This is a genomic window from Pseudomonas sp. CP-1, assembly GCF_021213715.1.
Classification (GTDB): Bacteria; Pseudomonadota; Gammaproteobacteria; order Pseudomonadales; family Pseudomonadaceae; genus Pseudomonas; species Pseudomonas aeruginosa.
The window spans coordinates 54,975-111,651 of sequence record NZ_JAJQKY010000009.1; the positions used below are offsets into that span (position 1 = coordinate 54,975).

The window sequence follows — 56,677 nt, forward strand, 5'->3', positions numbered from 1 at the left end:
ATTGCCCTGGCGGTGGTTTACCTGGTCCCCGGACCGGACATGCTCCTGCTGTTCCAGACCGGCGCCCGCCAGGGCCGTCGCGCGGCGCTGGTCACCGCCCTCGGCCTGGCCCTGGCTCGGGCCTGCCATGTGCTGATGGCCGCGACCGGGCTGGCGCTGCTGTTCCGTACCGCTCCCTGGACCTTCGACCTGGTGCGTCTGCTCGGCGCCGTCTACCTCGCCTGGCTTGGCCTGCAGATGCTGCGCGGTGGCGGACTGGCCTTGCCGACCAGCGACGCGGGCTCCGCGCCGGTGGTCCCTCACGCCGACCGCCGGGCCTTGCTGCGCGGACTCCTGACCAACCTGCTGAACCCCAAGGCCCTGCTGTTCTGTTCGGTGCTGCTGCCGCAGTTCGTCAGTCCCGAGGCCGGTTCGCTGGCCGTCCAGTTCGCCGCGCTCGGTGCGGTCCTGGTCCTGGTTGGTCTGGCCTTCGACTGCGCCTATGCGCTGGCCGGTGGCCGCCTGGGCCGCTGGCTGGCGTCCCGGCCGCGGGCACAGCGCCTTCAGCAGTGGGGCTTCGGTGGGTTGTTGATAGGGTTCGGGGTAAGGCTGGCGCTGCTGCGCCAGCTCTGAAGGGCTGCGGGGCGGCGAGCGCCCCGTAGCGCTCAGCCGAGGAACTGCTCGGCGTGGTGGCAGGCCACCTGGCGCTGGTCGAGCAGGCGCAGCTCGGGCACCTCGCTGCGGCAGCGCTCGGTGGCGTAGGGACAGCGCTTGTGGAAGGCGCAGCCCTCCGGCGGGTTCAGCGGGTTCGGCAGTTCGCCCTGGATGCGGATCTTCGGCTTCGTCGGGTCCGGATGGATCGCCGGGGTCGCCGAGAGCAGCGCGCGGGTGTAGGGATGCAGCGGGTTCTCGTAGAGCTTGTCCGCCGGCCCCATCTCCGCCGGTCGGCCGAGGTACATCACCAGGACGTCGTCGGCGACATGGCGGACCACCGCCAGGTTGTGCGAGATGAACACGTAGGCGGTGCGGAACTGCTGCTGCAGGTCCATGAACAGGTTCAGTACCTGGGCCTGGATCGACACGTCGAGGGCCGAGGTCGGCTCGTCCGCCACCAGCACCTTGGGTTGCAGCATCATCGCCCGGGCCAGGGCGATGCGCTGGCGCTGGCCGCCGGAGAACATGTGCGGGTAGCGCTGGTAATGCTCCGGCCGCAGGCCGACCTGGCGCATCATCTGCTGGACCTTTTCGCGGCGTTCCTCGCGCGACAGCGCGGTGTTGATCAGCAGCGGCTCGGCCAACTGGTCGCCGATCTTCTGTCGCGGATTGAGCGAGGCGTAGGGGTTCTGGAAGACCATCTGCACGTCGCGGCGCAACTGCCGGCGCTGGTCCTTGCTGGCGCCCTTGACCTCCTGCCCGGCGATTTTCAGCGAGCCGGAGGTGGGTTCCTCGATCAGGGTCAGGGCGCGCGCCAGGGTCGACTTGCCGCAGCCGGACTCGCCGACCACGGCGAGGGTCTTGCCGGCTTCCAGTTCGAACGATACGCCGTTCAGCGCGCGCACCTGGGCGTGGCCCTTGAACAGGCCGCGGGAGACTTCGTAGTGACGGGTCAGATCACGGGCGGTCAGAACGGTTTCCATCAGGCCACCTCGTTCAGCAGGTTCAACGGATAGAAGCAGCGCACCGCGCCGCGCTCGTGTGCCTCCAGGGCCGGCCGCTCCTGGCGGCAATGCTCCTGGGCATAGGGGCAGCGTGGCGACAGCAGGCAACCGCGCGGGCGGTCGTAGCGCCCCGGAACGATGCCGGGCAGGGTGGCCAGGCGGGCTTCGCCGGCACAGTGCTCGGGGATCGCCTTGATCAGCGCCTCGGTGTAGGGATGGGTCGGGCGGTCGAACAGCGCCGGCACGCCGCCGATCTCCACCGCTTCGCCGGCGTACATCACGCAGACGCGCTGGGCGGTCTCGGCGACCACGGCGAGATCGTGGGTGATCAGGATCAGCGCCATGTCCTGGTCGCGCTGCAGGTTCAGCAGCAGCTCCATGATCTGCGCCTGGATGGTCACGTCGAGGGCGGTGGTCGGCTCGTCGGCGATCAGCAGCTTGGGCTCGGCGGCGATAGCCATGGCGATCGCCACGCGCTGGCTCATGCCGCCGGAGAGCTGGTGCGGGTAGGCGTCGAGACGGCTGGCGGCGGCCGGGATCTCGACCCGTTCGAGCAGTTCCAGGGCGCGCTGGCGCAGGGCCTTGCCGCGCAGGCCGAGATGCAGGCGGAGGACTTCCTCGATCTGGTAGCCGACGGTGTAGCTGGGGTTGAGGGCGGTCATCGGGTCCTGGAAGACCATCGCCATGTCCTTGCCGACGATGCGCCGGCGCTGGCGGCCCTTGAGGGTGAGCATGTCGTGGCCGTCGAAGCGCAGGTGATCGGCGGATACCCAGCCGGGGGCGTCGATCAGGCCCATCAGGGCCATCATGGTCACCGACTTGCCGGAGCCGGACTCGCCGACGATGGCCAGCACCTCGCCCTTGTCGACGCTCAGGTCGAGGCCGTCGACCACGGGCACTGCGGTGGTGTCGCCGAAGCGCACGCTGAGGTTCTTGATATCGAGGAGGCTCATGCGGCGGTCTCCTGTGGCGCGGATACGGATGCGCTGTTCATGGTTGTGCTCCTCATGCCGCGTTCTTCAGTTTCGGATCGAGGGCGTCGCGCAGGCCGTCGCCCATCAGGTTGATCGCCAGTACGCTGAGCAGGATGGTCAGGCCGGGCAGGCTGACCACCCACCAGGCGCGCTCGATGTAGTCGCGGGCGGAGGCGAGCATGGTGCCCCACTCGGGGGTCGGCGGTTGCACGCCGAGGCCGAGGAAGCCGAGGGCGGCGGCGTCGAGGATCGCCGAAGAGAAGCTCAGGGTGGCCTGGACGATCAGCGGCGCCATGCAGTTCGGCAGCACGCAGACGAACATCAGTCGCAGGGTGCCGGCGCCGGCCAGGCGCGAGGCGGTGACGTAGTCGCGGTTTAGCTCGGTCATCACCGCGGCGCGGGTCAGGCGTACGTAGGCCGGCAGCGAGACGATGGCGATGGCGATCACGGTGTTGATCAGGCCCGGGCCGAGGATCGCCACGATGGCCACCGCCAGCAGCAGCGACGGCAGCGCCAGCATGATGTCCATCAGGCGCATGATCAGCGGCCCGGCACGGTTCGGCGAGAAGCCGGCGAGCAGGCCGAGGAGGATGCCGGGGATCAGCGAGATCACCACCGAGGACAGGCCGATCAGCAGCGACAGGCGGGCGCCGTGGATCAGCCGCGAGAGCAGGTCGCGGCCCAGCTCGTCGGTGCCGAGCAGGAAGCGCGCCTGGCCGCCTTCCAGCCAGGATGGCGGGGTCAGCAGGAAGTCCCGGAACTGCTCGCTCGGATCGTAGGGGGCGACCCAGGGGGCGAACAGCGCGCAGAACACGATCAGCAGCATGAACAGCAGGCCGCCGAGGGCGCCCTTGTTGTGCGCGAAGGCCTGCCAGAATTCCTTCAGCGGGGACGGGTAGACCAGGCTCGGGTCGCTGGCGGGAGCGTTGTGCATGGCGTTCATCGGCTGGCTCCTCAGCGTTGGTGGCGAATGCGCGGGTTGGCCAGGCCGTAGAGGATGTCCACGACGAAATTGACCAGGATGACCAGGGTGGCGACCAGCAGGATGCCGTTCTGCACCACCGGGTAGTCGCGACGGCTGATGGCGTCGATCAGCCACTTGCCGATGCCCGGCCAGGAGAAGATGGTTTCGGTCAGCACCGCGCCGGCGAGCAGCGTGCCGACCTGCAGGCCGAATACCGTCAGCACCGGAATCAGCGCGTTGCGCAGGGCGTGCACGAAGACCACCCGGGCCGGCGACAGGCCCTTGGCGCGGGCGGTGCGCACATAGTCTTCGCGCAGCACCTCGAGCATCGCCGAGCGGGTCATGCGGGCAATCACCGCCAGCGGGATGGTGCCCAGCACGATGGCCGGCAGGATCAGGTGGCGCACGGCATCGAGGAACGAGCCCTGTTCGTCGGAAAGCAGGGTGTCGATCAGCATGAAGCCGGTCTTCGGCTCGATGTCGTAGAGCAGGTCGAGACGGCCGGACACCGGCGTCCAGCCCAGCGACACGGAGAACAGCATGATCAGGATCAGGCCCCACCAGAAGATCGGCATCGAATAGCCGGCGAGGGACACCGTCATCACCCCGTGGTCGAACAGCGAACCGCGTTTCAGGGCGGCGATCACCCCGGCCAGCAGGCCGAAGGTGCCGGCGAAGAGCATGGCGGCCAGGGACAGTTCCAGGGTCGCCGGGAACAGGGTGAGGAATTCGTGCCAGACGCCTTCGCGGGTGGTCAGCGATTCGCCGAGATTGCCCTGTGCCAGGTTGCCCACGTAGTCCAGGTACTGCTGGTACAACGGCTTGTCCAGGCCCAGGCGGTGCAGGGCCTCGGCATGCATCTGCGGATCGACGCGACGTTCGCCCATCATCACTTCCACCGGGTCGCCGGGAATCAGGCGGATCAGCGCGAAGGTGAGCAGCGTCACGCCGAAGAAGGTGGGGATCAGCAACCCCAATCGTCGTGCAATGAAACTAAGCATGTTGGCGGGTAACTCCTCATCGCGGACCGTGCGCCCCGCTGGCGGCGGGGCTGTGGTCCTTGTTCTTCTACGGCTTCACCGAGGTGGTGGCGAAGTTGTTGTTGCTCAACGGATTGATCACGTAGCCCTGCACCGTGTTCCGCCGGACGTTGAACAGCTTCGGGTAGGCCAGCGGTATCCATGGGGCCTGTTCGTGGAATACCACCTGGGCCTGCTCGTACAGTTTCGCCCGCTCGGCCGGATCGCTCACCTCGCGGGCCTTGCGCATCAGCGCCTCGAAGTCCTTGTCGCACCAGCGCGCCTGGTTTTCACCCGACTCGGCGGCGGCGCAGCTCAGGTTCGGGCTGAGGAAGTTGTCCGGGTCGCCGTTGTCGCCGGCCCAGCCAAGCAGCGACAGGTCGTGCTCGCCGGCCTTCGAACGCTTGAGCAGCTCGCCCCATTCCAGGGAACGGATGGTCAGCTGGATGCCGGCCTTGGCCAGGTCTGCCTGCAGCATCTGTGCCGCCAGGGCGGGGTTGGGGATGGTAGGCGAGGTGCCGTTGCGAATGAACAGGGTGATCCTGAGATTTTCCGCGCCGGCTTCCTTGAGCAGCGCCCTGGCGCGTTCGGGATCGTGCGGCCAGTCCTGGATCGAATGGTTGTAGCCGAGCAGGGTCGGGGGATAGGGACCGACCGCCGGACTGGCCGCGCCGGGGCCGAACACCGCGTCGAGCATGGCCTTCTTGTCCAGCGCGAGGTTGATCGCCTGGCGCACGCGCGGGTCGTCGAGCGGCTTGTGCTGGGTGTTGATGGCAATGTAGGTGGTCAGCAGGGCATCGATCTCGTCCACCGCCAGGTTCGGGTCCTGCTTCAGGCGCGGCACGTCCTCCGGTTTCGGGTACAGCGAGACCTGGCACTCGCCGGCACGGACCTTCTGCATGCGCACGTTGGGATCGAGGGTAATGGCGAACACCAGGTTGTCGATCGGCGGCTTGCCGGCATAGTAGTCCGGGTTCGCCGTATAGCGGACCTGGGCGTCCTTGGCGTAGCGCTTGAAGACGAACGGCCCGGTGCCGATCGGCTGGTTGTTCAGCTGGCCCTGCTTGCCGGCGGCGAGCAACTGGTCGCCGTACTCGGCGGAATAGATGGACGCGAAGGGCATCGCCATATCGCGCAGGAACGGCGCTTCGGGACGGTTGAGGACGAAGCGCACGGTGAGCTCGTCGACCTTTTCCACCGACTTGATCAGCTCGCCCATGCCCATCGCGTCGAAGTAGGCGTAGCCGCGCAGCGCCGAGGCATGCCAGGGATGCTTCGGATCGAGGGCGCGCTGGAAGGTCCACAGCACATCATCGGCATTCAGGCTCCGGGTCGGCTTGAAGTAGTCGGTGGTATGGAATTTCACGCCGGGGCGCAGGTGGAAGGTATAGCTCAGTCCGTCGGCGCTGACGTCCCAGCGCTCGGCCAGCCCCGGGATCACCTCGGTGGTGCCGGGGCGGAAGGCGAGCAGGCGGTTGAACACGGTTTCCGCGGAGGCGTCGGCGGTCACCGCGCCGGTGTACTGGACGATGTCGAAGCCTTCCGGGCTGGCCTCGGTGCAGACCACCAGGTTCTTCGCCTGGGCCGCGCCGGCGGCGCATAGCGCCAGGGCCAGGGGCAGGTGTCGGAGCAACGGATGGAGCATGGGGTCCTCCTCGTGGGCCCCGTCGCCGGGGCCGCCGGTTGTCGCAGGTTTACAGCAGGTTGAAGGGGAAGGTGCTGACCAGGCGCAGTTCGTTGACGCTGCCGTCGACCTGGTTCTGGCTGGCCTTGTGCATCATGTAGGTGAGCTTGAAGGTGCTGTCCTTGATCGTCCCGTTCTGCACCTTGTAGGCCGCCATCAGGCCCAGCTCGTGGTGCTTCTCGCCGTCCTGGGTGCGCACCTCGGCGTAGTTGCCGTAGGCACCGTTGCGATCGCCGTCGTAGTGGGTGCCGTCGATGTCCCAGCCCTTCACGTACCACACGCCGGTGCTCAGGCCGGGGACCCCGTAGTAGCTCCAGTCGGTCTCGTAGCGGATCTGCGCGGACTTCTCGTTGGGGCTGTTGTAGTCGGCCAGCATCGAGTTGGCCAGGAAGATCGCCGAGGTTTCGTGCACGTAGTCGAAGTATTCGTTGCCGTCGACCTGCTGGTAGGCCAGGGTCAGGGCGTGGGCGCGATGGCCGAGGGTGAAGGCCAGGCTCCAGGTGTCGTTGTCGATGTAGCCGGCCTCGCGCGCCCCGGTGTCGCCGGTGTGGTAGCCGTTGAAGGCGGTGCGCAGGGCGATGCCGTTCTCGAGGTCGCCGATGTCGTGGGTCACGCCCAGGTAGTACTGGTTCCAGACGTCCTGGAAATGCGAGCCATAGAGGGAGATCTCCAGCCCGTCGAGTGGCTTGTAGTTGCCGCCCAGGTAGTTCAGGCGGTCGCCCTTGACCTGGCGGGTGCCGTACTCGGTGGTCATGTCCTCGTCGCCGGAACCGGTCCGCGGGCTGACCTTGCGGAAGCTGCCGGCCTGCAGGCTGAGGTTGTCCAGCTCCTCGCTGGTCACGGCGAAGCCGGTGAAGCTGGAGGGCAGGGCACGGTTGTCGATATAGCTGAACACCGGAGTGTTGACCAGGAAGCGACCGGCCTTGAATTCGGTGTTCGAGGCGCGCAGGCGGATATTGGCAACGCCCAGCTTGGACCATTCGCCGATCGCCTCGCCATCGCTGTTCGCCAGGGTCCGGTTGCCGCCGCCGCCGATGCGGCCCTTGCCGCGCTCCAGGGCGATCTCGTTGAAGGCTGCGACGTCGAAGCCGAAGCCGATGCTGCCCTGGGTGTAGCCCGAGCTGTACTTGAGCACCGTGCCCTGGACCCAGGCGTTGCGCTGGTGGATGCGCTGGGAGCCGCCGCCGGCCTTGGGAATGCGGAAGGTGAAGCTGTCCTTCATGTTTTCCCGCGAGTAGAAGTTGCGGGTGGTCAGGGTCAGGCTCTGTCCCTCGAACAGCCCGCTGGCGCCGGCCTGGCCCTTGATCGGTTTCTCCACGCTGGGGATGCTCTGCACCTGGGCGGCGTAGCTGGGATTGTCCGGGGTCGGCGGGGTTTCCTGCTCGTCCGCCGCCCAGCCTGGCGCGGCCGATGCCATCAAGGCCAGTCCCAGCGTCGCGCCGGTCACTCGTTGGTATCTCATCACCTGATTGCTCCCTTTATTGTTGTCATGGCACCTGTTTTACCCACCAGGTTTGCGCCGGTTTCGCCCGCGCCTGGGCGCGGCGGTCGAATACGGCGAGGCGAGCGCTCCTGGCGGAACGCGCGCAGCGCCGTTCTGGAACACGGGCAGGAAAAGCAAAGAAATGAAGTACGGGTCGTGCCGTTCTTCTGCGCCCCGGTCGTTTCACGACCGGGGCGGCGTCGGCATCAGGGCTGGTTGGTTACGCCATAGAAGGCGTTCCGCGAGAAGGGGCTGATCTTGAAGTCATGCACCGACTTGTTCATCGGCTGGTACACGGTGGAGTGGGCGATCGGGGTGATCGGCACCTGCTCCTTGAGGATGTGCTGGGCCTGCTTGTACAGCTCGCTGCGCTTGTCCTGGTCGGAGACCCGCTTGGCAGCCTTGACCAGCTTGTCGTAGGCCGCGTCGCACCATTTCGATACGTTGTTGCCGTTGATCGAGTCGCAGCCGTAGAGGGTCGCCAGCCAGTTGTCCGGATCGCCGTTGTCGCCGGTCCAGCCGAACAGCATGGCGTCATGCTCGCCGGCATGGGCGCGCTTGATGTACTCGCCCCATTCGTAGCTGACGATCCTGGCCTTGATGCCGATCTTCGCCCAGTCGGCCTGGATCATCTCCGCCATCAGCTTGGCGTTGGGGTTGTAGGGACGCTGCACCGGCATCGCCCACAGGGTGATCTCGGTGCCCTCGGCGACGCCGGCCTTCTTCAGCAGTTCCCGGGCCTTGGCCGGATCGAACGGGGCGTCCTTGATGGTTTCGTCATAGGACCACTGGGTCGGCGGCATGCCGTTCACCGCCAGTTGCCCGGCACCCTGGTAGACGGCGTCGATGATGGCCTGCTTGTTCACCGCCATGTCCAGCGCCTGGCGTACTTCGAGCTGGTCGAACGGCTTGTGGGTGACGTTGTAGGCGATGTAGCCGAGGTTGAAGCCTGGCTGCGAGGGCACCTTCAGGTTCGCCGCTTCCTGCAGGGCCTTGAGTTCGGCGGGGCGTGGGTTGAGGGTGATCTGGCACTCGCCGGCCTTGAGCTTCTGCGCGCGCACCGCGGCGTCGGTGTTGATCGAGAAGATCAGGTTGTCGATCTTCACGTCTTCGGGTTTCCAGTAGTCCTTGTTGCCCTTGAAGCGGATCTGCGCATCCTTCTGGTAGCGGCTCAGGATGAAAGGCCCGGTGCCGATCGGCTTCTGGTTGATCTGCTGTGGCTTGCCGGCCTCGAGCAACTGCCCGGCGTACTCGGCGGACTGGATCGAGGCGACGTCCATCGCCAGGTTCTGGATGAAGGCGGCGTCGACCTCGTTGAGGGTGAACTTCACCCTGTGCTCGTCGAGCTTCTCGACCCTGGCGATGTTCTTGTCCAGGCCCATGTCGGTGAAGTAGGGAAACTCGGTGGGGTAGGCCTTGCGGAACGGATGATTCTTGTCGAGCATGCGCTGGAAGGTGAACAGCACATCGTCGGCGTTGAATTCGCGGGTCGGCTTGAAGTAGTCGGTGCTGTGGAACTTCACACCCTTGCGCAGGTGGAAGGTGTAGGTCTTGCCGTCGTCGCCGATGTCCCAGCTTTCCGCCAGGGCCGGGATCGCCCGGGTGCCGCCGCGCTCGAACTGGACGAGGCGGTTGAACAGGGTGACCGAGGTCGCGTCGTAGTCGGTGCCGGTGGTGTACTGGGCGGGATCGAAGCCGGCCGGGCTGCCCTCCGAGCAGAACACCAGGTTGCTGGCGGCGTGGGAGAACGGGGAGCCGAGGATCAGACCGGCTGCCAGCCAGGCCCGAAGGGGAAGGATCTTACGCATGCAAACCTCATTTTTTCTTTTTCTAAGGGCATCGTCTGAGGATCGGCCTTATGGGCCATGGCAACTCTCGCCTTTCCATGGATGGCGGGTGACAGCCATGGACCCTGTGCGGCGACAGCGATCGTCCGTTTGTTGTTGGTCGACGATTCGCTGATGCCGAAATTAAGTCATGCTGAAATTGTGGTCAACGAAAATTAAGCACGACTAACATTTCTATTGCGAAAACGTTTGCCTGACAGGATGGGAAGGTGCGCTACGGACTGGCTCAGGGCGTCGGATGGTCGTCGAACAGGCCCATGGTGGTGATGGTCAGGACTTCCGCCACATCGCTGCCGACGTTGGCCAGGCAATGGGTCTTGGTCGCGTCGAAGTGCACCGAGTCGCCGGCGCCGAGGGGGTACTGGCGCCCCTCGATGGTGTAGACGATCTGCCCGGACAGGACGTAGGAGAACTCGGCGCCCTCATGGGAGATCAGCTCCGACTGGTAGCCCACCGGCATGTTCATCTTGACCGCATTGATCAGGTTGCCGGGGAAGGAGCTGGACAGGCGTTCGTAGGCCAGCGGCTGGCCCTCGATGGTGTAGCGTACCCGCTCGCCTTCGTGGGAGTCGGGCTGGGGTTGTGCCGGTTGGTCGAACAGGGCATTGAGCGGGATATTCAGCGACTTGGCGATGTTGGCCAGGGAAGAGATCGATACACCGGTGAGGTTGCGCTCCGCCTGGGAGAGGAAGCTCGCGGTGAGACCGGATTCGCTGGCGACTTGGTGCAGGGTCTTCTTGGCGGCGCGGCGATAGCGACGCAGGCGTTCGCCGATGCGGTCTACGGTCATTGGGGAGACTCTTGTTGAAAGGCGCAGTATACCCAGCGCGGGGCGTCAATAAAGTCTGACAGATGAACTACCCGAACCCCTATTTTTTAAGTGTGACTGAAAATTTGTTTTGACCTGAATTTAAGCTCGACTTAAATTTCAGCCCGGTCCAGACGAGGAGAACAACAAATGACCGTGGGTGTTGGCGGGAGTACCCCTGCGCAGGCGCTGGAGCGTCTGCGGAACATGATGGACGGCGCGCAGCCGATCGGCCTGGCGTCTTACCGTGCGCGAATCGCCGCGGCCCAGGCGTGGATGGGCGAGCATGGCATCGCCGCGGCGTACCTGCATGCAGGCAGCAACCTGCGTTACTTCAGCGGCGTGCAATGGCACCCCAGTGAACGCCTGGTGGGTGCTCTACTGCCCGCCGAGGGCGCCCTCGAATACCTTGCGCCGGCCTTCGAGGAAGGTACGGTGCGCGACTTCCAGGTGGTCGATGGCGCCATCCACACCTGGGAGGAACACCAGGATCCCTATCGCCTGCTGCTCGATCGCCTGGAGGCGCTCGGCGTGGGCGAGCGCAGCACGGTCGCACTGTGTCCGAGCCTGCCGTTCGGCATGTTCGAGCGCTTGCGCCAACAGGCGCCGGGCAGGAACTTCGTCAGCGCCGCGCCGCTGATCGACCAGGGACGGATGCGCAAGTCGGCCGAGGAGCTGGCGCTGATGCAGCGGGCCAAGGACATGACCCTGGAAGTGCAGAAGGCCGCGGCGAGCATTCTCCGCGAAGGCATCAGCACCACCGAAGTCGCCGAGTTCATCCACCAGGCGCACCGCAAGGTGGGCGCGCCCGGTTCGACCTTCTGCATCGTCCTGTTCGGTGCCGCCAGTGCCTTCCCGCATGGGGTGAAGCATGCGCAGGTGCTGAAGGATGGCGACATGGTGCTGATCGATACCGGCTGCCAGGTCCACGGCTACCAGTCGGATATCACCCGCAGCTATGTGTTCGGCACGCCTAGCGCACGCCAGCGCGAATTCTGGGGGATGGAGCGCGACGCCCAACTGGCGGCCTTCGAGGCCGCGCGTCTGGGCCAGCCCTGCGAGGCGGTGGACGCCGCCGCGCGGCGTTCGCTGGAGGCCAACGGCCTGGGGCCGGACTACCGCCTGCCTGGCCTGCCGCACCGCACCGGGCATGGCATCGGCATGGACGTCCACGAAGGCCCGTACCTGGTGCGTGGCGATCGCACGCCGCTGGATGTCGGCATGTGCTTCAGCAACGAACCGATGATCTGCGTGCCCGGCGAGTTCGGCATTCGCCTGGAGGATCACTTCTACATGACGAAGGAAGGACCGCGCTGGTTCACCCAACCGAGCCCGTCCATCGACGATCCCTTCGGCCTCGGCGGCTGATCCGGCCGAACGATAACGCCGCACGCGGGAAGGCAAGGACCAGGGCTTCCCGCGTGCGGCGCAGCGATCAGTCCAGCTTCACCCGCGAAAAGTCCCGCGCCGACATCGGGCTCATGCGGTAGCCGCTGACGTTCTTGCGTTGCGCGTCGAACATCAAAGGATGCGCCAGCGGCAACCAGGGCATCTGCTCGTGGAAGATCCGCTGCGCTTCCTTGTACAGCGCTACCCGTTGGCTCTCGTCGTTGCTCATGCGCGCCTTGCGGATGGCTTCGTCGAAGCCCTTGTCGCACCAGCGCGCGCGATTTTCCCCGGACTCCACCGAGGCGCAGCCGAGGTTGTGGGTGAGGAAGTTGTCCGGGTCGCCGTTATCGCCGATCCAGCTGTAGAGCATCATGTCGTGTTCGCCGGCCTTGGTGCGCTTGACCATCTCGCCCCACTCGAACTGGCGGATGTTTACCCGGATGCCGATGGCGGACAGGTCGGACTGGATCAGTTGTGCCACTCGCGCCGGGTTGCCGCCGGGGCCGCTGCCGGTGCTGATGTAGAGGTTCAGGGGTGTGTCCGGGGTGACGCCGGCTTCCTTCAACAGGGCCTTGGCCCGTTCGGGGTCGTAGGGCCAGTCGCGGATGCTGTCGTCGTAGCCGAGCAGCATCGGCGGGTAGGGGCCGATGGCCGGACGGGCCTGATCGCCGAAGACGATCTTCAGGTAGGACGGCTTATTGAAGCCCATGGCGATCGCCCGGCGCACGCGCGGGTCGTCGAACGGTTCGTGCCGGGTGTTGATCGCGGCGTGGGAGGTGATCATCGCCGCTTCTTCCAGCACCGTCAGTTGCGGGTCCTGGCGCAACGCGGCGACGTCTTCGGGCTTGGGCGTCAGGGCGATCTGGCATTCGTTGCGGCGCAGGCGCTGCACGCGCACGTTGGGGTCGAGGGTGATCGCCAGCACCAGGTGGTCGATGGCCGGCTTGCCCTTCCAGTAGTCGGGGTTGGCTGCGTAGCGCACCTGGGCATCCTTGCGGTAGCGGGTGAAGACGAACGGGCCGGTGCCGATCGGCTTGCTGTTGAGTTCGTCGCCCTTGCCCCTGGCGATCAACTGGCCGGCATATTCGGCGGAGAGGATCGAGCCGAACGGCATGGCCAGGTCGGCGAGGAACGGCGCCTCCGGGTGCTTGAGGACGAAGCGCACCTGATGTTCGTCGATCTTCTCGATGCGCTCGATGATGTCGCGCAGTTGCATGGCGTCGGCGTAGGGGTAGCCGCTGGGCGAAAGGTCGTGGGCGGGGTGCTGCGGATCGAGCATGCGCTGGAAGCTGAACAGCACGTCGTCGGCGTCGAATTCGCGGGTTGGCTTGAAGTAGTCGGTGCTGTGGAATTTCACGCCCTGGCGCAGGCGGAAGGTGTAGACGAGGCCGTCAGCGGAGACGTCCCAGCTTTCCGCCAGGGCCGGGATCACCGTGGCGCTGCCCGGAGCGAACGCGGCCAGCGCGTTGTACAGCGGATGGGCTGAGGCGTCGAAGGTGTAGCCGGAGGTATAGCGGGCCGGATCGAACCCTTCCGGCGCCGCTTCGGTGCACACCGCCAGGGTCTTCGGCTGGGCCTGGATGGCGGCGCTGGCGGCGAAGGCGAGTAGCAGCAGGCTGTAGCGCAGGGCAGAGCGTGGTCGCATGGATGACTCCTCTGGAGCGGGACGGCCGGGTCGGCCGCCCTGGGGAGAGGCGCCGCCTCGCTCGTGGCGGGGCGGCGCGGCTGGCAGGCGAAGCTACTTGCCGACGCTGACCTCGTAGAACGAGTTCAGGCCGAAGGGACTGATCCTGAAGTCGTGTACCGTCTTGCGCATCGGCTGGTACACGGTGGAGTGGGCGATCGGGGTGATCGGCACCTGTTCCTTGAGGATGTGCTGGGCCTGCTTGTACAGCTCGGTGCGCTTGCCCTGGTCGGTGGTGCGCTTGGCATCCTTGACCAGCTTGTCGTAGCCGGCGTCGCACCATTTGGAGAAGTTGTTGCCGTCCACCGCGTCGCAGCCGTAGAGGGTGCCGAGCCAGTTGTCCGGGTCGCCGTTGTCGCCGCTCCAGCCGATCAGCATGGCGTCATGCTCGCCGCCCTTGGCGCGCTTGATGTATTCGCCCCATTCATAGGTGACGATCTTCGCCTTGATACCGATCTTCGCCCAATCGTTCTGCAGCATTTCCGCCATCAGCTTGGCGTTGGGGTTGTAGGGGCGTTGTACCGGCATGGCCCACAGGGTGATCTCGGTGCCTTCGGCGACCCCGGCCTTCTTCAGCAGCTCCCTGGCCTTGGCCGGATCGTAGGGCGCGTCCTTGATGGTCTCGTCGTAGGACCACTGGGTCGGCGGCATGCCGTTGCTCGCCAACTGGCCGGCGCCCTGGTAGACGGCGTCGATGATGGCCTTCTTGTTCACCGCCATGTCCAGCGCCTGGCGTACTTCCAGCTTGTCGAACGGCTTGTGGGTGACGTTGTAGGCGATGTAGCCGAGGTTGAAGCCGGCCTGCGACGGCAGGTTCAGGTTCGGGTCCTTCTTCAGCGCGTCGAGGTCGGCGGGGCGTGGGTTGAGGGTGATCTGGCACTCGCCGGCCTTGAGCTTCTGCGCGCGCACCGAGGCGTCGGTGTTGATGGCGAAGATCAGGTTGTCGACCTTCACCTCGTCCGGCTTCCAGTAGTCCTTGTTGCCCTTGAAACGGATCTGCGCATCCTTCTGGTAGCGGCTGAATACGAACGGGCCGGTGCCGATCGGCTTCTGGTTGATGTCGCTGGCCTTGCCCTGCTTGAGCAGTTGCGCGGCGTATTCGGCGGACTGGATCGATGGGAAGGGCATCGCCAGGTTCTGGATGAAGGCCGCGTCGACCTCGTTGAGGGTGAATTTCACCGTGTGCTCGTCGAGCTTCTCGATCCTGGCGATGTTCTTGTCCAGGCCCATGTCGGTGAAGTAGGGAAACTCGGTGGGGTAGGCCTTGCGGAACGGATGATCCTTGTCGAGCATGCGTTCGAAGGTGAACAGCACGTCGTCGGCATTGAATTCGCGGGTCGGCTTGAAGTAGTCGGTGCTGTGGAACTTCACGCCCTTGCGCAGGTGGAAGGTATAGGTCTTGCCGTCGTCGCTGACGTCCCAGCTTTCCGCAAGGCCGGGAAGGACCTTGGTGCCGCCGCGCTCGAACTGGGTCAGGCGGTTGAAGACGGTTTCCGCCGCGGCGTCGAAATCGGTACCGGTGGTGTACTGGGCGGGATCGAAGCCGGCCGGGCTGCCTTCCGAGCAGAAGATCAGGTTGCTGGCGAAGGCCTGGGGAACGGCGGCGACCAGCGCTGCGCCGAGCAGCGAGGGCATGATCGCGGAGCGGATGACGGCGTTTCTACGCATGGAGTGACCTCTGGTTATTTTGATTGTCTGCGAGGGACAGCCTCGTGAGCTGTCTTGCGCGAAGCTATGCAGGGCGTGTGCCGGCCGCAAGCGTCGAGGTCGCTTCAGTGTAGATGTTGTTATCCGATTGAAAGGGAATGTCGCATTTTCGAATTTGCGCAAACGCGACGCAGGCCGCGTTTGCTGCGCGAGAGACAGTGGAAACGCAAGAGGCAGCCCGGAGGCTGCCTCTTGTGGTGCGCGCCGACCGGATCAGGGCATCTGCACCTCGATCACACCGTCGGCGTTGACCGTGACCTGGCTGGTCCCGGCCTCGATCTCCGGCGCCTGGGCGCCACCGAAGCTGGCGTCGGCCTTCATCGCCGCCATCCGCATCACCGGGTACGGGCGCGGTGCGCCGGCGCTGTTCACGCTCAGGCTGACCAGCTTGTAGCCCTTGCCGCCGAGCGCCTCGGTGAGCAACTGGGCGCGCTCCTTGAACGCGTCCACGGCGCCTTTCATCAATTGGTCCTCGTTCTTCTTGCGGGTCGCATCGGCGATGCTGAAGTCCATGCCGCCCATCTTCAGCTTGCCCAGCAGGTCGGCGGAAAGCTGGCCGAGGGCGGCGAAGTCGGAGCTTTCCAGGCGCAGCTCGGCGCGCTCGCGCCAGCCAGTGATCTTCTGGCCCTTGTCGTCGTAGACCGGATAGCTGTTGCGACTGCCCAGGCTGATGGTCACGCCCTTGACCTTGCGCGCGTCGGCGACGGCGGCGTTGAGGACGCTGGTGGTCTCGGCGGCGAGCTTGGCCGGATCGCTGCCCTGGTTTTCGCTGTAGAGGGTGACCTGCATCAGGTCGTGGGCCACCTGCTGGCTGACTTCGGCGTGCAGCGAGACCTGGTTGTAGCGCGGCGCTTCCTCGGCGACGGCCGAGAGGCTGGCGGCGCAGAGGGTGACGGCGGCGGCCAGGCGGGAAATCGCAGACATTGGGCAACTCCTTGTACTAAGGCTGAATTCACACTGTAGAGCATCGTTCCGGCAGGCGCGGCAAACACGCCTATACGCCAGTCTTGGACCATGAGACGAAGGCTTTTCCCGGAACGGGTTAGGCGATTTCGGAAAAAACGTGAAATTTACTGATCTGAGCCCTGACAGCGCTCGGCGAAACAGGGCAGGATGGCGACCTGCGACGTTTCTGAGTCACTTTGCCGCAGAGTTGCCGACAGCGTCTTGGCTATACTCGCGCTTATTCCGGAAGAAAACATGCGCGCACCGGTTTTCCTGCTCTCCGCCAGTCGCCAGAACCTTGGCCGTCTGCTCCTCATCCGTATTCTCGTGCTGGCCGCGCAGGCCGGCTCGGTGGGTTTCGCCTGGCTCTCCGACCTGTTGCCGCTGCCGTGGCTGGCGCTCGGCCTGACCCTTGGCCTGTCCGCCTGCCTGATCCTGTTCACCGCGCTGCGCCTGCGCGCGCCGTGGCCGGTGACCGACCAGGAGTACGCGGTACAACTGGCCTGCGACCTGATCATCCACAGCACCTTGCTGTATTACTCGGGCGGCTCGACCAACCCCTTCGTTTCCTATTACCTGGTACCGCTGACCATCGCCGCTGCGACCCTGCCCTGGATCTACTCCATGGTGCTCTCCGGCCTGGCCCTGACCGGCTACACCCTGCTGCTGATCTGGTACCACCCGCTGCACCTGCAGGCGGTTCAGCACGAGGCGATGCTGATCAACCTGCACCTGTTCGGCATGTGGCTGAACTTCGCCCTGTCGGCGGCCTTCATCACCTTCTTCGTGGTGAAGATGTCCGAGGCGCTGCGCTGGCAGGCGCACATGCAGGCCGAGCGGCGCGAGGAAAGCATGCGCGACCAGCAGTTGCTCGCGGTGGCCACCCAGGCGGCCGGTGCTGCGCACGAACTGGGTACGCCGCTGGCGACCATGAGCGTGCTGCTCAACGAGTTGCGCCAGGAGCGCCCGCAGGACCCGACCCTGCAGGAAGACCTGGCATTGCTCCAGGAACAGGTCAAGCAGTGCAAGCACACCCTCCAGCAACTGGTACGGGCGGCCGAGGCCGACCGTCGCCAGGCGATCGAAGAGCAAAGCGCCGCGGAATGGCTGGAATCGGTGCTGCGCCGCTGGCACCTGATGCGTCCGGAGGCTTCCTACCGCTACCAGTGCCTGGGCCTCGGCTCCGCGCCGCGCCTGACCCCGCCGACCGACCTCAGCCAGGCTCTGCTGAACCTGCTGAACAATGCGGCGGACGCCTGTCCCGACGACCTCGACATCCGCCTGGACTGGGACAGCAGCAGTATCTGCCTGAGTATCCGCGACCACGGCGTCGGGGTGCCCCTGGCGATCGCCGAACAGATCGGCAAACCGTTCTTCACCACCAAGGGCAAGGGCTTCGGCCTCGGCCTGTTTCTCAGTCAGGCCAGCGTGACCCGCGCTGGTGGAACGGTGAAGTTGTATAACCACGAAGATGGCGGCACTCTGACCGAACTGCGCTTGCCGCGCAGCTACGGAATGGCTTGAGTGATCCGTCTGAGAGGCCCTGCCTATGTCTGAAGAGCTGCTCTTCGAAGGGGAAGAACATCCCCACCTCCTGCTGGTGGACGACGATCCCACCTTTACCCGGGTCCTGGCGCGGGCCATGAGCCGTCGCGGCCTGCGGGTCAGCACCGCCGGCTCCGCCGAGGAAGGCCTGGCGCTGGCCCAGCAGGATACGCCGGACTATGCCGTGCTCGACCTGAAGATGGAAGGCGACTCCGGCCTGGTGCTGCTGCCGAAGCTGCTGGAGTTGCACGCGGACATGCGGGTGGTGATCCTCACCGGCTATTCCAGCATCGCCACCGCGGTGGAGGCGATCAAGCGCGGCGCCTGCAACTACCTGTGCAAGCCGGCGGATGCCGATGACGTGCTGGCCGCGCTGCTCTCCGAGCACGCCGACCTGGACACCCTGGTGCCGGAAAACCCGATGTCGGTGGATCGCCTGCAATGGGAGCACATCCAGCGCGTGCTCGCCGAGCACGAGGGCAACATCTCCGCCACCGCCCGTGCCCTGGGCATGCATCGACGGACCTTGCAGCGCAAGCTGCAGAAGCGGCCGGTACGGCGCTGAAGCGTAAATGACAACGGGGGCGCCGAATGGCGCCCCCTGTGCTTTCCGTTTTCCGTCGAATCGCGGTGGATTTCGCAGATTCCGCCGGTCGCCGGGGATATCCAGCGGACAGCGCAATCGTTAAGATGCAGCTTTCATGAATCGCACGACCAGGGATTGATCATGCGTATCTTCGGTTCGAGTGCCGGCTGCCTGTCGGTGCTGTTCGGACTGGCCTTCGGGCTGCCTGCACTAGCCGAGCCTTCGGTGGACCTGGATGGTCCGACGGCAGGCTGGCGCTATTCCGGCCTGCTCGAACAGCCCGATGCCCCGCGTGTCGCCTATCCGACTCCGCCCATCGATCGCGGCGGCCAGCGCGGCCGCAGCCTGATCGAAGGACACCTGCGCGAACTGGTCGGCACCGAGCGCGCCCAGCGCCTGGTGGTCAACGGCAATCCTCTCCCTCTCTATACCGACGGCGCCGGGCGCTTCGTCCGCCCCTATGCGTTCGGCCACGGCTCCAACGGCGTCCAGGTCGGCAGCGCCGACGGCAAGATCCTCAAGCGCGTACAGTTCTACGAGGCCAATCGCTCCCAACTGCCGCCGCGCGTGCGCGTGGTGCTGGGTTGGGACGATCCGAAGGCCGAGCTTGACCTGCATATCGTCACCCCCGATGGCCAGCACGCCTACTGGGCGCATCCGCGCCTGAGCAACAGCGGCGGCCTCGATCCGGACGGCGTCGACGGGCCCGGCCCGGAGATGTTCACCATGGGCGCGCCGCTGCACGGCACCTACCTGATCTACGTGAACTACTGGGGCAACCTCAACAACCAGGGCTACAACTTCCAGGCCGGCAGCAACGTACAGGACGTGATCACCGCGCAGGTCAACCTGGTGTTCAATGAAAACAGCGTCGACGAGAAGCACGAGACCTTCGTCGTGCCCCTGCGCACCATCGGCGACCTGGTGCTGGTCAAGACCTTTACCTACTGAAGCATCCCCTCGTACGGATGACACGGGATTAGCGAACCATGAGCGAGAACAACACCCCCAGCCCTGCCAACGGAACCCCTGCGCCCGCCGCTGCGCGCACCCGAAGCGCCCTGTGGCCGGTGCTGGGGATCGTCGCCGCGCTGGCCGCCGGCGGTGTGCTGGCCTGGCAGATGGGCTGGCTGGAGCGGCTCGGCGGAGGGCGCCCGGCCGAAGAGGACCTCGGCCAGCCGATCGGCGCTCAGGCACCCGCGGACGCCGACGCGCCGCGTGCCTACCGTGACCTGCGCAAGCCCGACGCGCTGATCGAGAGCGTGTCGCTGAGCCGCCTGCCGAAGGAAATCCTCGAGGTGCCGTTGCTGCGCGATACCCTGACCGAGGACTTCGTTTTCTATTACGAGAACAATGGCGACCGCCTTGGCCTGACCGGTACGTTGCGGCGGATCATCTACGAGCACGACCTGACCCTGAAGGACAGCCTGGTCGAGGAACTGCTCGACCAACCGGCCCAGGTCGCCCTCTGGCGCGGCGCCGACGGCCGCCTGCGCGACTTCGTGGTGGTGCTCAAGCGCGGCGGCCTGGCGCGAGTGCTCGAGCCGCTGGCCCATATCGCCGCCGACGACCAGCAGTTGCGCAAGGTCGGCGAGCTGGCGGGAACCTCGGTCTATCGCCTGCGCTACGGCAACGACAAGGCGATGCTGTTCCTGTCCAAGGGCGACCGGCTGTTGTTGCTGTCGAACCCACGGATGCTCTTCGACGATGGTGGCGAGAGCGACGACAGCCCGCTGAACGCTCCGGCCAGCGAAGACCTGGAGGCACTGCTCGACGGCGACGAACTGTTCCCCGAGCGCTTCGGCCTGCCGGGCCGCGGCGAGCTGCGCCAGCGCATCACCCTCAATGCCAGCGTCCTGGCCATGGGCTACCAGCGCTTCATCCCGAGCTTTGCCGGGGTGCGCTTCGAGAAGGGCGAGCAGGGCTGGAGCAGCTACCTGGCGCTGAACGAGGTGGAACGTCAGCCGCCGCTGGACTTCGCCCCGGTCTGGCAGGCCATGCCGATGGGTGCCAGCGCCTGCGTGGCGCTGCCGGTCACCCCCGGCCTGTACGGGGTGATGCTGGAGCGCCTGGGGGCCGAGCAGAAGATGGCCCAGGCCTTCTCCGAGCATCTCAGCGGCGCCGCCGGTCTCTGCTGGTACGCCAGTTCGCGGCTGCATTCGCCGCTGCTGGTGGGCCAGTTGAGCGCGCCGGCCAGTGCCGAACTCGACGACGAGCTGGGCAAGCTGTTCGGCCGTGTGATCGGCGCGAAGGAAGCCAAGGTCGAGGGTGGCAGCTTCCCGGTGGAAGACCGGGTGGATGGCCAGACCCGCCGCTGGACCCGCCAGGTCAGCTCGAACTTCGGCGCCTATCCGGCCAGCCAGGCGGACAACCCGGACAGCATCAGCGGCCGCGCGTTCTTCCGCATCGGCATGGCGCGCCATGGCCAGACCCTGCTGTTCTCCCTCGACGACCAGTTGCTCGGCAAGGCCCTGGACACCCTCGACAAGCGCTATCCGCCGCTCGCCGAGGTGTTGCCGAAGGATGCGCTGGTACCGGCCTACCTGGCGCCGCAGCCGCTCTCCGAACTGCTGCAACGGGAAACCCTCGACAGCCTGCCGCAGGACATGGAGCCGGTATTCCGCAATGCCGCCGACACCTACCTGATGCCGCGCCTGAAAACCCTCGCCGGCAAGGGCAGCTACGCCCTTGGCCTGCCTGCCGGAAGCCAGGCCAACGCACCGTGGCAATGGCTGCCGCTGGAATGGCGGTCGCTGTGAGACGCCTGACTGCCTTCGGCCTGGTGCTGCTCCTGCTGGCCAGCGGCGGTGCCCGCGGCGAGCCCCCGGTAGCGCTCGACCCGCAGCAATCGCAGGTATTCCGCGCCTGGTTCGTGCGCATCGCCCAGGAACAGTTGCGCCAAGGGCCGAGTCCGCGCTGGCACCAGCAGGACTGCGCCGGCCTGGTGCGCTTCGCCGCCAACGAGGCGCTGAAAGTCCACGATGGCAAGTGGCTGCGCGCCAACGGCCTGTCCAACCGCTACCTGCCCCCGGAGCTGGCGCTCAGTCCCGAGCAACGGCGCCTGGCGCAGAACTGGCAGCAGGGTGGCGGCCAGGTCGGGCCCTACGTGAATGCGATCAAGCTGGTGCAGTTCAACAGTCGGCTGGTCGGCCGCGACCTCAACCAGGCGCGCCCCGGCGACCTGATGTTCTACGACCAGGGCGACGACCAGCACCTGATGATCTGGATGGGCCGCTCCATCGCCTATCACACCGGCAGCAGCACCCCGACCGATAACGGCATGCGCTCGGTCAGCCTGCAACAACTCATGACATGGAAGGACACCCGATGGATCCCCGACGAATCCAATCCCAACTTTATCGGCATCTATCGGCTGGCTTTCCTCTCTCAATGAATCGCGCCCCAGTGAAGACCACAGCAATGAGCAACCTGCGCCGTTTCAGCCGTAGCCTGGCGGTCGCCGCCCTGGTCCTGCTGCCGTTCGCCGCCGTCCAGGCGGAAGACACGGTGGAACCGAGCGGCTACACGCCGATGGCCGGCGAATCCTTCTTCCTGCTCGCCGACAGCAGCTTCGCCACCGACGAGGAAGCGCGGGTCCGTCTCGAAGCGCCCGGCCGCGACTACCGGCGCTACCGCATGGAGCCCTATGGCGGGGTCGACGTGCGCCTGTACCGGATCGAACAGCCGCTGGAGTTCCTCAAGCGGCAGAAGAACCTGCACCGGGTCCTGGCCGAGGGACAGTTCAAGGGCGAAGGCCTGTCGAACACCCTGGCCTATCTCTGGGACAACTGGTATCGCAAGTCGCGCCGGGTGATGCAGCGCGCCTTCTCCTACGAGTCGCGGCAACAGGTCACCGAGGCGGTGCCCGAGCTGAAGATGGGCAACGCCATGACCGCGCCGACGCCCTACGACGCGCAGCCGCAATACGCGCCGATTCCCGGCCTGCCGCTGGTCAGCCAGTTCCGCTATCCGCTGTGGGACGCCAAGCCCATCGAGCCGCCGCAGGACGTCAAGCTGGCCGGTTCCTCCAGCGAGTTCATCAACGTCGTGCCGGGCAATGTCTACATCCCGCTGGGCAAGCTGAAGCCGGGCCTCTACCTGGTCGAGGCGCTGGTCGGCAAGTACCGCGCCACCACCGTGGTGTTCGTCTCCAACAGCGTGGCGGTGAGCAAGGTCGCCGGCGACGAGCTGCTGGTCTGGACCGCACGCAAGCACGAAGGCACCCCGGTGCCCGACACCAAGGTGCTGTGGACCGACGGCCTGGGCGTGATGAGCAGCGGCAATACCGACGCCGACGGCCTGCTGCGGCTCAAGCACGCCAGTCCGGAGCGCTCCTACGTGATCGGCGAGGACCGCGAGGGTGGGGTCTTCGTCTCCGAGAACTTCTATTACGACAGCGAGATCTACGACACCAAGATCTACGCCTTCACCGACCGCCCGCTGTACCGGCCGGGCGACTGGGTCTCGTTGAAGATGGTCGGCCGCGAGTTCAAGGACGCCCGTCAATCCCAGGCCGCCGCCAGCGCGCCGGTGCGCCTGAGCGTGATCGACGCAAGCGGCACGGTATTGCAAAGCCTGGACCTCCGCTTCGACGCGAAGAGCGGCGCCAATGGCCGCTTCCAACTGCCGGAGAACGCCGTCGCCGGCGGCTACGAGTTGCGCTTCGACTACCGCGGGCAGACCTACAGCAGCGCCTTCCGCGTCGCCGAATACATCAAGCCGCACTTCGAAGTCTCCCTCGACCTGGCCAAGCCGGACTTCAAGACCGCCGAGCCGGTGAAGGGCGAGATCGTCCTGCTCTATCCGGACGGCAAGCCGGTGGCCAACGCGCGCCTGCAACTGAGCCTGCGCGCCCAGCAGTTGTCGATGGTGGACAACGAACTGCAGTATCTCGGCCAGTTCCCGGTGGAACTGAGCAGCACCGAACTGACCACCGACGGCAAGGGCCGCGCCGCCATCGAATTGCCGCCGGCCGAGAAACCCAGCCGCTACATGCTGACCATCTTCGCCAGCGACGGCGCCGCCTACCGGGTCAAGACCAGCAAGGAGATCCTCATCGAGCGTGGTGCCGCGCGCTACCGCCTGAGCGCGCCGCAGCGCTTCAGCGCCGCCGGCGAGAAGGTCGAGTTCAGCTATGCCAGCGAACAGCCGACCCCGCTCAAGCCGAGCAGCTACCAGTGGATCCGCCTGGAGGACCGCGCCACCGACAGCGGTCCGGTTGCCGACGGCCGCTTCGCACTGGCCTTCGAGCGTCCCGGTACCTATTCCGTGGAGCTGCGCGACGACAAGGGCCAGCTCCTTGGCGCTACCGGCCACTCGGTGAGCGGCGAGGGCGTGAAGTCGGTGCCGGGCACCGTCGAGGTGGTGTTCGACAAGCCCGAGTACCGCACCGGCGAGGAAGCTTCCGCACTGATCACCTTCCCCGAGCCGGTGGAGGATGCACTGTTGTCCCTGGAGCGCGACAAGGTCGAGGCCACCGCCCTGCTGTCCAAGGGCGCCGACTGGCTGCGCCTGGAAAAGCTCAATCCGACCCAGTACCGCGTGCGGATCCCGGTGCGCGAGGAGTTCTCGCCGAACCTGACCTTCTCGGTGCTCTACACCAAGGGCGGCGACTACAGCTTCCAGAACGCCGGGATCAAGGTCGGCATGCCCCAGGTGGAGATCGACATCGCCACCGACAAGGAGCGCTACGAACCGGGCGAGACGGTGACCGTGACCCTGGCCACGCGCTTCGCCGGCAAACCGGTTTCCAGCCACCTGACCGTCAGCGTGGTGGATGAGATGGTCTATGCCCTGCAGGCGGAGATCGCCCCCGGCATCGACCAGTTCTTCTACCATCCGCGGCGCAACAACGTGCGCACCAGCGCCAGCCTGGCCTTCATCAGCTACGACGTGGCGTTGCCCGGCAGCACCAGTGCACCCGGACGGGCGAACCGCAGCGAGCGCGGCGTCAAGGTACTGGAGCGGCCGCGCCGCGAGGACGTCGACACCGCCGCCTGGCAGCCGGAGCTGGTCACCGACGCCCAGGGCAAGGCCAGCTTCAGCTTCCGCATGCCCGACTCGCTGACCCGCTGGCGGATCACCGCACGGGCCATCGACGACAACGGCCAGGTCGGCCAGAAGAAGCAGTTCCTTCGCTCGGAGAAGCCGCTGTACCTGAAATGGAGCGGGCCGACCCGCTTCCGCCAGGGTGACCAGCCCGACCTCGGCCTGTTCGTCTTCAACCAGGGCGAACAGCCGGTCAAGGCCGAGCTGCTCAGCGGGCCGCCTGGCAGCCAGCGCAGCCAGCCCCTGGAGCTGGCCAAGGGAGTCAACTACATTCCGCTGGCGCAACAGCCGCTCAGCGATGGCGACTGGAGCGCCGAGCTGCGCCAGGACGGGCAGGTCCGCGACCGCCTGGCGGTGCGCTTCAACCTGCTGGCCGACGGCTGGCAGGTGGAGCAGGCGCAGAACCTCAGCCTGGCGGCGGCGAGCAACCCGTTGCAACTGCCGGCGGACGCCCGCGACGTACGCCTGCGCCTGGCCGATGGCCCGGCCGCGGCCTACCTGGGCAATCTCGATGATCTGCTGGAGTATCCCTACGGCGGCGTCGAGCAGACCGCCAGCCAACTGCTGCCGCTGAGCATCGCCTATCCGGCGCTGGCCGGCGGCGAGCCGCGGATTCGCGACCGCCTGCGCCTGATCATGCAGAACAGTCGCCTGCGCCTGGTGCAGATGGCTGGCCCGGACGCCTGGTTCGCCTGGTGGGGCGGCGACGTCGATGGCGACGCTTTCCTCACCGCCTACGCCTACTACGCCGATTGGTACGCCAGCCGCGCACTGGAGATCCAACTGCCAGCCGAACACTGGCAGCGCATCCTCGAGCCCTACGCCAAGCAGGCGACGCAGACCCCGCTGCTGCAGCGCGCGCTGATCCTGGCTTTCGCCCGCGATATGCAGTTGCCGGTGAACACCCTGCTCGGCGGCCTGCTCAACGATCTGGCCAACGCCGGCGAAGGGCAGGCGCGCGCGGAGCCGCTGGAGGCCGGCGACGGCCTGGTGCTGGGCGAGCCGGACTCGGCCGTCGGCCTGGCCGCGGCGCGAGTACTGGCGGTGGACCTGGCACGGCAACTGCGGGTTGCGGTGCCCGCGCCGCTGGCCGCCCAGGCCGAGACGGCGACGCAGCGCCTGCGTGAGGCCGGCTTGCCGTTTACTGATGCCTTGCTGGCCTCTCGCTCGGCCGTGGACGGCCAGCAGGCCAGCGCTCTGCTGCAACGCCTGGCGCCGGCGCAATCGACCCTGGAACGCGCCCTGGCCCTGACCTGGCTGCAGGGCGCCCTGGCCCAGGCGCCGCAGGGCAAGCTGCCGCAGCCGCCGAAGGACTGGCAGGCGCAGCGCGGCGCCACCGGCGAAACCTACTGGCAATGGCGCGGCCGCGGCATTCCGAGCTGGGTCGACCTGGACGAGGCGCCGGCCCGGCCGTTGCCGGTTGCGCTCAGCTACCGCAGCGCCCAGGCGCCGAGCGGGCAACTGCCGGTGCAGATCAGCCGTCGCCTGCTGCGCCTGGTGCCCGGCGAGGGGGCGTTCGAGTTCAAGGTCGAGGAGGTCGGCGACAAGCCGCTTTCCAGCGACGAACTGTATCTCGACGAAGTGACCCTGACCGTTCCGGAAGACACCGCTCTACGCTACGGCATGCTGGAACTGCCGCTGCCGCCCGGTGCGGATGTCGAGCGCACCACCTGGGGCATCAAGATCAGCGGCCTGGCCGGCGACGAGGCGACCACCCTGGAGCGCGCGCGCAACGAACCGGGCGAGCTGTTCTACGGAGTGCCGGTGGACAGCCTGAGTGGCGAGCAGCGTTTCCGTCACCTGGTGCGTTTCTCCCAGAAAGGCAGCTTCAACCTGCCACCGGCCCGCTACCTGCGTCTCTACGCGCCGGAACAGCAGGCCCTGGAAGCCAAGCCGGCGCTGGCCAAGGTCAAGGTCGAGTGATTGCGTTGCGCGCCTGGCTGGTCCTGCTGTGCGCCGTGCCGTTGCTGCTTCGCGCAGCGGAGGCGCCGGTCCAGCTGGCCTGGCGCACGACCCAGGGCTACGAACTGGTGAGCCTGGATCACCAGCGGGTGCTCGAGCGCCGGCCGTTGCCGGCCGATTTGCAGGCTCCGCTGGGCAGCCTGTGGAAACTGTTCGTCTTCGCCTGGCTGAGCGACACCGGCCAGGCCGAGCCGCCCTATGCCTGCCAGGGGCGCAGCCGTGAGGAGGTCTACTGCTGCGAGAATGGCCAGACGATCGGTCGTGACCGCGCCCTGGTGCGCTCCTGCGGGCTGTATTTCGAGCCGCAGCGCCTCGCCTTGCGGCCGGAGGCCTGGCGCGGCTACTGGCAGGCGCGCCAGGCACCGGCCTGGTTGCTCGATCTGGAACGGCTGCAACCGCAGACGCGGGTGCCGGTTAAGGAGCTTCTGGAACAGTTGCAGCGACTACCGGCCCAGGGCGAGGCGCGGCGGGTACTGCTCGACGTGGCGTTGCAGGCCGGCGACGGCCATGCCGTGGCCAGCCTTGGCGGCCGCCTGCGGGTGAAGACCTGGAGCTGGCTCGACGACCATGACCCGCAGGCGCGCCAGGGCGGTTTCGCTGGCTGGCTGGTCGATGGAACGCCGCTCTGGCTCGGCGGCCCGGGAACCAGCAAGGTGATCCTGGACCGCTACGCCGAGGTGCTCGGGCGCTTCCTGCCGAGTCCGTGGCCGGCCGATCCGGGCCGTTGCGTGGAAGTGAACCTGTTCAGCCGCTATCCACTGCGCTCGGTCAGCGATCCTGCCGGCCACCCGGCCGCCGAAGGCCTGCTGCATGGTCCGCAGCAAGTGCTCTTCACCAACGGCAATCGCCTGGATATCGCCAGCGCCGGCGACCTGTTCCTGCAGCGGGTGGATGGCGTGCCGCGCCTGGTCGCGCGGGTTTCGCGCGAAGAGTACGTGGCGCGGGTGCTGGAGCGCGAAGCCTCGGCGCAGCCGAAGGAAGCCGCTCGCGCGCTGGCGGTGACCATTCGCACCTATCTGTTGCAAAACGCCGCGCCGCGCGGCGAATGCCTGGCCATCGATGACAGCAGCCAGCGCCAGCGCGTGGCGCCGCGCCCGGCCAGCGCGCAGACGCGGCGGATCGCCGCCTGGAGCGCCGACCTGGTGCTGGCCGGGGCGACCGTCAACTATCACTCCGACCAGCCTGGCCCGGCGCGTCTGTCCTGGAAGCACGCGGTGGAGCAAGCCGGGCAGGGACTGGGCTACGACAGCATCCTCGCCCAGGCTTTCCCGCGCAGCAGCCTGAGCCGCTGGGACAACCCGGTGGCCGCCTGCCAGCCGTTGCCGGCCGCCGAAGACTGGCTGCGCAAGCAGTGCCGGCAGTGGCGCGAGCGCCTCGACCGCGAGCCCGGCTACGAGGAGATTCCGAGTTTTTCCGTGTGCCGCCTGGCTTCCGGGCGGCCCTATGTCGATCGCGAGCGCGAACGCATCTTCGTCCGCGGCCTGTATTCCCTACAGGAACGCCTGGACCTCACCCACGAATACCTGCACCTGGCCTTCCGCGCCCATCCCAGCGGCCAGGACGAAAACTATGTCGAAAGCCTGGCCCGGCGCCTGCTACTGGAATGACTCCATGAACCGAATGTCCCTTGCCGCCCTGCTCAGTTGCGTTCCCCTCGTCGCCTGGGCGGACAACCCCGTGAAACTGGATACGCCGGTCTCCGGCTGGCGTGCCGGCGACGGTTCCGCCGCCAATTACCGGCAGGTGGTGAACTACCCGGCGTCCTCGGTCAACGTCGCCGCCGACCAGGCGACCACCGCGCGCATTCGCGGCGCGATCGAGAGCCAGCCCAAGGACCGCCCGGCGACGCTGGTGGTGAACGGTGTGAGCATGCCGCTGAAGGTGGACGCCGATGGCAGCTTCGACCGCCCGTTCGCCTTCCCGTCCGGCAGCAACAGCGTCGAGGTGCGCAACGCCGCCGGGCAGTCGCGACGGGTCCAGTTCTATCACGGTGGCGGCGGCGGGGAAGTGCCGGCCAAGCTGCGCGTGCTGCTGTCCTGGGACAGTGACAACACCGACCTCGACCTGCACCTGGTGACCCCGGACGGCGACCATGTCTGGTATGGCAATCGTTCGCTGGCCAACGGCGCGACCCTGGATGTCGACGTCACCACCGGCTACGGCCCGGAAATCATCGCCACGCCTACGCCGCAGAAGGGGCCCTACCTGGTCTACGTCAACTACTTCGGCGGTGGCTACGGCAGCAGCGAGGATGGCGCCGAACAGGCCGCCCAGGACCTGACCACGGCGCGCATCACCCTGGTCACCGAAGAGGGCACGCCGAACGAGAAACAGGAAACCTTCCTGGTGCCGATGCGCAAGCCTGGCGAGCTGACGCTGGTGAAGCGCTTCAGTTATCCGTAGGCGGCTGCGCTCGGTCCCATAGTGCGGATAACGCCCCTGGCGTTATTCGCCGTCGCTCAGGCATCGGTGTTATCAACCCGTGGCCTGACGGCGGCGCTCATGCCGCTGCGAATGGCTCCTGGGCTCAGGCGGGCTGTTCGCCCTGCCAGGTATCGATCGCTTCCTGCGCCGCACGGAACGCATCGATCGCCGCCGGCACCCCGGCATAGACCGCGCAGTGCAGCAGTGCCTCGCGGATTTCCTCCACCGTGCAGCCGTTGTTCAGCGCACCGCGCACGTGCCCCTTGAGTTCCTGCGGGCATTTCAGGGCGGTCAGGGCGGCCAGGGTGATCAGGCTGCGGGTCTTGCGCGGCAGCGCCTCGCGGGCCCAGACCGAGCCCCAGGCATGCTCGTTGACGAAGTCCTGCAATGGCTGGGTGAAGGCGGTGGCGTTGCCCATGGCGCGCTCGACGAAGGCGTCGCCCATGACTTCACGTCGGATCTCCAGGCCGGTCTTGCCTTGTTCGCTCATCGGAAGGTTCCTGTCGTGGGTAGAAGGTGGCTCAATCCAGCGACTCTATCCGAACCGGCGCCACGCCGCTGCGGATCATACCCAGGCCTTCGGCGGCCTTGCGCGATACATCGATGATCCGTCCGCGGCGGAACGGCCCGCGATCGTTGATCCGCACCACCACGCTGCGGCGGTTGTCGAGGTTGGTTACCCGCACGCGGGTACCGAACGGCAACGTGCGGTGGGCAGCGGTCATTGCGTTGGGGTTGTAGCGCTCGCCGCTGGCGGTACGCAGGCCTGCGTGGCGGCTGCCATAGTAGGAGGCTTCGCCGGTATCCGCGGAACCGCTGCCGGCGAGGCTGGAGCAGCCGGCGAGGAACAGGGGCAGGACGGCGAGGGCGAGGCGCGCGGCGGCGGATGGGGTGGGCATGGACAACAGGCTCCTGGCGGACAAGAAGACGCCGGGCGAACCCGGCGTCTGGCTTTGACTCACGCTTCGAGCTTTTTCTTCAGCAACTCGTTCACCTGCTGCGGGTTGGCCTTGCCTTTCGAGGCCTTCATCGCCTGGCCGACGAAGAAGCCGAACATCTTGCCGCGCTTGGCCTCGTCGGCGGCGCGGTACTGCTCGACCTGCTCGGCGTTGGCCGCCAGCACCTCGTCGAGCATCTTCTCGATGGCGCCACTGTCGGTGACCTGCTTCAGGCCCTTGGCCTCGATGATCTGGTCGGCGGAACCCTCGCCGTTGGCCATGGCTTCGAAGACCATCTTGGCGATCTTGCCGGAGATGGTGTTGTCCTTGATGCGCAGGATCATGCCGCCCAGTTGCTCGGCGGACACCGGAGACTGCTCGATCTCCAGGCCGTCCTTGTTGAGCAGGCTGCCCAGCTCGACCATCACCCAGTTGGCCGCCAGCTTGGCGTCGCCGCAGATACCCTGGACCTTCTCGAAGTAGTCGGCCATCTCGCGGCTGGCGGACAGCACGCTGGCATCGTAGGCGGACAGGCCGTACTGGCTCTCGAAGCGTTCGCGCTTCTGCACCGGCAGTTCCGGCAGTTGCTCGCGCAGCTTCGCCAGGTACTCGGGTTCGATGACCACCGGCAGCAGGTCGGGACAGGGGAAGTAACGGTAGTCGTTGGCTTCTTCCTTGCCGCGCATGGAGCGGGTCTCGTCCTTGTTCGGGTCGTACAGGCGGGTTTCCTGGACCACCTTGCCGCCGTCCTCGATCAGCTCGATCTGGCGCTGGATCTCATGGTTGATCGCCTTCTCGATGAAGCGGAAGGAGTTGACGTTCTTGATCTCGGCGCGGGTGCCGAATTCGGCCTGGCCCTTCGGTCGCACCGAGACGTTGCAGTCGCAGCGCAGCGAGCCCTCGGCCATGTTGCCGTCGCAGATGCCCAGGTAGCGCACCAGGGCGTGGATCGCCTTGACGTAGGCCACGGCTTCCTTGGCGCTGCGGATATCCGGCTCGGAAACGATCTCCAGCAGCGGTGTGCCGGCGCGGTTCAGGTCGATGCCGCTCATGCCCTGGAAGTCTTCGTGCAGGCTCTTGCCGGCGTCCTCCTCCAGGTGCGCGCGGGTGATGCCGATGCGCTTGGTGGTGCCGTCTTCCAGGGTGATGTCGAGGTGGCCCTTGCCGACGATGGGATGGTCCATCTGGCTGGTCTGGTAGCCCTTCGGCAGGTCAGGGTAGAAGTAGTTCTTGCGGGCGAACACGTTCTGCCGGTCGATCCGTGCGTCGATCGCCAGGCCGAACAGGCAGGCCATGCGTACGGCCTCCTCGTTTAGCACCGGCAGGGTGCCCGGCATGGCCAGGTCGACCAGGCTGGCCTGGGTATTCGGCGCGGCGCCGAAGGCGGTCGAGCTGCCGGAGAAGATCTTCGATTGGGTGGCGAGCTGTGCGTGGATTTCCAGCCCGATCACGGTTTCCCATTGCATGTGGTGTTCCTCAATCCTTCTGTGCCTGCGCAGTCCCGCTGCCGACCCTGCGGGTCGCCCTCTCCGCGCCGGGAGAGGGGAGGGGACTGCGTGGCGTTGCCATGGCTTAGAAGCCGGCCGGGGTGCGGGTGTGCCAGTCGCTGACCTGCTGGTACTGGTGCGCGACGTTGAGCAGGCGACCTTCCTGGAAGTAGGGCGCGAGCAACTGGACACCCACCGGCAGGCCGTCGACGAAGCCGGCGGGCATGGACAGCCCCGGCAGGCCGGCGAGGTTGGCGGTGATGGTGTAGATGTCTTCCAGGTACTGGGAAACCGGGTCGTCGTTCTTCTCGCCGATCTTCCAGGCCGGGTTCGGCGTGGTCGGGCCGAGGATCACGTCCACTTCGGCAAAGGCGCTGACGAAGTCGTTCTTGATCAGCCGGCGAATCTTCTGAGCCTGCAGGTAATAGGCATCGTAGTAGCCGGCCGACAGTGCGTAGGTGCCGACCATGATGCGGTTCTTCACTTCGCTGCCGAAGCCTTCCGCGCGCGAGCGCTTGTACAGGTCTTCCAGGTTCTGCGGGGCGTCGCAACGATAGCCATAGCGCACACCGTCGAAGCGCGACAGGTTGGAGGACGCCTCGGCCGGCGCGATCACGTAGTAGGCAGGGATGGCGTGCTGCATGTTCGGCAGGGAAATGTCCTTCACCGTGGCGCCGAGCGTCTTCAGCTCCTCGACCACGGCCAGTACCGCGTCGGCGATGCGGCTGTCGAGGCCGGCGCCGAAGTATTCCCGCGGCAGGCCGATGCGCAGGCCGCTCAGCGGCTTCTGCAGGGCGGCCAGGTAGTCGTCCACCGGCTGTTCGACGCTGGTCGAGTCCTTCGGATCGAATCCGGCCATCACCCCCAGCATCAGCGCGCAGTCCTCGGCGGTGCGCGCCAGCGGGCCGCCCTGGTCGAGGCTGGAGGCGTAGGCGATCATGCCCCAGCGGGAAACCCGGCCGTAGGTCGGCTTGATCCCGGTGAGGTTGGTCAGCGCCGCCGGCTGGCGGATCGAGCCGCCGGTATCGGTGCCGGTGGCGGCCGGCAGCAGGCGCGCGGCGACTGCCGCGGCGGAGCCGCCGGAGGAGCCGCCCGGCACGCGGTCGAGGCTCCAGGGGTTGTTCACCGCGCCGTAGTGGCTGGACTGGTTCGACGAGCCCATGGCGAATTCGTCCATGTTCAGCTTGCCGAGGGTAACGGCGCCGGCGGCGGCGAGCTTCTCGACCACGGTGGCGTCGTAGGGCGAGACGAAGTTGTCGAGCATCTTCGAACCGCAGCTGGTGCGTACGCCCTGGGTGCAGAACAGGTCCTTGTGGGCGATCGGCGCGCCGAGCAGGGCGCCGTTCTCGCCGTTGGCGCGCCGTTCGTCGGCTGCCTTGGCCTGGGCGATGGCCAGGTCGTCGGTGATGCTGATGAAGCTGTTGAGCTGGGGATCCAGCTGCCGGATGCGACCGAGCAGGGTGCGGGTCAGCTCTTCGGCGGAAAATTGCTTGTCGGCGAGGGCGCGGGCGATCTCGGCGAGGGTCAATTGATGCAGCATGTGTCCGCGTCCTTATGACTCGATGACTTTCGGAACCAGGTACAGACCTTCTTCCACGGCGGGGGCGATGGTCTGGTAGGCGTCGCGGTGATCGGTCTCGGTGACCGCGTCCGGACGCAGGCGCTGGGTGGCTTCCAGCGGGTGGGCAAGCGGTTCGACGCCGCTGGTGTCGACCGCCTGCATCTGGTCGATCAGGCCGAGGATGTTGTTCAGGGTCTCGGTGGTGCGCGGAAGATCGGCCTCGCTCAGGCCCAGGCGGGCGAGATGGGCGATTTTTTCCACGTCGGAGCGTTCAAGCGCCATCGGGAGTCTCCAGCAAAAGCGGCCTTGGAAGGGCGGCGGGGCGCCATGCGTTATATAAGGCAGGGAACGGATGCCGCGGTCGGCGGTCTAATTCCGCCTGGACGGGCCTTGTGGGGCCGGGAAAAGCCTGCAATTTAGCATATTGCCCGCCTTGCCCAAAATCCCCGTCGTTGTTAGAGTTTGCCGCACTTTTTTACCCGCGTATTTTTCACCCACGCTTCGCCTAGGGTTTCTTTCCCATGTTCAAAAAATTGCGTGGCATGTTTTCCAGCGATCTGTCGATCGACCTGGGTACTGCCAATACCCTTATTTATGTGCGCGAGCGCGGCATCGTCCTGAACGAACCGTCCGTGGTCGCCATTCGCAGCCATGGCAGCCAGAAGAGCGTCGTCGCCGTGGGCACCGAGGCCAAGCGCATGCTCGGCCGTACCCCGGGCAACATCGCCGCCATCCGTCCGATGAAAGACGGCGTGATCGCGGATTTCAGCGTCTGCGAGAAGATGCTGCAGTACTTCATCAACAAGGTTCACGAGAACAGCTTCCTGCAGCCCAGCCCGCGCGTGCTGATCTGCGTACCGTGCAAGTCCACCCAGGTTGAGCGCCGGGCCATCCGCGAATCCGCCCTGGGCGCCGGCGCCCGCGAGGTGTTCCTGATCGAAGAGCCGATGGCTGCCGCCATCGGCGCCGGCCTGCCGGTCGAGGAGGCCCGCGGCTCGATGGTCGTAGACATCGGCGGCGGCACTACCGAGATCGCCCTGATTTCCCTCAACGGCGTGGTCTACGCCGAATCCGTCCGCGTCGGCGGCGACCGCTTCGACGAAGCCATCGTCACCTACGTGCGCCGCAACTACGGCAGCCTGATCGGCGAATCCACCGCCGAGCGCATCAAGCAGGAGATCGGCACCGCCTTCCCGGGCGGCGACGTTCGCGAAGTCGACGTCCGCGGCCGTAACCTGGCCGAAGGCGTACCGCGCAGCTTCACCCTGAACTCCAACGAGGTCCTCGAGGCCCTGCAGGAGTCCCTGGCGACCATCGTCCAGGCGGTCAAGAGCGCCCTCGAGCAATCGCCGCCGGAGCTGGCCTCGGATATCGCCGAGCGCGGCCTGGTGCTGACTGGCGGTGGCGCGCTGCTGCGCGACCTGGACAAGCTGCTGGCACAGGAAACCGGCCTGCCGGTGATCGTCGCCGAGGAGCCGCTGACCTGCGTGGCTCGCGGCGGTGGCCGTGCGCTGGAGATGATGGACCGCCACTCCATGGACCTGCTCTCCACCGAGTAAGGTGGCGAGCATCGTCGCCTAGGAGCGGATCATCAAACCGCTATTCTCCAAAGGCCCGTCGCTGGGCGTTCGCCTGTTGGTGCTGGCCGTGCTGTCGGTCAGCCTGATGGTGGTGGACGCCCGGTTCGACTATCTGGAGCCCGTCCGCAGCAAGCTGGGGATGGTGCTCACGCCTTTCTACGGCCTGGCGGAAATGCCGGTGCGCGCCTGGGAAGGCGTGCGCGACCAGTTCAGCAGCCGTAGCGAGCTGATCGCCGAGAACGAACGCCTCAAGGCCGAGTCCCTGCTGATGCAGCGCCGGGTGCAGAAACTCGCCGCGCTCACCGAGCAGAACGTGCGCCTGCGCGAGCTGCTCAATTCCGCCGCGCTGGTCGACGACAAGGTACTGGTCAGCGAGCTGATCGGCGTCGATCCGAACCCCTTCACCCAACGCATCATGATCGACAAGGGCGAGAACGACGGCGTCTTCGTCGGCCAGCCGGTGCTCGATGCCAGCGGCCTGATGGGCCAGGTGGTCGAGGTGATGCCCTATACCGCGCGGGTCCTGCTGCTCACCGACACCACCCACAGTATCCCGGTGCAGGTCAATCGCAACGGCCTGCGCGCCATCGCTGTCGGCACCGGCAATCCCGAGCGCCTGGAATTGCGCTACGTCGCCGACACCGCCGACATCAAGGAAGGCGACCTACTGGTCAGCTCCGGCCTGGGGCAACGCTTCCCCGCCGGCTATCCGGTGGCCACGGTCAAGGAAGTGATCCACGATTCCGGCCAGCCGTTCGCCGTGGTGCGCGCGGTGCCGACCGCGAAGATGAACCGTAGCCGCTACGTGCTGCTGGTGTTCAGCGACAGCCGCACCCCGGAACAGCGCGCCAACGACGCCGCCGAGGCCCAGGAAGAGGCGGACAAGAAAGCCGCCGCCGGCGCCCAGGCGCCCCAGCCTGCCGCGCAACCGGCCGCCGCGCCGTCGCCGGCCACCCCGGCAGCCCAGGGTGCTGCGCAGCAGCCCGCCGCCGCGCCCGCGCCAGCTCCCACGCAGCCTGCCGCTCCGGCGGCGAACGGGGGACGCCGCTGATGGCTCGCGCGACTCAAGGTTCGAACAATGTCTGGGTGATCTGGCTGAGCCTGCTGGTCGGGCTGGTGCTGGCCGTAGCGCCGATGCCTACCTTCACCGAGATCGGCCGCCCGCTGTGGCTGGCGATGCTGCTGACCTACTGGGTGTTGCTGCTGCCCGAGCGCGTCGGGATGGTCACCGCCTGGCTGCTCGGCCTGGCCCAGGACGTGCTCTACGGCAACCTGCTCGGGCAGAACGCGCTGATCCTCGGCCTGATCACCTTCCTCGTGCTGTCCCTGCACCAGCGCCTGCGCATGTTCCCGGCCTGGCAGCAGTGCCTGGTGCTGGTGGTGGTCTACGGCCTGGCGCAGCTGCTCCAGCTCTGGCTCAACGCCCTGACCGGCAATCGTCCGCCGACCCTGACCTTCCTGCTCCCGGCCCTGGTCAGCGCGCTGCTCTGGCCCTGGGTGTACGCCCTGCTGCAGTTCGTCCGCCTGCGTCTCAACGTGAGGTAGGTCCGCTTCGCAGCTATGCTGCGGCGGATATCGTCATTCTTCGAAACGGGTGATCGGCGCATCGCCCGACGCGTTTCCCGGGAGCCTCCATGCCGTCGTTGTATCTCGCCTCCGCCTCGCCCCGTCGCCGTGAACTGCTGACCCAGATCGGCGTGCCGCTGTCCGTGCTCGCCACCGCTATCGACGAGTCCCCCTTGCCGAACGAAGCGCCCGCCGCCTACGTCGAGCGCCTGGCGCGCGGCAAGGCGGCCGCCGGGCTGGCTATGCTGCAAGGGCGCGGCGAGGGCGGTTGTGTCCTGGGCGCGGATACCTCGGTGGTGATCGACGGGCGAATTCTCGGCAAGCCCGTGGACCAGGCCGACGGGCTGGCCATGCTGGCTGCGCTGTCCGGGCGCGAACACCAGGTTCTCACCGCCGTGGCCCTGGCCGCCGCTGGCGGCGTCGAGGCGCGGGTGGTGGAGTGCCGGGTGCGCTTCCGCCAGGTCGCTCCGGAAGAAGCGCTGCGCTACTGGCAGAGCGGCGAGCCGGCGGACAAAGCGGGCGGATATGCGATCCAGGGCCTCGGGGCGATATTCGTCAGCCGCATCGAAGGCAGTTACAGTGCGGTGGTCGGGCTGCCTTTGTGTGAAACTGCGGAACTGTTGAGGGAATTCGGCATCCCTTGCTGGCAGCCCGTGGGTGGCAACCCGCCGTAACGCCTAACGCGCCGAAATAAGGACAGTGGACGCATGAGCGAAGAGATCCTGATCAATATCACGCCGATGGAGTCGCGCGTGGCGGTGGTGGAAAACGGCGTCCTGCAGGAAGTGCATGTCGAACGCACCCAGCGGCGCGGCATCGTCGGCAATATCTACAAGGGGCGGGTGGTACGGGTACTGCCGGGGATGCAGGCGGCGTTCGTCGACATCGGCCTGGAACGTGCGGCGTTCATCCATGCCGCCGAGATATCCAATCGCGAAGGCAGCGCCGTGGAAAGCATCAGTGCCCTGGTCCATGAGGGGCAGGCGCTGGTGGTGCAGGTGACCAAGGATCCGATCGGCACCAAGGGCGCACGGCTGACCACCCACCTGTCGATTCCTTCGCGCTATCTGGTGTACATGCCGCGCACCAGTCATGTCGGGATATCCCTGCGGATCGAGGACGAAGTCGAGCGCGAGCGCCTGAAGAAGGTGGTGGCCGACTGCGTGGCGGCGGAAGGCATCGAGGGACAGGGCGGCTTCATCCTGCGCACCGCCGCGGAAGGTGCGGGCGAGGACGAGATTCTCGCCGACATCCGCTACCTTCGCCGGCTATGGGACCAGATCGCCGCGCAGATCCAGACCGTCGGCGCGCCTTCGGTGATCTACGAAGACCTGTCCCTGGCGATCCGTACCCTGCGCGACCTGGTGAACCCGCGGATCGAGAAGATCCGCATCGACTCGCGAGAGAACTTCCAGAAGATCACTTCCTTCGTCGAAGAATTGATGCCGGAGATTTCCGATCGCCTCGAACACTACCCGGGCGAGCGACCGATCTTCGATCTCTACGGCGTCGAGGACGAAATCCAGAAAGCCCTGGAGCGCAAGGTACTGCTGAAGTCCGGCGGCTACCTGATCGTCGATCCGACCGAGGCGATGACCACCATCGACGTGAACACCGGCGCCTTCGTCGGCCATCGCAACCTCGAGGAAACCATCTTCAAGACCAACCTCGAGGCGGCCACCGCGATCGCCCGCCAACTGCGCCTGCGCAACCTGGGCGGGATCATCATCATCGACTTCATCGACATGGAGGACGAGGAGCATCGCCGGCAGGTCCTGCGCACCCTGGAGAAGCAACTGGAGCGCGACCACGCGAAGACCAACATCATCGGCATCACCGAGTTGGGCCTGGTGCAGATGACCCGCAAACGCACCCGCGAAAGCCTGGTGCAGATCCTCTGCGAGCCGTGCCCCTGCTGCCAGGGACGCGGCATGCTGAAGACTGCGGAAACCACCTGCTACGAGATTTTCCGCGAGATTCTCCGCGAGGCGCGTGCCTACCAGGCCGACTCCTACCTGGTGCTGGCCAACCAGAAGGTGGTGGACCGGCTGCTCGACGAGGAGTCGGGCAACGTCGCCGATCTCGAGGCGTTCATCGGCCGCACTATCAAGTTCCAGGTCGAGGCGATGTACTCGCAGGAGCAATATGACGTGGTCCTGCTCTGAGGCGTATGGCTGAAATGGCGGATGTGGGAAGCCTCGGAACGCGACTGCTACGGATCGTCCTGGGTCTGTGCGCCCTGGTACTGGTGCTGCTGGCGCTGTACGTCAGCCTTGGCCGGCAACTGGTGCCGCTGGTGGCCGAATACCGCCAGCAGCTGGAGGACGAAGCTGGCAAGCAACTCGGCATACCGGTGCGGATTGCCGAGCTGACGGGCTCCTGGCGCGGCTTCGAGCCTCTGGTGGTGGCGCGCGACATCCAGGTCGGCGACGGCGAACAGAGTCTGCGCCTGGCGCGGGTGCGGCTGGCGCCGGACCTGCTCGGCAGCCTGCTGGCGCGCCAGGTGCGGATCGGCAGCCTGGAGCTGGAGGGACTCAAGCTGACCCTGCGCGAAGGCGAGGATGGCCAGTGGAGCCTGGATGGCCTGCCGCACAGTGACAAGCCCAGCGATCCCCGGAAGCTCCTGCAATTCCTGCTGCAGACCCAACGCATCTCGCTGCTGGACAGTCAACTGGAGGTGGCGCCGCGGGGAAGCGCAGCGTTGTCGCTCAGCGCGGTCGGCGCGACCCTGCGCAGTTCATCGGTTGGTGGGCAGAGTCTCGATGCCCGCCTGCAACTGCCGGACGGCCAACCTCTGGCGCTGCACGCCGAAGGGCGGATCGACAGCGAGGACTGGCCGCGCAGCAGCGCCAGGTTCTATCTCAGCCTGCCGCAGAGCGACTGGGCGCAATGGTTGCCGGCCGGTCTGACCCAGGAATGGAAGATCGTCCGGGCCAAGGCCGGCGGAGACTTCTGGTTCGACTGGCGCGACGGCAAGGCGCAACGGCTGGTGGCACGGCTGCTGGCGCCGCAGTTGAAGGCCTCGTATGCCGCGCGCAAGCCGGTGGAAATCAACGACCTGGGCATGAACCTGTTTTTCGATCGCGAAGCGCAGGGCTGGAAGGTTCGGGTCGGCGACCTGGCGGCGAATTTCGGCGAGCAGCGCTGGGGCGAGGTGGAGTTGCTGTTGCGTCGCGACCAGCAGAACAACGAGCCACACTGGAAGCTGCAGGCCGACCGCGTCGACCTGACGCCCCTGGTGCCGGCGATAGAAGCGCTGGCGCCGCTGCCGGACGCGGCGGCGGAGTGGGTGGTGGGCCTGAAGCCGAAGGGCATCCTGCACAACCTGAACGCCGATTTCTGGCCGCAGCGAGAGGTGCCCGAGCGGGTCAGCTACGCAACCAACCTGGAAAAGGTCGGTATCTCGGCGTTCCATGAGGTCCCGGCGGTGGAAAACGTCAGCGGCACCTTGACCGGTACCCTGGCCGGAGGCCAGCTCGACGCGTCGGCGCAGGATTTCATGCTGCACCTGGCCAAGGTGTTTCCCGAGCCGTGGCGCTACCGCGAGGCCCGCACGCGGATGTTCTGGAGCCTGGACGACCGTGCCTTCACCCTCGGCAGCCATCTGATGCGGGTCGAGGGCGAGGAGGGCAGCCTGGCCGGCGACATGCTGATCCGCCTGATGCGCGATCCCGGCGCTGAAGACTACATGGACCTGCAGGTCGGCCTCAGCGACGGCGACGCGCGCTTCACCGCCAAGTACCTGCCGACCCAGTTGCCGGGAATGAACAAAAGCCTGGCGAACTGGTTGAAGACGGCGATCCGCAGTGGCCATGTCGAGCAGGGCTACTTCCAGTGGCAGGGCTCGCTGAACCGCGGCGCGGCGGCCGAAGCCCACGTCATGAACCTCTACTTCAAGGTTCGCGACGGCGAGCTGGCCTACCAGCCCGGCTGGCCCGCCTTGAGCAAAACGGTTGGCGAGGTGTTCGTCGAGGATTCCGGAGTCCGCGTGCTGGCCTCCAGCGGGAATCTGCTGAATTCCCGGGTCAGCGACGTCAAGGTCGACATACCTCTCGGCCGGCCGGGACAGACGCCGCACCTGTATGTGGATGGCGCCGTCGACAGTAACCTGAAGGACGGCATCAAGCTGCTCCAGGAAGCGCCGATCCCGACCCGCAAGATTTTCGCCGGCTGGGAGGGCGACGGGCCCTTGCAGGGCCACCTGAAGCTGGATATTCCACTGGACCACGACGAGGCCGGCAAGACCGGGGTGGTCGTGGATTTCTCCACCGTGGGCGCGACCCTGAAGATGCCCAGTCCGAAGCTGGATATGAGCGAAGTGAAGGGCGACTTCCGTTTCGACCTGGCCAAGGGCCTGAGCGCCCCGGCGGTGCAGGCCCGGGTGCTGGGCAGCGAGGTACGCGGGCGGATCGTCGCCGAGGGGCGCGGCGATGCGCGCACGCGCTTGCTGCTCAACGGCCAGGTGGCGGTCAAGTCACTGAGCGACTGGCTCGGCGCTGGCCAGCGTCCGTTGCCGGTCTCGGGACGCCTGCCGTTCCAGCTCAACCTGCTGCTGGATGGCAAGGACAGCCAGTTGCAGATCGATTCGGATCTCAAGGGCGCCGTCGTCGACCTGCCGGCGCCGTTCGGCAAGACGGCCGCCCAGGCGCGGCCGACCCAGTGGCGGATGACCCTGGATGGCGCCGAACGGCGTTACTGGGCGCGTTACGACGGCCTCGCCAGCCTGGCCTATGCGGCCCCGGCGGACAAGCCGCTGAACGGACGCGGCGCCCTGCGCCTGGGTGGTGACCCGGCGCTGCTGCCCTCGGCACAGGGGCTGCGGGTGCGCGGGCGTCTGGCGGAACTGGACTGGGACGCCTGGCAGGCCACTCTGAAGCGCTACGGCAATGGCGACCAGGCTGCCAGTAGCGCTGCGGGCCTGCTGCGCGGCGCCGACCTGCGCATCGACAGCTTCAAGGGCTTCGGCCAGGAGCTGAAGAACCTGACCGTCGACCTGGCCCGCCAGGAGCGGGCCTGGCAACTGGTGCTGGTCAGCGACCTCGCATCGGGGCGTCTGGTCCTGCCGGATGCCAGGGGCGCGCCGATCGTGGTCGATCTGGACCGCCTGAACCTGCCGAAGTCGACCCTTCCCGACGAGAACAAGGTGGAGGACTCGGACCCGCTGGCCGCCGTCGATCCGCGCAGCCTGCCGGCGGTAGACGTGAAGATCGGCCAGGTCGCCCTTGGCGGCCAGCCGCTGGGCGCCTGGAGCCTGAAGGTACGGCCGGGCAGCAACGGCGTGGCGTTCAACGACCTGGACCTCGACCTGCGTGGCCTGCACGTCAATGGCAGCCTGCGCTGGGACGGCAGTCCGGGCAATACCCGCAGCACCTACCAGGGACGGATTGAGGGCAAGAACCTGGCGGATGTGCTCAAGGCCTGGAATTTCGCGCCGAGCGCCACCAGCGAACGTTTCCGCATGGATATCAACGGCCAGTGGCCGGGATCGCCGGCCTACATGGCCCTGAAGCGCTTCAGCGGCAGCATGGATGCATCGCTGCGCAAGGGGCAGTTCGTCGAGGTCGAAGGCAGCGCCCAGGCGCTGCGAGTGTTCGGCCTGCTCAATTTCAACGCGATCAACCGCCGGCTGCGCCTGGATTTCTCGGACATCCTCGGCAAGGGACTGAGCTATGACCGGGTGAAGGGGGTTCTCTCCGCCACCGACGGCGTCTACATCACCCGCGAGCCGCTGAAGCTGGAAGGGCCGTCGAGCAACCTGGAGTTGAACGGTACCCTGGACCTGGCTCACGATCGGATCGACGCCAAGCTGCTGGTGACCTTGCCATTGACCAACAACCTGACCCTGGCGGCACTGATAGTCGGCGGTCCGGCGGTCGGCGGCGCGGTCTTCGTCGTCGACAAGTTGCTCGGCGACCGGGTCTCGCGCTTCGCCAGCGTGCAATACAGCGTCAAGGGCCCCTGGCAGGATCCGAAGATCAGCTTCGACAAGCCATTCGAGAAGCCCCGCTGAGCGGCGCCCGGGCCGCGACGCGGCGCTTTCGTCCGCGAGGAGGAAACCATGTCCATTGCCGTGATCCAGATGGTCAGCCAGGACGACGTGACGGCCAACCTGGCCGCCGCCCGTCGCCTGCTGGAACAGGCCGCCGAGGGCGGGGCGCGGCTCGCCGTGCTACCGGAAAATTTCGCCGCCATGGGCCGGCGCGACCTGGCCGAGCTGGGGCGCGCCGAGGCGCGGGGGAACGGGCCTATCCTGCCGTGGTTGAATTCCGCCGCTCGCGACCTCAGGTTGTGGATAGTCGCTGGAACGCTGCCGCTGCCGCCGGATGGGCAACCCGAGGCGAAGGCGAATGCCTGTTCGCTGCTGATCGACGAGCATGGAGAACGGGTCGCCCGCTACGACAAGCTGCACCTGTTCGATGTGGACGTAGCCGATGCGCGGGGCCGCTATCGTGAATCCGACGACTATGCTTTCGGTCAGAAGATCGTGGTGGCGGATACGCCGGTCGGTCGCCTTGGCCTGACGGTCTGCTACGACCTGCGTTTTCCGGAACTCTATACCGCGCTGCGCGAGGCCGGCGCAGAGCTGATCACGGCGCCGTCGGCGTTCACCGCGGTGACTGGCGCGGCGCACTGGCAGGTGCTGGTCCGCGCCCGCGCCATCGAGACCCAGTGCTACCTGCTGGCGGCCGGACAGGGTGGCGTCCACCCACGGGGCCGGGAGACGTTCGGCCATTCGGCCATCGTCGATCCCTGGGGCCGGGTCCTGGCCGAGCGGCCGCAGGGCGAAGCGGTGCTGCTGGCGGCGCGCGACGCCGCAGAACAGGCGGATATCCGCCGGCGCATGCCGGTGGTGGCGCACAGACGATTTTTCCCGCCGGCCGAACCGCGGCCGGCGCGTACGGAGTGAATATGAGCGAGTTGTTGTCATCCGTCAGCCAGCAGTTGCTGGCCCCCGGTGGTCTGGAGCTGGACAGCCTGCCCGGCATTCTTCATGAACTGAACGGCCCGGGCATCGATGCCGCCGACCTGTATTTCCAGAGCCAGGTCTCCGAGTCGTGGATGCTCGAGGACGGCATCGTCAAGGAAGGCAGCTTCAATCTCGACCAGGGGGTCGGGGTACGCGCGCAGTCGGGCGAGAAGACCGGCTTCGCCTATAGCAATGCGATCACCGCCGAGGCGTTGAAACAGGCCGCGGTGGCGGCCCGTTCGATTTCCCGTGCGGGACAGAACGGCAGCGTGCAGGCGTTCAAGGCCGTGGCGCCGGCTCGCCTGTACGCCGGCGAGAACCCGCTGGACGTGCTCAGCCGCGCCGAGAAGGTCGAGTTGCTGAAGCAGATCGACGCCGCTACCCGTGCGCTCGATCCCCGCATCCAGCAGGTCACGGTGAGCATGGCCGGCGTCTGGGAGCAGATCCTGGTAGCGGCCAGCGACGGTTCGCTGGCCGCCGACATTCGTCCGCTGGTGCGTTTCAACGTCAGCGTGATCGTCGAACAGAACGGCCGACGCGAACGCGGCGGCCACGGCGGCGGCGGTCGCACCGACTATCGCTATTTCCTCCAGGAGGATCGTGCCATGGGCTACGCCCGCGAGGCCCTGCGCCAGGCGCTGGTCAACCTCGAGGCGATCCCCGCGCCGGCCGGCACCCTGCCGGTGGTGATGGGAGCGGGTTGGTCCGGGGTCCTGCTCCACGAAGCGGTCGGCCACGGCCTGGAGGGCGACTTCAACCGCAAGGGCAGCTCCGCCTACAGCGGCCGGGTCGGCGAAAAGGTCGCCTCGAGCCTGTGCACCATCGTCGACGACGGCACCCTGGCCGGGCGTCGCGGCTCGCTGAGCGTGGATGACGAAGGCACGCCGAGCAACTGCAACGTGCTGATCGAGAACGGCGTGCTCAAGGGCTACATGCAGGACAAGCTCAACGCCCGCCTGATGGGCGTGGCGCGCACCGGTAACGGCCGCCGCGAGTCCTACGCGCACCTGCCGATGCCACGCATGACCAACACCTACATGCTGGCCGGCGAGAGCGATCCGCAGGAAATCATCGCCTCGGTGGAGAAGGGTATCTACTGCGCCAACCTCGGCGGTGGCCAGGTCGATATCACCAGCGGCAAGTTCGTGTTCTCCACCAGCGAGGCCTACCTGATCGAGAACGGCAGGATCACCACCCCGGTGAAAGGCGCCACCCTGATCGGCAACGGTCCGGAAGCGATGAGCCGGGTATCCATGGTCGGCAACGACCTGGCCCTGGACAGTGGCGTGGGAACCTGCGGGAAGGACGGTCAGTCGGTGCCGGTCGGCGTCGGCCAGCCGACCCTGAAGATCGATGCGATCACCGTCGGCGGCACCGGCGCCTGAGGCATGGCCCGGGCGCCGGCGCGACGAAACCTAGCGCAGGCCGCGCTTGGTTTCGTCCAGTTCGCGGATGTACTTGAACACTTTGCGTGCGGCGGCCGGCGGTTTGTTGTGCGCGGCCTCGTGCTGGGCGTGGCGGACCAGGCCGCGCAGGTGCTGGCGATCGCACTCGGGGAACTCCCCGACGAAGGCGTCGAGCGCTGCGTCGCCGCCGGCGATCAACTGGTCGCGCCAACGTTCGAGGGCATGGAAACGTTCGTTGTACTGGCGGGTGGAGGAGTCCACCTGGTCGATGAGGGCGACGATGGCGTCCACGTCCTGGTCGCGCATCAGTTTGCCGATGTACTGGATATGCCGTTTGCGGGCGATGTGCGCCTTGTGCTTCGGCGCCTCGAGCAGCGCCTTGCGTAGCGGGTCGGTGAGCGGCAGGCGCTCCAGCAACTGCGGTTGCAGGGTGGTCAGGCGCTCGCCGAGGTCCTGCAGGGCATGCAGCTCGCGTTTGATCTGCGACTTGCTCTTCTCTTCGAATTGCGAGTCGTCGTCGTGAAATTCAGCCATGGTGGTGGTCCAGTGGAAAACGCCGTCATGATAACGAGTCAGGGGCCGCTTGTCCGGCCCGGCCGCGTGGGCGGCCACGTCAACAGGAGAGTCAACAGATGAGTCTACATGCCGCGGCAGTCGGTCCCTCCGTGCTTCCGGACCTTCGCGAGCAGGTCGAGCAGATCATCGCCGAGGCCCGCCGCCAGGGCGCCAGTGCCTGCGAAGTGGCGGTGTCGCTGGAGCAGGGCCTGTCCACCAGCGTGCGCCAGGGCGAGGTGGAAACCGTCGAGTTCAACCGTGACCAAGGTTTCGGCATCACCCTCTACGCAGGCCAGCGCAAGGGCTCGGCGAGCACCTCGGCGACCGGCGAGGCGGCCATCCGCGAGACGGTGGCGGCGGCGCTGGCGATCGCCCGCCATACCTCCGAGGACGAATGCGCCGGTCTCGCCGATGCCGCGTTGATGGCCCGCGAGTTGCCCGAGCTGGACCTCTATCATCCATGGAGCCTGAGTCCCGAGCAGGCCGTGGAACGAGCCCTGGCTTGCGAGGCAGCGGCGTTCGCCGCCGACAAGCGGGTGACCAAGGCCGACGGCACCACCCTGAATACCCACCAGGGCTGCCGGGTATACGGTAACAGCCACGGTTTCATCGGTGGTTACGCCAGCACCCGGCACAGCCTCAGCTGCGTGATGATCGCCGAGGGCGAAGGACAGATGCAGCGTGACTATTGGTATGACGTCAACCGCCGTGGCGAGGCCTTGGCCAGCGCCGAGTCGATCGGTCGGCGCGCCGCCGAGCGCGCCGCCAGCCGACTGGGCGCGCGGCCGGTGCAGACCGCCGAAGTGCCGGTGCTGTTCGCTCCGGAAATCGCTGTTGGCCTGTTCGGCCATTTCCTCGGGGCGATCTCAGGCGGCAGCCTGTATCGCAAGTCATCCTTCCTCGAAGGCGCGCTGGGCCAGCGCCTGTTTCCCGAATGGTTGAGCATCGACGAGCGGCCGCACCTGGTCGGCGCGCTCGGCAGCGCCAGCTTCGATAGCGACGGCCTGGCGACCTATGCCAAGCCATTCGTCGAGAACGGCGAGCTGGTGTCCTATGTCCTGGGCACCTATTCCGGGCGCAAGCTCGGCTTGCCGAGCACGGCCAACGCCGGCGGAGTGCATAACCTGTTCGTCAGCCATGGCGACGAGGACCAGGCCGCTCTCATACGCCGGATGGGGCGTGGCCTGCTGGTCACCGAGTTGATGGGGCAGGGCGTCAACCTGGTGACCGGCGATTATTCCCGCGGCGCCGCCGGCTACTGGGTCGAGAACGGCGAGATCCAGTTCCCGGTCCAGGAAGTCACCATCGCCGCCAACCTGCGCGACCTGTTCCGCCGTATCGTCGCGGTCGGCAAGGACATCGAACGGCGCGGCAACCTGCATACCGGTTCTGTACTGGTCGAGTCGATGATGGTAGCCGGGCGCTGAGGCCGGGTTTCCCTCTGTAGAACGCCAGCGCTCGTCGCTGGCGTTTTCGTTTCCGCCTGTTCGATTGTCCGCCTCTATGGGGACCATGCTTGTCTTTTGCCAAGAAGAAAACAATAATCAATCTCATTATCGTCTGGTGAGGTTGCCATGTCCTTCGAGGCGCACGACCCGCAAGCATTGGATCACTGGTACTGGCTGGGCACGCAGATCCGCTGCGCGCTCGATCCCGACGAACCGCGCCTGCTCGACCAGTACCTCGGCGAGGCGCGCTATCTCGCCGGTTGGGAAGGTGTGGCCGCCTGGCCGCTGTTCGAGAAAGCCTACAACCTCCTGCTCGATACCGGTCGCGATCCGATATTGCCCTGGCACTGGCGCAGCCTCTGCCTCGACTACGCCTACCGGCCCCTCTGCGAACTTCAGCGACTGACCACCAACGGCAGCCAGCGGCGACGGCTGCGCCAGCTCTCCGTACGAATGGCCAGGCAGGACCTGGCGCCGTCGATGAGCTTCGATCACCCGCAACAAGGAAACCAAGATGACTGACACCCGCATCGAACGCGACAGCATGGGCGAACTGGCGGTCCCGGCGACCGCCCTCTATGGCGCCCAGACCCAGCGCGCGGTGAACAACTTCCCGGTCAGCGGCCAGCGCATGCCCCAGGCCTTCGTCCGCGCCCTGCTGCTGGCCAAGGCCGCGGCGGCGCGGGCGAACGTCTCCCTGCAGCAACTGGATGCACCGATGGGCGAGGCGATCGCCGAGACCTGCCTGCAGTTGCTGCAAGAGGATTTCATGCAGCATTTCCCGGTGGATGTGTTCCAGACCGGCTCCGGCACCAGTTCCAACATGAACGCCAACGAAGTGGTGGCGACCCTGGCCAGTCGCCGCCTGGGCGGCAAGGTCAATCCGAACGACCATGTGAACTGCGGGCAGAGCAGCAACGACATCATCCCCTCGACCATCCACATCAGTGCCGCCCTCGAGATCAGCGAACGCCTGCTGCCGGCGCTGCGCCACCTGGAGCAGACTATCCAGAGCAAGGCCGGAGAAGTGCATGCCTATGTGAAGACCGGCCGCACCCACCTGATGGATGCGATGCCGGTACGCATGAGCCAGGTGCTCGGTGGCTGGGCGCAGCAGGTGCGACAGGCCGGCGTGCACATCGAGAGCGTACTTCCTGCCTTGCAGCAGTTGGCACAGGGCGGCACCGCGGTGGGCACCGGGATCAACGCCCATCCGCGGTTCGCCGAACGTTTCAGCCAGGAGCTGAACGACCTGACCGGGCTGGCGTTCCGCCCCGGCGACGACTTCTTCGCCCTGATCGGTTCGCAGGACACGGCGGTCGCTGCGTCCGGCCAGTTGAAGACCCTGGCCGTGACCCTGATGAAGCTGGCCAACGACCTGCGCTGGATGAACTCCGGGCCGCTTGCCGGGCTCGGCGAGATCGAGCTGGAAGCGCTGCAACCAGGCTCCTCGATCATGCCCGGCAAGGTCAACCCGGTGATCCCGGAGGCCACCGCGATGGTCGCCGCCCAGGTGATCGGCAATGACGCCGCCATTGCCGTCGCCGGCCAATCGGGCAACTTCGAACTGAACGTGATGCTGCCGCTGGTGGCCGACAACCTGTTGCACAGCATCCAGTTGCTGGCCAACGTCAGCCGGCTGCTGGCGGACAAGGCCATCGCCAGCTTCAAGGTCAACCAGGGCAAGCTCAGCGAGGCGTTGGCGCGCAACCCGATCCTGGTCACTGCGCTGAACCCGATCATCGGCTACCAGAAGGCTGCGGAAATCGCCAAGCAGGCCTATCGCGAGGGACGGCCGATCATCGATGTGGCGCTGGAAAACACCGATCTGGACCGTGCGCGCCTGGAGGTGTTGCTGGATCCGGAAAAACTCACGGCTGGCGGCCTCTGAGGCCGCCCCACCACTGGAGGTACCGCCATGCGTCATTGGCAACGAACGATCGAACAGGGCAACCGCTGTTTCGTCACCGGCGCATTGATCGATGCGCGTGAGCACTACCTCCATGCCCTGGCCCTGGCCCAGGTGCTGCTGGAACGCTGGGGCGACGCCGACGAGGCGGTGATGGCGTTCGTCATTTCCCATCACAACCTGGCCGACTTGCACCTGCAACTGGAGCAACCGGAGGAGACCGCCGAATACCTCTGCGCCTGCCACGAGCGCCTGTTGCGGGTCAGCGCCGACCAGAAGCTGCCGTTGGCCCTGCGCCAGGCGGCCCAGCATCACAGCCGGCGCACCTATGTCGAACTGCTGTCGTTCATCGGCGAACACGGTGCCTATCCGCGCACCGAGCGCCTGCTCAAGGGACCGCCGAACGCGGAGGTCCGACCCGAGTTCCTCGCTCCGCCCCCCTCACTTCGCTATCACTGACGGAGAGTTTCCATGCCCCACGCCTTGCCGCCCTTGCCCTACGCCTACGATGCCCTGGAACCGCACATCGATGCGCTGACCATGGAGATCCACCACAGCAAGCACCACCAGACCTATGTGAACAACCTGAACGCCGCGCTGGAAGGCACGCCCTATGCCGAGCAGCCGGTGGAAAGCCTGCTGCGGCAACTGGCTGGTCTGCCGGAGAAGCTGCGCACCCCGGTTGTCAACAATGGCGGTGGGCATGCCAACCACTCGCTGTTCTGGACCGTGATGTCGCCCCAGGGCGGTGGCCGTCCCGATGGCGACCTGGGGCGGGCCATCGATGAGCAGCTCGGGGGCTTCGAGGCGTTCAAGGATGCGTTCACCAAGGCTGCGCTGACCCGCTTCGGCAGCGGCTGGGCCTGGCTCAGCGTGACTCCCCAGGGCAGCTTGCTGGTGGAGAGCAGCGGCAACCAGGACAGCCCGCTGATGAACGGCAATACGCCGATCCTCGGCCTGGACGTATGGGAGCACGCCTATTACCTGAAGTACCAGAACCGCCGCCCGGAATACATCGGCGCTTTCTACAACGTGATCGACTGGCGGGAGGTCGCGCGTCGCTATGCGCAAGCCCTGGCCTAGTGTTACCCGTGATGCGAGATGGCTGGCCGGCAGCCTGGCGGTGCAGCGATGAAGGCGTTGCTCCATGGCATCGCCGAAGGTAACGGGCGGACGCTGCGCAACCTGCTGGGCCTGCTGATCTTCATCGGCGGCGGCTACCTGCTCGGCCGCCACGCGCTGTTGCTGGCCGAGCTCAACCTGCCGGCGCCCATCGTGCTGGCGTTGAAAGGCGGCCTGCTCTGCGCCTTCGGTACCGCTCTCGGGGCGATGCCGGTGCTGGTGGTGAAGACCATGCCGGCGCGCCTGTCGGATGCGCTGCTGGGCTTCGGTGCCGGCGTGATGCTCTCGGCGACGGCCTTCTCGCTGATCATGCCGGCGCTATCCGCGGCCGGCGACCTCGGCTACTCGAAGTTCGGCGCGGGGTTCCTGGTCAGTTTCGGCCTGGCGGTCGGCGTGATGGGGCTGTTCATCCTCGGCCGGCTGATGCCGGACGTCCATCCCGGTTGCGAGGGCGCGCCACTGTCTGGTGGCATTCCCCCGCGCATCCTGCTGTTCGTCACGGCCATCGTCCTGCACAACATCCCCGAAGGCATGGCGGTTGGCGTGTCGGCCGGTGCCGGCCTGGACGAGGCCAACGGCCTCGCCCTGGGCATCGCTCTGCAGGATGTGCCGGAAGGGCTGGTGGTGGCGCTGGTGCTGGCCGGAGTCGGTATGTCGCGTTTCAAGGCGATGCTGGTCGGTGCCGCGTCGGGCCTGGTCGAGCCGCTGTTCGCGGTGCTCTGCGCCTGGCTGGTCGGCCTCTCCGCGCTGCTCCTGCCCTGGGGGCTGGCCGCCGCGGCGGGAGCGATGCTCTTCGTGGTCACCCACGAGATCATTCCCGAGTCCCACCGCCAGGGACATGCCGCCGAGGCTACGCTGGGCCTGGTGTTCGGCTTCTGCCTGATGATGGTGCTGGATACCGCGCTGGGCTAGGGGACTCATCCGACCCGCGCTGAATTGACGCCGGCCGCAATCGCCGGAAAGGAAAAGCCGCCAGTTGGCGGCTTTTTCGTTGTCGCTGGGAAGAGGCTACTCGCCTTCGTCGAAACGGTTGTTGATCAGTTCGACCAGCGCGTTCAACGCCTCGTCTTCCTGTTCGCCTTCGGTATGCAGGTGCAGGTTGGTGCCCTTGCCGGCAGCCAGCATCATCACGGCCATGATGCTCTTGCCGTCGACGCAGCTTTCAGAATTGCGGCCGACCCGGACCTGGCAAGGGTAGCGCCCCGCGACGCCGACGAACTTGGCCGCCGCGCGGGCGTGCAGACCGAGCTTGTTGATGATGGTGATCTCGAGGGCGGGCATCTTGGGGAGTCTGTCCTTCTTGTTATGGGCTAGCTGCTGAGATCGCGGTGGCGAATCTGCACGTTCTTCAGGGAATCCCTGAGTGCAGCGCCAATCCGCTCGGCGAGGTAGACCGAACGATGGTGCCCGCCGGTACAGCCTATCGCAACTGTTACATATGAGCGGTTACTGGCGGCGAAGCGCGGCAGCCATTTGTTCAGGTAGCCGACGATGTCCTGGTACATTTCCTCGACGTCCGGCTGGGCGGCCAGATACTCGCGGACTTCGGGCTCCAGCCCCGAATGATCGCGCAACTCGGGCTTCCAGTAGGGGTTCGGCAGGCAGCGCACATCGAACACCAGGTCGGCGTCGACTGGCATGCCGCGCTTGAAGCCAAAGGATTCGACGAGGAACGCGGTGCCGGGTTCCGGCTTGTTCAACAGGCGCAGTTTGATGGTGTCGCGCAACTGATAGAGGTTGAGGCTGGTGGTGTCCAGCTTAAGGTCGGCGAGGTCGGCGATCGGTCCGAGCAATTGGCTCTCGTCGCCAATCGCCTCCGCCAGCGAACGGGTGTCGGTGGTCAGCGGGTGGCGCCGGCGGGTTTCCGAGAATCGTTTGAGCAGCGTCTCGTCGTCGGCGTCGAGATACAGCACATCGCAGTTGATGTGGTTGTCCCGCACTTCCTGCAACAGTTCGGGGAAGCGCTGCAACTGGCTGGGCAGGTTGCGGGCGTCGATCGACACCGCCACCTGTGGCTGCAGTAGCTCCGTGTGCAACAGGGCGCGCTGCGCCAGGTCGGGAAGCAGGCTGGCGGGAAGGTTGTCGATGCAATAGAAGCCGTTGTCTTCGAGGACGTTCAGGGCGGTGCTCTTGCCCGAGCCCGAGCGGCCGCTGACGATGATCAGGCGCATGTCATTGCCCGTTCTGTACGTCTACCACGATCTGATAAAGCGCTTCGGCAGTGGGAGCGCTGCGCAGGCGGTCGCGTACGTCGGCACGGTCGAGCATGGCGGCGATCTGCCGGAGCAGTTCGAGATGTTCTTCGGTCGCGGCCTCCGGTACCAGCAGGACGAAGAGCAGGTCGACCGGCGCGCCGTCCAGCGCGTCGAAGTCCACGGGAGCATCCAGGTGCAGCACGGCGCTGATGGGGCTCTGGCAGCCAGACAGGCGGCAGTGCGGAATGGCGATGCCATTGCCGAAGCCGGTGGAGCCGAGTTTTTCCCGGGCCACCAGGTTTTCGAAGATGGTCTGGGCGTCGAACTCCGGCAGCTCCCTGGCTACCAGGTTGGCGATTTGTTCGAGTACGCGTTTCTTGCTGCCGCCCGGCACGTTCACGAGGGAACGGCCGGGGGTCAGGATTTGCTCAAGTCGGATCATAGGGGAGGGGAGATCAGCGGGCGCCTACGCCTTGCTGCCGTTCGAGATACTTCTCTTTGTGTTTGATCAGTTGACGGTCGAGTTTGTCGATCAGCAGGTCGATGGCCGCGTACATGTCCTCATGTTCCGCATTGGCTACGATCTCGCCACCGGCGATGCGCAGGGTGGCTTCGATCTTCTGCTTCAGTTTCTCGACCTCCATGATCACCTGAACATTGGTGATCTTGTCGAAATGGCGCTCCAGACGGCTCAGTTTCTCGCCGACATAGTCGCGCAGGGCGTCGGTCACATCCAGTTGATGGCCACTGATGTTGACTTGCATACCGCGTTCTCCTTGTTGCCCGTGTGTAAGTGGCAGGTTAGCAACCTGCCTCCGGAACACCTTGGCGTGGATCAACGTCACACCAGTCGCTTGCGCTCGCTCGAAGGGGCTATGCCCAGGGATTCGCGGTATTTGGCGACGGTGCGGCGAGCCACTTGAATGCCCTGTGCCTCCAGTAAACCAGCGATCTTGCTGTCGCTCAATGGCTTTTTCGCATTTTCCGCGGCCACCAGTTTCTTGATGATCGCGCGGATCGCGGTGGACGAGCATTCCCCGCCTTCAGCGGTACTGACGTGACTTGAAAAGAAATATTTCAGCTCGAAAATGCCGCGCGGCGTATGCATGTATTTCTGCGTGGTGACCCGCGAAATGGTCGATTCGTGCATGCCCACCGCTTCGGCGATGTCGTGCAGGACCAGCGGCTTCATGGCTTCTTCGCCGTAGTCGAGGAAACCGCGCTGGTGCTCGACGATCTGGGTGGCGACCTTCATCAGCGTTTCGTTGCGGCTCTGCAGGCTCTTGATGAACCAGCGGGCTTCCTGCAACTGGTTGCGCATGAAGGTATTGTCGGCGCTGCTGTCGGCGCGGCGGACCATGCCGGCGTAGGTGGCGTTGACGCGCAGGCGCGGCATCGCCTCCTGGTTCAGCTCGACCAGCCAGCGCTCGTTGTCCTTGCGCACGATGACGTCGGGGACGATGTATTCGGCTTCGCTCGATTCGATCTGCGAACCGGGCCGGGGATGCAGGCACTGGATCAGCTCGATGACCTGGCGCAGTTCGTCTTCCTTGAGCTTCATGCGCCGCATCAATTGGCTGTAGTCGCGGCCGCCGAGCAGGTCGAGGTAGTCGGATACCAGGCGCAGCGCTTCGTTCAGCCAGGGCGTGGTGGACGGCAACTGGCGCAGTTGCAGCAGCAGGCACTCGCGCAGGTTGCGGGCGCCGATGCCGGCGGGTTCCAGTTGCTGGATGCGGCGCAGCACGACTTCCACTTCGTCGAGTTCGACGTCCAGTTCCGGATCGATGGCGGCGAGGATTTCTTCGAGAGACTCTTCGAGATAGCCATCGTTGTTGATGCTATCGATGATGGTCACCGCGATCATCCGATCGGTGTCCGACATCGGTGCCAGGTTGACCTGCCAGAGCAGGTGGCTGTGCAGGCTCTCGCCGCTGCTGGTGCGCGCGGTGAAGTCCCATTCGTCATCGTCGTTGCTGGGCAGGCTGCTGGCGCTGGTCTGGTAGATGTCTTCCCAGGCGGTATCCACCGGCAACTCGCTGGGTATGCGTTCGCTCCACTGGTCGTCGTCGAGGCTTTCGACGCTGGGCGTGGCGCTTTCCTGGAGGGGGCTCTCCTGGGGCGCGCTGGCCGCCTGTTCGGCGCCATCGGCGAGGGGGTCGCTGTTGTCGAAATCGTCGCCGTCTTCCTGGCGTTCGAGCATGGGATTGGATTCCAGCGCTTCCTGGATTTCCTGCTGGAGGTCCAGGGTGGATAGCTGGAGGAGGCGTATGGCCTGTTGCAGCTGCGGCGTCATCGTCAGCTGCTGGCCCATCTTGAGGACTAGCGATGGTTTCATGGCTGAGGGCTTAGTACCTTATTCGCTGGTACCGGATGGCACCATCCACTACTACGGGTGCCGAGGTGGCGGCACCGCCAGGAAGCAAATTATATGCCTGAATTTTCGTACTTTGCCTAGGGTTGCTCTGAATAAATCATCCGCTCCAGGCGGCACTCGTGGTTGCGAAACCGCGGGCGAGCGGAACCGCTCCGGCGAGGCCGGAGGGCGCGCTAGGAGATTTCTTCAGAGGCGGAACTCGTGCCCCAGGTAGACTTCCTTGACCAGGTCGTTGGCGAGGATGCTCTCGGCATCCCCTTCCGCGATCAACTGCCCATCATTGACGATATACGCCGTTTCACAGATGTCCAGGGTCTCGCGGACGTTGTGGTCGGTGATGAGGATGCCGATACCCTTCGCCTTGAGGTGATGGATGATCTGCTTGATGTCGCCGACCGAGATCGGGTCCACGCCGGCGAAGGGCTCGTCGAGGAGGATGAATTTCGGCGCGCTGGCCAGGGCGCGGGCGATTTCCACCCGGCGTCGTTCGCCGCCGGACAGGCTCATGCCGAGGTTGTCGCGGATGTGGTGGATGTGGAATTCCTGCAGCAGGCCTTCCAGGGCTTCCTTGCGACCGTTGCGATCGAGGTCGCTGCGGGTCTCGAGGATCGCCATGATGTTGTCGGATACCGACAACTTGCGGAAGATCGAGGCTTCCTGCGGCAGGTAGCCGATGCCGGCCCGGGCGCGCCCGTGCATCGGCAGGTGGGTGACGTTCTGCTCGTCGATGCGGACCACGCCCTGGTCGGCCTGGACCAGGCCGACGATCATGTAGAAGCAGGTGGTCTTGCCGGCACCGTTCGGACCGAGCAGGCCGACGATCTGCCCGCTATCGATGGACATGCTGACGTCGCGGACGACTTGCCGGCCTTTATAGCTTTTGGCCAGGTGCTGGGCTTTGAGCGTTGCCATTACTGGGCCTTTTTCTTCGGCTGGATGACCATGTCGATGCGCGGGCGCGGGCTGGTCACCTGGGAGCCGGTGGCACGACCCGCGTTGACGATCTGGCGCTGGGTGTCGTAGACGATCTTCTCGCCTTCGAAGGTGTTGCCTTCCTGGATCACCTTGGCCTGGTCGATCAGCACGACCCGGTTCTGCGTGACGAAGTACTGGATGGTCAGGCCATAGGCCTTGGTCACGTCCTTGTCCGGAGCGGGTTTCTGCTCGTAGTAGGCAGGCTTGCCGACCGAGGTCACGACCTCGATGTCGCCGTTCTTGTCCTGTTTCAGGGTCACGGTGTTGCCGGTCAGCTTGGTGCTGCCCTGGGTCACCACGACGTCGCCGCGGTAGACCGCGACGCCCTGCTTGTCGTCCAGTTCGGCGCTGTCGGCCTGGACGCGGATCGGTTGTTCGCGGTCCGAAGGCAGGGCCAAGGCCATGGAGCTGCCGAGGGCGGCAGTCAGACCGAAAATAAGGGGGAGGGTATTAACGAACCTCATGCTGACCTCTTACGTTGGACAGCAGGTGCATCCGGCTGTCTTTCAGATACGCTTTCATTCCAACAGCCGTCGTCACTCCATTGGCCGCGTCGATTTTAACGGCTTGCTCGGTCTGTGCATAATTCTTGTCGGGGAATACGGTCAGCCGAGTGGTGGTCAGGATGCTTGGTTGGCCCTTGGCATCGGTACGTGCGACGCGCACGTCGTCGATGAGTTCGACCTCCTTGCCTTTCGGTCCGACTTCGGCGCGGGCGCTCTGGATGTGCCAGGGTTGCACGTTGCCACGGAAGAGCAGCAGGTCGGGGGTGGTGACGAAAGTGATGTCCGTGGCTTTCTGGTGCTCCAGCTTCACCGCGGTCATCTCGTAGTCGAGGCTGCCGTCCTCCTGGTACTGGAGGCTATGGGCATTCTCGGCATAGTAGTCGATGGTGTTGTCCTGGCCGGGGCGGGTCGGCTGTTCGTTGAACAGCTCGAGCCCGACGTTCCAGTAGTAGCCCGCGACGATCAGCAACAGGGCGATCAGGGCGAGCAGCAGTTTCTGGCGTAGTGTCTTCGGCATGGTCGGCTCTACAGATAGGCGCCCTGGGCGGCTTCGAGCGTACCCTGGGCGCGCATGATCAGTTCGCAGAACTCGCGGGCGGCGCCTTCGCCGCCGCGGGCCGCGGTGACGCCATGGGCATGCTGGCGCACGAACGGGTCGGCACTGGCTACCGCCATGCCCAGGCCGACGCGGCGGATCACCGGCAGATCGGGCAGGTCGTCGCCAAGGTAGGCGACTTGCTCATAGCCTAGTCCGAGTTCGCCGAGAAGTTCGTCGAGGACGGCGAGCTTGTCTTCCCGGCCCTGATAGAGGTGCTGGATGCCCAGGTTGCGCGCGCGCCGTTCGACCACCGGAGTGTCGCGGCCGGTGATGATGGCGGTGCGCACGCCGGAGGCGATGAGCATCTTGATGCCATGTCCGTCCAGGGTGTTGAAGGTCTTGAACTCGCTGCCGTCGACGAGGAAATACAGCTTGCCGTCGGTCAGCACGCCGTCGACGTCGAAGATCGCCAGGCGTATCCGGCGGGCCCGGACCGGGAGTTCCGCGGCCGAATGGGTATCGCTCATTACATCACTCCTGCGCGCAACAGGTCGTGCATGTTCAGGGCGCCGACCGGACGGTCGTCCGCGTCGACCACCACCAGTGCGCCGATCTTGTTGTCTTCCATGATCTTCAGGGCTTCCGCGGCGAGAATCTCGGCGCGGACGGTTTTGCCGTGGACGGTCATCACCTGGTCGATGGTGACCTGGCGGACGTCGATGCCCCGATCCAGGGCGCGACGCAGGTCGCCATCGGTGAAAATGCCGGCAAGCTTGCCATGTTCGTCGAGCACTACGGTCATGCCCAGGCCCTTGCGGGTCATTTCCATCAGCGCGCCGGTCAG

Annotated in this window: 51 protein-coding genes (2 of these 51 only partly in view); 24 read left to right on the forward strand and 27 right to left on the reverse strand. The window is 66.2% G+C overall.

Going from position 1 to position 56,677, the window contains the following annotated elements:
- Positions 1–612 carry the 3' portion of a LysE family translocator gene (locus LT948_RS18600; protein WP_016264278.1) on the forward strand. It extends 21 nt beyond the left edge of the window, so the window shows 612 of its 633 coding nt (coding positions 22–633); the start codon falls outside the window, past its left edge; its stop codon occupies positions 610–612.
- Positions 613–644: 32 nt separating this feature from the next.
- On the opposite strand, the gene LT948_RS18605 is transcribed toward LT948_RS18600, so the two are convergent.
- The 8 genes from LT948_RS18605 to psdR all read right to left on the reverse strand — a co-directional run bounded on the left by LT948_RS18605 (position 645) and on the right by psdR (position 10,398).
- Complete coding sequence (locus tag LT948_RS18605) at positions 645–1,616, reverse strand: peptide ABC transporter ATP-binding protein (RefSeq protein ID WP_003094452.1); 972 nt, start codon at positions 1,614–1,616, stop codon at positions 645–647.
- Positions 1,616–2,590, reverse strand: coding sequence for an ABC transporter ATP-binding protein (locus LT948_RS18610; protein WP_003094451.1), 975 nt, complete (start codon positions 2,588–2,590; stop codon positions 1,616–1,618). Before LT948_RS18610 ends, LT948_RS18605 begins: the two co-directional genes overlap by 1 nt.
- Before the next feature lie 52 nt (positions 2,591–2,642).
- A complete protein-coding gene (locus tag LT948_RS18615) occupies positions 2,643–3,554 on the reverse strand; it encodes an ABC transporter permease subunit (protein WP_003105451.1) in 912 nt (303 codons plus the stop codon).
- Positions 3,555–3,565: 11 nt separating this feature from the next.
- Positions 3,566–4,576: an ABC transporter permease subunit gene (locus LT948_RS18620; RefSeq protein WP_003105448.1), complete on the reverse strand. Its 1,011-nt coding sequence runs from the start codon at positions 4,574–4,576 to the stop codon at positions 3,566–3,568.
- A 67-nt stretch (positions 4,577–4,643) separates the two neighbouring features.
- Positions 4,644–6,239, reverse strand: coding sequence for an ABC transporter substrate-binding protein (locus tag LT948_RS18625; RefSeq protein ID WP_003094445.1), 1,596 nt, complete (start codon positions 6,237–6,239; stop codon positions 4,644–4,646).
- A gap of 49 nt (positions 6,240–6,288) precedes the next feature.
- Positions 6,289–7,743 carry an OprD family outer membrane porin gene (locus tag LT948_RS18630; protein WP_073657473.1) on the reverse strand — a complete coding sequence of 485 codons (1,455 nt, stop codon included), beginning with the start codon at positions 7,741–7,743 and terminating at the stop codon, positions 6,289–6,291.
- Positions 7,744–7,967: 224 nt separating this feature from the next.
- The gene (locus LT948_RS18635) at positions 7,968–9,569 is read right to left on the reverse strand and encodes an ABC transporter substrate-binding protein (protein ID WP_103119314.1); all 1,602 of its coding nucleotides are present in this window, start codon (positions 9,567–9,569) and stop codon (positions 7,968–7,970) included.
- Positions 9,570–9,834: 265 nt separating this feature from the next.
- Positions 9,835–10,398 carry a transcriptional regulator PsdR gene (gene psdR, locus LT948_RS18640; protein ID WP_003094433.1) on the reverse strand — a complete coding sequence of 188 codons (564 nt, stop codon included), beginning with the start codon at positions 10,396–10,398 and terminating at the stop codon, positions 9,835–9,837.
- Positions 10,399–10,566: 168 nt separating this feature from the next.
- On the opposite strand from psdR, the gene mdpA reads away from it, so the two are divergent.
- Entirely contained in the window at positions 10,567–11,784 is a 1,218-nt protein-coding gene (mdpA, locus tag LT948_RS18645; protein ID WP_003107426.1) for a metallopeptidase MdpA, read from the forward strand.
- Between the two features lie 67 nt (positions 11,785–11,851).
- Here mdpA and LT948_RS18650 read toward each other — a convergent pair whose 3' ends face one another.
- From LT948_RS18650 to LT948_RS18660, 3 genes are all read right to left on the reverse strand, one after another.
- Entirely contained in the window at positions 11,852–13,450 is a 1,599-nt protein-coding gene (locus LT948_RS18650) for an ABC transporter substrate-binding protein (RefSeq protein WP_033941703.1), read from the reverse strand.
- A 93-nt stretch (positions 13,451–13,543) separates the two neighbouring features.
- On the reverse strand, positions 13,544–15,157 hold the full coding sequence (locus LT948_RS18655; protein WP_009315914.1) for an ABC transporter substrate-binding protein: 1,614 nt from the start codon (positions 15,155–15,157) through the stop codon (positions 13,544–13,546).
- A 252-nt stretch (positions 15,158–15,409) separates the two neighbouring features.
- Complete coding sequence (locus LT948_RS18660) at positions 15,410–16,120, reverse strand: SIMPL domain-containing protein (RefSeq protein WP_003094423.1); 711 nt, start codon at positions 16,118–16,120, stop codon at positions 15,410–15,412.
- A 276-nt stretch (positions 16,121–16,396) separates the two neighbouring features.
- Here LT948_RS18660 and LT948_RS18665 point away from each other — a divergent pair, with 276 nt between their 5' ends.
- The 8 genes from LT948_RS18665 to LT948_RS18700 all read left to right on the forward strand — a co-directional run bounded on the left by LT948_RS18665 (position 16,397) and on the right by LT948_RS18700 (position 28,685).
- Positions 16,397–17,665, forward strand: a complete 1,269-nt coding sequence (locus tag LT948_RS18665; protein WP_003094421.1) for an ATP-binding protein — start codon at positions 16,397–16,399, stop codon at positions 17,663–17,665.
- A gap of 25 nt (positions 17,666–17,690) precedes the next feature.
- Complete coding sequence (locus LT948_RS18670; RefSeq protein ID WP_003094419.1) at positions 17,691–18,251, forward strand: response regulator transcription factor; 561 nt, start codon at positions 17,691–17,693, stop codon at positions 18,249–18,251.
- 162 nt (positions 18,252–18,413) lie between these two features.
- Positions 18,414–19,223: a YfaP family protein gene (locus tag LT948_RS18675; protein WP_003094417.1), complete on the forward strand. Its 810-nt coding sequence runs from the start codon at positions 18,414–18,416 to the stop codon at positions 19,221–19,223.
- A 38-nt stretch (positions 19,224–19,261) separates the two neighbouring features.
- On the forward strand, positions 19,262–21,031 hold the full coding sequence (locus LT948_RS18680) for a DUF2138 domain-containing protein (RefSeq protein WP_004352865.1): 1,770 nt from the start codon (positions 19,262–19,264) through the stop codon (positions 21,029–21,031).
- Positions 21,028–21,666 (forward strand): DUF1175 domain-containing protein, encoded by a 639-nt coding sequence (locus tag LT948_RS18685; RefSeq protein WP_073657472.1) that lies wholly within the window; start codon positions 21,028–21,030, stop codon positions 21,664–21,666. Before LT948_RS18680 ends, LT948_RS18685 begins: the two co-directional genes overlap by 4 nt.
- Positions 21,667–21,692: 26 nt before the next feature.
- Positions 21,693–26,243: an alpha-2-macroglobulin MagD gene (gene magD / locus LT948_RS18690; protein WP_031639950.1), complete on the forward strand. Its 4,551-nt coding sequence runs from the start codon at positions 21,693–21,695 to the stop codon at positions 26,241–26,243.
- Positions 26,240–27,889: a YfaQ family protein gene (locus LT948_RS18695; protein ID WP_073657471.1), complete on the forward strand. Its 1,650-nt coding sequence runs from the start codon at positions 26,240–26,242 to the stop codon at positions 27,887–27,889. The genes magD and LT948_RS18695 overlap by 4 nt, the downstream gene beginning before the upstream one ends.
- 4 nt (positions 27,890–27,893) lie before the next feature.
- Complete coding sequence (locus LT948_RS18700) at positions 27,894–28,685, forward strand: YfaP family protein (RefSeq protein ID WP_003116226.1); 792 nt, start codon at positions 27,894–27,896, stop codon at positions 28,683–28,685.
- A 124-nt stretch (positions 28,686–28,809) separates the two neighbouring features.
- On the opposite strand, the gene LT948_RS18705 is transcribed toward LT948_RS18700, so the two are convergent.
- The 5 genes from LT948_RS18705 to gatC form a co-directional block, all read right to left on the reverse strand.
- Positions 28,810–29,196: a carboxymuconolactone decarboxylase family protein gene (locus LT948_RS18705; RefSeq protein ID WP_003094405.1), complete on the reverse strand. Its 387-nt coding sequence runs from the start codon at positions 29,194–29,196 to the stop codon at positions 28,810–28,812.
- Between the two features lie 31 nt (positions 29,197–29,227).
- Complete coding sequence (locus LT948_RS18710) at positions 29,228–29,605, reverse strand: septal ring lytic transglycosylase RlpA family protein (RefSeq protein ID WP_003116225.1); 378 nt, start codon at positions 29,603–29,605, stop codon at positions 29,228–29,230.
- 59 nt (positions 29,606–29,664) lie between these two features.
- The gene (gene gatB, locus LT948_RS18715) at positions 29,665–31,125 is read right to left on the reverse strand and encodes an Asp-tRNA(Asn)/Glu-tRNA(Gln) amidotransferase subunit GatB (RefSeq protein WP_071536084.1); all 1,461 of its coding nucleotides are present in this window, start codon (positions 31,123–31,125) and stop codon (positions 29,665–29,667) included.
- 91 nt (positions 31,126–31,216) lie between these two features.
- Positions 31,217–32,671 carry an Asp-tRNA(Asn)/Glu-tRNA(Gln) amidotransferase subunit GatA gene (gatA, locus tag LT948_RS18720; RefSeq protein ID WP_003094399.1) on the reverse strand — a complete coding sequence of 485 codons (1,455 nt, stop codon included), beginning with the start codon at positions 32,669–32,671 and terminating at the stop codon, positions 31,217–31,219.
- A gap of 12 nt (positions 32,672–32,683) precedes the next feature.
- Positions 32,684–32,974: an Asp-tRNA(Asn)/Glu-tRNA(Gln) amidotransferase subunit GatC gene (gene gatC, locus LT948_RS18725; protein ID WP_003106543.1), complete on the reverse strand. Its 291-nt coding sequence runs from the start codon at positions 32,972–32,974 to the stop codon at positions 32,684–32,686.
- Between the two features lie 239 nt (positions 32,975–33,213).
- Here gatC and mreB point away from each other — a divergent pair, with 239 nt between their 5' ends.
- From mreB to tldD, 8 genes are all read left to right on the forward strand, one after another.
- Positions 33,214–34,251 carry a rod shape-determining protein MreB gene (mreB, locus tag LT948_RS18730; protein ID WP_003094393.1) on the forward strand — a complete coding sequence of 346 codons (1,038 nt, stop codon included), beginning with the start codon at positions 33,214–33,216 and terminating at the stop codon, positions 34,249–34,251.
- 31 nt (positions 34,252–34,282) lie between these two features.
- Positions 34,283–35,323, forward strand: a complete 1,041-nt coding sequence (gene mreC, locus LT948_RS18735) for a rod shape-determining protein MreC (RefSeq protein ID WP_071533941.1) — start codon at positions 34,283–34,285, stop codon at positions 35,321–35,323.
- On the forward strand, positions 35,323–35,817 hold the full coding sequence (gene mreD / locus LT948_RS18740) for a rod shape-determining protein MreD (RefSeq protein ID WP_003094389.1): 495 nt from the start codon (positions 35,323–35,325) through the stop codon (positions 35,815–35,817). The genes mreC and mreD overlap by 1 nt, the downstream gene beginning before the upstream one ends.
- Before the next feature lie 89 nt (positions 35,818–35,906).
- A complete protein-coding gene (locus LT948_RS18745) occupies positions 35,907–36,512 on the forward strand; it encodes a Maf family protein (protein ID WP_073657470.1) in 606 nt (201 codons plus the stop codon).
- Between the two features lie 33 nt (positions 36,513–36,545).
- A complete protein-coding gene (gene rng / locus LT948_RS18750) occupies positions 36,546–38,003 on the forward strand; it encodes a ribonuclease G (RefSeq protein WP_003094386.1) in 1,458 nt (485 codons plus the stop codon).
- A 14-nt stretch (positions 38,004–38,017) separates the two neighbouring features.
- Positions 38,018–41,848, forward strand: a complete 3,831-nt coding sequence (locus LT948_RS18755) for a YhdP family protein (protein WP_023096114.1) — start codon at positions 38,018–38,020, stop codon at positions 41,846–41,848.
- 48 nt (positions 41,849–41,896) lie between these two features.
- A complete protein-coding gene (locus tag LT948_RS18760; protein WP_003110023.1) occupies positions 41,897–42,745 on the forward strand; it encodes a carbon-nitrogen hydrolase family protein in 849 nt (282 codons plus the stop codon).
- Between the two features lie 2 nt (positions 42,746–42,747).
- On the forward strand, positions 42,748–44,190 hold the full coding sequence (gene tldD / locus LT948_RS18765; RefSeq protein WP_003094380.1) for a metalloprotease TldD: 1,443 nt from the start codon (positions 42,748–42,750) through the stop codon (positions 44,188–44,190).
- A 30-nt stretch (positions 44,191–44,220) separates the two neighbouring features.
- Here tldD and yjgA read toward each other — a convergent pair whose 3' ends face one another.
- On the reverse strand, positions 44,221–44,745 hold the full coding sequence (gene yjgA, locus LT948_RS18770) for a ribosome biogenesis factor YjgA (protein WP_003094378.1): 525 nt from the start codon (positions 44,743–44,745) through the stop codon (positions 44,221–44,223).
- Between the two features lie 98 nt (positions 44,746–44,843).
- Here yjgA and pmbA point away from each other — a divergent pair, with 98 nt between their 5' ends.
- From pmbA to LT948_RS18800, 6 genes are all read left to right on the forward strand, one after another.
- A complete protein-coding gene (gene pmbA, locus LT948_RS18775) occupies positions 44,844–46,193 on the forward strand; it encodes a metalloprotease PmbA (RefSeq protein ID WP_003110024.1) in 1,350 nt (449 codons plus the stop codon).
- A gap of 147 nt (positions 46,194–46,340) precedes the next feature.
- A complete protein-coding gene (locus LT948_RS18780; protein ID WP_003094374.1) occupies positions 46,341–46,736 on the forward strand; it encodes a hypothetical protein in 396 nt (131 codons plus the stop codon).
- A complete protein-coding gene (gene fumC, locus LT948_RS18785; protein WP_003098863.1) occupies positions 46,729–48,105 on the forward strand; it encodes a class II fumarate hydratase FumC in 1,377 nt (458 codons plus the stop codon). Before LT948_RS18780 ends, fumC begins: the two co-directional genes overlap by 8 nt.
- Before the next feature lie 27 nt (positions 48,106–48,132).
- A complete protein-coding gene (locus LT948_RS18790) occupies positions 48,133–48,582 on the forward strand; it encodes a hypothetical protein (protein WP_003094369.1) in 450 nt (149 codons plus the stop codon).
- A gap of 12 nt (positions 48,583–48,594) precedes the next feature.
- Entirely contained in the window at positions 48,595–49,206 is a 612-nt protein-coding gene (locus LT948_RS18795; RefSeq protein ID WP_003098862.1) for a superoxide dismutase, read from the forward strand.
- A gap of 18 nt (positions 49,207–49,224) precedes the next feature.
- On the forward strand, positions 49,225–50,157 hold the full coding sequence (locus tag LT948_RS18800) for a ZIP family metal transporter (RefSeq protein WP_003120918.1): 933 nt from the start codon (positions 49,225–49,227) through the stop codon (positions 50,155–50,157).
- Positions 50,158–50,253: 96 nt separating this feature from the next.
- Here LT948_RS18800 and LT948_RS18805 read toward each other — a convergent pair whose 3' ends face one another.
- The 10 genes from LT948_RS18805 to kdsD form a co-directional block, all read right to left on the reverse strand.
- Entirely contained in the window at positions 50,254–50,526 is a 273-nt protein-coding gene (locus LT948_RS18805; RefSeq protein ID WP_023104882.1) for an HPr family phosphocarrier protein, read from the reverse strand.
- A gap of 29 nt (positions 50,527–50,555) precedes the next feature.
- Positions 50,556–51,416: an RNase adapter RapZ gene (rapZ, locus tag LT948_RS18810; protein ID WP_003094361.1), complete on the reverse strand. Its 861-nt coding sequence runs from the start codon at positions 51,414–51,416 to the stop codon at positions 50,556–50,558.
- 1 nt (position 51,417) lies between these two features.
- Positions 51,418–51,882 carry a PTS IIA-like nitrogen regulatory protein PtsN gene (gene ptsN, locus LT948_RS18815; protein WP_003098853.1) on the reverse strand — a complete coding sequence of 155 codons (465 nt, stop codon included), beginning with the start codon at positions 51,880–51,882 and terminating at the stop codon, positions 51,418–51,420.
- Positions 51,883–51,895: 13 nt separating this feature from the next.
- A complete protein-coding gene (gene hpf, locus LT948_RS18820; protein ID WP_003094359.1) occupies positions 51,896–52,204 on the reverse strand; it encodes a ribosome hibernation-promoting factor, HPF/YfiA family in 309 nt (102 codons plus the stop codon).
- Positions 52,205–52,281: 77 nt separating this feature from the next.
- Complete coding sequence (locus LT948_RS18825; protein WP_003094357.1) at positions 52,282–53,775, reverse strand: RNA polymerase factor sigma-54; 1,494 nt, start codon at positions 53,773–53,775, stop codon at positions 52,282–52,284.
- Positions 53,776–54,000: 225 nt separating this feature from the next.
- On the reverse strand, positions 54,001–54,726 hold the full coding sequence (lptB, locus tag LT948_RS18830; RefSeq protein ID WP_003094355.1) for an LPS export ABC transporter ATP-binding protein: 726 nt from the start codon (positions 54,724–54,726) through the stop codon (positions 54,001–54,003).
- A complete protein-coding gene (gene lptA / locus LT948_RS18835; RefSeq protein ID WP_003120916.1) occupies positions 54,726–55,253 on the reverse strand; it encodes a lipopolysaccharide transport periplasmic protein LptA in 528 nt (175 codons plus the stop codon). Before lptA ends, lptB begins: the two co-directional genes overlap by 1 nt.
- Complete coding sequence (gene lptC, locus LT948_RS18840; protein ID WP_003094353.1) at positions 55,240–55,812, reverse strand: LPS export ABC transporter periplasmic protein LptC; 573 nt, start codon at positions 55,810–55,812, stop codon at positions 55,240–55,242. Before lptC ends, lptA begins: the two co-directional genes overlap by 14 nt.
- A gap of 8 nt (positions 55,813–55,820) precedes the next feature.
- Positions 55,821–56,360, reverse strand: coding sequence for a KdsC family phosphatase (locus tag LT948_RS18845; protein WP_003094350.1), 540 nt, complete (start codon positions 56,358–56,360; stop codon positions 55,821–55,823).
- On the reverse strand, positions 56,360–56,677 hold the 3' end of the coding sequence (gene kdsD, locus LT948_RS18850) for an arabinose-5-phosphate isomerase KdsD (protein ID WP_003094347.1). 663 nt of this gene lie beyond the right edge of the window; only the last 318 of its 981 coding nucleotides appear in the window; its start codon lies off the right edge, out of view — the gene reads right to left on this strand; it ends in the stop codon at positions 56,360–56,362. The genes LT948_RS18845 and kdsD overlap by 1 nt, the downstream gene beginning before the upstream one ends.

Excerpts from the sequence above, each read along its gene's own strand:
- LT948_RS18605 (WP_003094452.1), bottom strand. The coding sequence starts at position 1,616 with ATGGAAACCGTTCTGACCGCCCGTGATCTGACCCGTCACTACGAAGTC.
- LT948_RS18610 (WP_003094451.1), bottom strand. The coding sequence starts at position 2,590 with ATGAGCCTCCTCGATATCAAGAACCTCAGCGTGCGCTTCGGCGACACC.
- LT948_RS18615 (WP_003105451.1), bottom strand. The coding sequence starts at position 3,554 with ATGAACGCCATGCACAACGCTCCCGCCAGCGACCCGAGCCTGGTCTAC.
- LT948_RS18620 (WP_003105448.1), bottom strand. The coding sequence starts at position 4,576 with ATGCTTAGTTTCATTGCACGACGATTGGGGTTGCTGATCCCCACCTTC.
- LT948_RS18625 (WP_003094445.1), bottom strand. The coding sequence starts at position 6,239 with ATGCTCCATCCGTTGCTCCGACACCTGCCCCTGGCCCTGGCGCTATGC.
- LT948_RS18635 (WP_103119314.1), bottom strand. The coding sequence starts at position 9,569 with ATGCGTAAGATCCTTCCCCTTCGGGCCTGGCTGGCAGCCGGTCTGATC.
- psdR (WP_003094433.1), bottom strand. The coding sequence starts at position 10,398 with ATGACCGTAGACCGCATCGGCGAACGCCTGCGTCGCTATCGCCGCGCC.
- mdpA (WP_003107426.1), top strand. The coding sequence starts at position 10,567 with ATGACCGTGGGTGTTGGCGGGAGTACCCCTGCGCAGGCGCTGGAGCGT.
- LT948_RS18650 (WP_033941703.1), bottom strand. The coding sequence starts at position 13,450 with ATGCGACCACGCTCTGCCCTGCGCTACAGCCTGCTGCTACTCGCCTTC.
- LT948_RS18655 (WP_009315914.1), bottom strand. The coding sequence starts at position 15,157 with ATGCGTAGAAACGCCGTCATCCGCTCCGCGATCATGCCCTCGCTGCTC.
- LT948_RS18660 (WP_003094423.1), bottom strand. The coding sequence starts at position 16,120 with ATGTCTGCGATTTCCCGCCTGGCCGCCGCCGTCACCCTCTGCGCCGCC.
- LT948_RS18665 (WP_003094421.1), top strand. The coding sequence starts at position 16,397 with ATGCGCGCACCGGTTTTCCTGCTCTCCGCCAGTCGCCAGAACCTTGGC.
- LT948_RS18670 (WP_003094419.1), top strand. The coding sequence starts at position 17,691 with ATGTCTGAAGAGCTGCTCTTCGAAGGGGAAGAACATCCCCACCTCCTG.
- LT948_RS18675 (WP_003094417.1), top strand. The coding sequence starts at position 18,414 with ATGCGTATCTTCGGTTCGAGTGCCGGCTGCCTGTCGGTGCTGTTCGGA.
- LT948_RS18680 (WP_004352865.1), top strand. The coding sequence starts at position 19,262 with ATGAGCGAGAACAACACCCCCAGCCCTGCCAACGGAACCCCTGCGCCC.
- magD (WP_031639950.1), top strand. The coding sequence starts at position 21,693 with ATGAGCAACCTGCGCCGTTTCAGCCGTAGCCTGGCGGTCGCCGCCCTG.
- LT948_RS18700 (WP_003116226.1), top strand. The coding sequence starts at position 27,894 with ATGAACCGAATGTCCCTTGCCGCCCTGCTCAGTTGCGTTCCCCTCGTC.
- LT948_RS18705 (WP_003094405.1), bottom strand. The coding sequence starts at position 29,196 with ATGAGCGAACAAGGCAAGACCGGCCTGGAGATCCGACGTGAAGTCATG.
- LT948_RS18710 (WP_003116225.1), bottom strand. The coding sequence starts at position 29,605 with ATGCCCACCCCATCCGCCGCCGCGCGCCTCGCCCTCGCCGTCCTGCCC.
- gatA (WP_003094399.1), bottom strand. The coding sequence starts at position 32,671 with ATGCTGCATCAATTGACCCTCGCCGAGATCGCCCGCGCCCTCGCCGAC.
- gatC (WP_003106543.1), bottom strand. The coding sequence starts at position 32,974 with ATGGCGCTTGAACGCTCCGACGTGGAAAAAATCGCCCATCTCGCCCGC.
- mreB (WP_003094393.1), top strand. The coding sequence starts at position 33,214 with ATGTTCAAAAAATTGCGTGGCATGTTTTCCAGCGATCTGTCGATCGAC.
- mreD (WP_003094389.1), top strand. The coding sequence starts at position 35,323 with ATGGCTCGCGCGACTCAAGGTTCGAACAATGTCTGGGTGATCTGGCTG.
- LT948_RS18745 (WP_073657470.1), top strand. The coding sequence starts at position 35,907 with ATGCCGTCGTTGTATCTCGCCTCCGCCTCGCCCCGTCGCCGTGAACTG.
- rng (WP_003094386.1), top strand. The coding sequence starts at position 36,546 with ATGAGCGAAGAGATCCTGATCAATATCACGCCGATGGAGTCGCGCGTG.
- LT948_RS18755 (WP_023096114.1), top strand. The coding sequence starts at position 38,018 with ATGGCGGATGTGGGAAGCCTCGGAACGCGACTGCTACGGATCGTCCTG.
- LT948_RS18760 (WP_003110023.1), top strand. The coding sequence starts at position 41,897 with ATGTCCATTGCCGTGATCCAGATGGTCAGCCAGGACGACGTGACGGCC.
- tldD (WP_003094380.1), top strand. The coding sequence starts at position 42,748 with ATGAGCGAGTTGTTGTCATCCGTCAGCCAGCAGTTGCTGGCCCCCGGT.
- yjgA (WP_003094378.1), bottom strand. The coding sequence starts at position 44,745 with ATGGCTGAATTTCACGACGACGACTCGCAATTCGAAGAGAAGAGCAAG.
- pmbA (WP_003110024.1), top strand. The coding sequence starts at position 44,844 with ATGAGTCTACATGCCGCGGCAGTCGGTCCCTCCGTGCTTCCGGACCTT.
- LT948_RS18780 (WP_003094374.1), top strand. The coding sequence starts at position 46,341 with ATGTCCTTCGAGGCGCACGACCCGCAAGCATTGGATCACTGGTACTGG.
- fumC (WP_003098863.1), top strand. The coding sequence starts at position 46,729 with ATGACTGACACCCGCATCGAACGCGACAGCATGGGCGAACTGGCGGTC.
- LT948_RS18790 (WP_003094369.1), top strand. The coding sequence starts at position 48,133 with ATGCGTCATTGGCAACGAACGATCGAACAGGGCAACCGCTGTTTCGTC.
- LT948_RS18795 (WP_003098862.1), top strand. The coding sequence starts at position 48,595 with ATGCCCCACGCCTTGCCGCCCTTGCCCTACGCCTACGATGCCCTGGAA.
- LT948_RS18800 (WP_003120918.1), top strand. The coding sequence starts at position 49,225 with ATGGCTGGCCGGCAGCCTGGCGGTGCAGCGATGAAGGCGTTGCTCCAT.
- LT948_RS18805 (WP_023104882.1), bottom strand. The coding sequence starts at position 50,526 with ATGCCCGCCCTCGAGATCACCATCATCAACAAGCTCGGTCTGCACGCC.
- rapZ (WP_003094361.1), bottom strand. The coding sequence starts at position 51,416 with ATGCGCCTGATCATCGTCAGCGGCCGCTCGGGCTCGGGCAAGAGCACC.
- ptsN (WP_003098853.1), bottom strand. The coding sequence starts at position 51,882 with ATGATCCGACTTGAGCAAATCCTGACCCCCGGCCGTTCCCTCGTGAAC.
- hpf (WP_003094359.1), bottom strand. The coding sequence starts at position 52,204 with ATGCAAGTCAACATCAGTGGCCATCAACTGGATGTGACCGACGCCCTG.
- LT948_RS18825 (WP_003094357.1), bottom strand. The coding sequence starts at position 53,775 with ATGAAACCATCGCTAGTCCTCAAGATGGGCCAGCAGCTGACGATGACG.
- lptB (WP_003094355.1), bottom strand. The coding sequence starts at position 54,726 with ATGGCAACGCTCAAAGCCCAGCACCTGGCCAAAAGCTATAAAGGCCGG.
- lptA (WP_003120916.1), bottom strand. The coding sequence starts at position 55,253 with ATGAGGTTCGTTAATACCCTCCCCCTTATTTTCGGTCTGACTGCCGCC.
- lptC (WP_003094353.1), bottom strand. The coding sequence starts at position 55,812 with ATGCCGAAGACACTACGCCAGAAACTGCTGCTCGCCCTGATCGCCCTG.
- LT948_RS18845 (WP_003094350.1), bottom strand. The coding sequence starts at position 56,360 with ATGAGCGATACCCATTCGGCCGCGGAACTCCCGGTCCGGGCCCGCCGG.